This window comes from Vibrio sp. 1F253, assembly GCF_041439295.1.
Lineage (GTDB): Bacteria > Pseudomonadota > Gammaproteobacteria > Enterobacterales > Vibrionaceae > Vibrio > Vibrio tasmaniensis_A.
The window spans coordinates 1-40,703 of the sequence record NZ_JBGONU010000045.1 but is presented as its reverse complement, the minus strand read 5'-3'; the positions used below and the strand labels follow the sequence as shown (position 1 = coordinate 40,703).

Sequence of the window (40,703 nt, the reverse complement as noted above, 5' to 3'; positions counted from 1 at the left end):
ACTGCTTTTCGCCGTTTAGAGCGCCAAGTGCAGAACCTTGAATTACTGGTAGGTCGTCTCCTGGGTACTCGTACTCAGAAAGAAGTTCACGAACTTCCATTTCTACTAGCTCAAGTAGCTCTTCGTCATCAACCATGTCACATTTGTTCATGAATACGATGATGTAAGGGATACCAACTTGACGACCAAGTAGGATGTGCTCACGAGTTTGTGGCATAGGGCCATCTGTAGCAGCAACAACTAGGATACCGCCGTCCATTTGAGCAGCACCAGTGATCATGTTTTTAACATAATCGGCGTGTCCAGGACAGTCTACGTGTGCGTAGTGACGTTCAGGAGTATCGTACTCAACGTGAGAAGTTGCGATTGTGATACCGCGCTCGCGCTCTTCTGGAGCGTTATCGATAGATGCGAAATCTTTAGCAACACCGCCGTACACTTTTGCAAGTGTAGTACAGATAGCAGCAGTTAGAGTTGTTTTACCGTGGTCAACGTGGCCGATAGTACCAACGTTTACGTGCGGTTTCGTACGTTCAAATTTTTCTTTAGACACAATCGTGTTCCTTCCTAGTTATGATTCGCCACGTTCATTATTGAGCGAGACGCGCCAGAAATTGCTATTTTATGCGCCAACTCTCGTTAGCGCAATATTTGGACGCATTGTTCTTTCAAAAAATGAAAAAAATGCGTCCCTTTTGTTTAACCACGCTCTGCAATGATTGCATTAGCAACATTTTTTGGCACTTCAGCGTACTCACTAAACTCCATAGAGTAAGAAGCACGACCTTGTGTCGCAGAACGTAAATCAGTTGCGTAACCGAACATGACAGACAACGGAACTTGTGCACGAATTATCTTCAGGCCAGCTGTCCCCTCGTCCATACCTTCGATGATGCCGCGACGACGGTTAATATCGCCAACAACGTCACCCATCCAGTCTTCTGGAGTAGTTACTTCAACTTTCATCATAGGCTCAAGCAAAACTGGTTGCGCTTCTAGTGCACCCGTTCTGAAAGCCATAGAGGCAGCGATTGTAAACGCCATCTCACTTGAATCTACTTCATGGTAAGAACCATCATATAGTGTAGCTTTGATATCCAAAACTGGATAGCCCGCTAATACACCATTGTTCATTTGCTCTTCAACGCCTTTAGCGACAGAGGTAATGAACTCTTTTGGCACGATACCATTGGCAATTTCATCTACGAAGACAAAGCCTTCACCGGCTTCTGAGGGTTCCAGTTTCAGCCACACGTGACCGTACTGTCCTTTACCACCATGTTCGCGGATAAATTTACCTTCAGCTTTCGCTGTACCACGAATGGTTTCACGATAAGCAACTTGCGGATTACCAACGTTGCAGTTCACACTGAATTCACGCTTCATGCGGTCAACGATGATATCTAAGTGCAGTTCACCCATACCAGAGATTAGTGTCTGGCCAGTCTCGTCATCCGTTTCAACACGGAACGATGGATCTTCTGCCGCTAGCTTACCTAACGCGATAGTCATTTTATCTTGATCAGCTTGAGAGCGAGGCTCTACAACGATCTGAATAACTGGATCTGGGAATTCCATACGTTCAAGAACAATTTTATGGTTCTGATCACATAGAGTTTCACCAGTAGTAACATCTTTAAGGCCGATAATGGCTGCGATGTCACCTGCTCGTACTTCTTTTACTTCTTCACGCTTGTTTGAGTGCATTTGAACAATGCGCCCTAAACGTTCACGTTGTTTCTTCACAGAGTTGTAAGCTGTTTTACCGCTTTCAACAACACCAGAGTAAACACGGATGAAAGTTAAAGTACCAACAAATGGGTCTGTTGCAATTTTAAATGCTAGCGCTGAGAACGGTTCTTTGTCGTCTGCATGACGCTCTGCTTCGTTCTCGTCTTCATCGATACCTTTAATTGCAGGTACATCGACAGGAGAAGGAAGGAAGTCAACAACTGCATCTAGAACAGCTTGTACACCTTTGTTTTTGAATGCACTACCACATGTAGCAAGTACGATTTCATTATTAAGGGTACGAGTACGAAGACCTTGTTTGATTTCAGCTTCTGTTAGTTCACCTTCTTCAAGGTACTTATCCATCAGCTCTTCATTTGCTTCTGCAGCAGCTTCAACAAGTTCTGTACGATATTCTTCAGCCATTTCTTGCATGTCTGCAGGAATATCTTCGTACGTGAAAGTCATGCCTTGGTCAGCTTCGTTCCAGTTAATCGCCTTCATCTTGATAAGATCGACAACGCCTTGGAAGTTTTCTTCAGCACCAATGTTCAGTTGAATTGGAACAGGAGTTGCGCCTAGGCGATCCTTGATCTGTTCAACTACACGCAAGAAGTCTGCGCCTGTACGGTCCATTTTATTAACGAAAACCATACGTGGAACTTGGTACTTATCAGCTTGACGCCATACAGTCTCTGACTGAGGTTCAACACCAGATGAGCCACAGAACACAACAACTGCACCATCAAGCACACGCAGAGAACGTTCTACTTCGATTGTGAAGTCAACGTGCCCAGGAGTGTCGATGATATTAATACGGTGGTCAGAGTACTGAGCTTCCATACCACGCCAAAACGTAGTAGTTGCTGCTGAAGTGATCGTAATACCGCGCTCTTGCTCTTGCTCCATCCAATCCATGGTTGCTGCACCATCGTGAACTTCGCCGATTTTGTGAGAAAGACCGGTATAGAACAGAATACGTTCACTTGTGGTTGTTTTACCTGCATCTACGTGAGCAACGATACCGATATTACGGTATTGCTCAATAGGAGTTTTACGAGCCACGGTTGAATCCTCTTATTAGAGACTTAGGGACTATTGCTATGTCTAGATTATGCGCTAAAAGCGATACTTCGCTAAAAAGTGCTTGCCCTAGAAATAGCAATAGTTCCTAGCATAAGCATAGGAACTAAAGAAGTGCTGCAAGGAAACTTGCAGCACTAAAAAGGTATTACCAGCGGTAATGTGCGAACGCTTTGTTTGCGTCAGCCATACGGTGAACGTCTTCACGTTTCTTAACCGAAGTACCTTTGTTCTCAGACGCGTCTAGCATTTCAGCAGCTAGGCGTTGAGCCATAGATTTTTCACCACGCTTACGCGCAGCTTCAACTACCCAACGCATAGCAAGAGCGTTACGGCGAACCGGACGAACTTCTACAGGTACTTGGTAAGTTGAACCACCCACACGGCGAGATTTAACTTCTACCGCTGGACGAACATTTTCAAGAGCTTCTTCAAATACAGCTAAGTGATCTTTACCAGATTTCTCAGCCATAACTTCTAGTGCAGTGTAAACAATCTTCTCTGCAGTAGATTTTTTTCCGTCAACCATAAGGATGTTAACGAATTTTGCCAGCAGCTCAGATTTGAACTTAGGATCTGGAAGGATCTTACGCTGGCCTATTACGCGACGACGTGGCATGGAATTTCTCCGTTGTCTTCTTCAGGTTTTTTCCAAAACTTTTCAGAATAATAAATAAATAGTGTTTGGCCTTACTTAACGCTTTCTTTTAAAAAAAGACGCATTAAGACTTAGGACGTTTCACACCATACTTAGAACGACCTTTCTTACGGTCGTTAACGCCTGCACAGTCAAGTGCACCGCGAACAGTGTGGTAACGCACACCTGGTAAATCTTTAACACGACCACCACGGATAAGAACAACACTGTGTTCTTGAAGGTTATGACCTTCGCCGCCGATGTATGAAGTAACTTCAAAGCCGTTAGTTAGACGAACACGACATACTTTACGTAGTGCTGAGTTCGGTTTTTTTGGAGTAGTAGTATATACGCGAGTACATACACCACGTTTTTGTGGGCACGCTTCTAGTGCAGGCACGTTGCTTTTAACAACCTGCTTTACACGAGGAGTACGTACCAACTGGTTAATAGTTGCCATTAACTAGCTCCTGATTTACTTGAAAGTAAGCTTGATGAAAAATCTAGCCCTATTACACATAGTGTAAATAGGGACGCAAAATTCTATTCAGCAGTGGGATGTGTGTCAAGAAATATACAGATCTTTTTTAGCCGTCTAGAGCTCAGGATGGTCTTTTTTTAACCACACTGATAAAATATAGCTACCAAGTGACTGATTTGTCGTTCAAAACAGTCAGTTTTACGAATCCATCGAAGTCCACTTGATCTAGAGAGCTTGAAGCAAGTTGTTGTAGACCTCGACTATAAAGATCTGTTTTTAATACCGACACATGTTTAACGGTTGAGATTTGATTGAATAACTCATGATTTGGAAGGCAAACATACACCGCATCTTCAACCAAAAGGATATGGTCCTTTTGTTGCGAGTACATCAATGCAAGCTTGAGTTTGTCTACTGATTTTACAATATGAAGCATAACGTTCCCTAGAAAGTCAGTATTTTTTTGCTCTGAGCTAACTTCTGCGTCAACTCATTCACTTCTAGCGCAGTCACATCGATCAGTAAGTTATCAGTCGAGAAACCAAACTGATTGAGGCTATGTTGACACACGTAAACCTGCTCGATGTCGTAGAGCTCCATAAGCTTGAATGCAGAAATATAGTCACGTGATAAGGATTCATCAGGCTGTTGCGCTTTGAGAAGCTGTGTAACGCCATCACCGACAAAGAATACGCTGATGTCTTCACTGTAAGCTGAAGCCGCTAACAATGCGTCTAGCCCTTCCCTACCTGCAGCCGTTGTATGAGGAAAGCTGTTAAATATAAATGCTAATGTGCTCAAAACTGGACAACCCTATCTTGCGTAAGAAGTGCTTCAGATAAACTCCCTAAGCCAGCTTGGGTAAACCCGGTCGCCAAGTTAGATGCACTTAATTGATGTTGCGCCGCTTCTTCAGTGCTGATAACTCCACGCCTTAGCGCAGCAGCAACACATGTCTCTAGGCTAACATTGTGCTCGTCTGCCAGTTTTTGCCAAGCGGCAGCTAAATCAAATTCATCATTAGCAGGCACAGTAATGCCAGAGCCATTACTGACGCCGTCTTGATAGAAGAACACACTGTGAAGTTTGTGGCCCTGTTTCAATAGAGCCACAGCAAACTGATAAGCACTTCTTGCGGATTGTGACCCGTAAACGGGTCCATTAACTAAGAGTGTATAGCTTAACAACCCTCTTCATCCTCTGTTTTACGTTGACGGATGTACAAGTACACGGTGTGCTTAGAGATATTCAATCGCTCAGCAACGCGGTTAATCGCGTCTTTGATGTCGAAAATACCTTTGTCGTATAGTTCCATCACGATTTGGCGATTTTTGGTGTTGTTCGATACAGATTTGTCTGCATTGATTTCTTCAATCGTGCGTTCAACCGTTTGGTCGACAAGTTCTTCAACGTCACTAGCAAAGTTAACAGATGACGCTGCTTCGTCCGCGTCTTGCGTAGGCATGAAAGATTGCAGCACTTGTGAGAATGGCGCATCTAAGTTCACGTTGATACACAGTAAGCCAATCACTCGGTCTTCACCATTGCGGATAGCAACCGTGATCGACTTCATTAGTACCCCGCCTTTAGCGCGAGTAAAATATGAACGAGAGAAGTTACGCTTAGAACCTTCAATATCTTTCAACATCTTCAATGCAAGATCGGTGATTGGCGAACCAACCTGACGGCCTGTATTTTCACCATTGGCAATTTTAATCGCTGAAGTATTGAGGTCTTCTAAAGAGTGTAAAACGATTTCACAAAACGGACCGATCAGACTCGCAATACCATCAACTACGGCCTCATAAGATCTTAAGATAATTTTATCGTGTTCACTGAATGGCATGACATGGACTGATTCCATTTCGAGTAACATGTCCGCATTGACTGTTTCTGTAGTAGTCACTTATTCCTTACCTTCGTGTGAAAAATCAACAAATTTATGTAAGTTTATCAGAAAATTTTAATTGCACACCTAGCTAACATTGCAACTAGTGATTTAGAACAAGTTTAAAAATCAAATACTCATATTCAAGTCATAAAAAAAGCCTAACTTAAAGTTAGGCTTTTTATTCAATCAACGTATTTTAGTACGAGGCTTTTAACCGATATTATTGTGCAGGAGCTGCTTCAGCGTTATCGATATTTAGTAGTTCTACTTCGAATACTAGCGTTGAGTTAGCTGGGATAGTCGGTGTATCTTGCTCACCGTATGCTAGCTCTGGTGGGATAACGAACTTGTACTTAGAACCCACTTGCATCAATTGTACGCCTTCAGTCCAGCCTGGGATTACGCGGTTTAGTGGGAATGTTGCTGGTTCGCCACGATCGTAAGAGCTGTCGAACTGAGTGCCGTCTGTTAGCGTACCTTTGTAGTGTACTTGAACCGTATCAGTATCTTTTGGAGAAGCGCCTTCACCAGCCGTCATTACTTGGTAAAGTAGACCAGATTCAGTTTGCTTAACGCCTTCAGTTTTAGCGAACTCAGCGCGGAAGTCATCACCCGCTTTCTTCACTTCTGCAGACTTTTCTGCCGCTTGTGCTTGCATCGTTTCAGCAACACGCTTGTCTAGAGCTTCAAGAGCTGCACGAGTCTCTTCTTCGTTAAGTGCCGTCTTCTCTGCGAATACGTCTTCGATACCTTGAAGAACCATCGCTTTGTCTAAGTTAATACCTAGCTCGCTTGGCTTATCAATGCTTGTGCTTAAGTAGTTAGCGAAAGATACACCGATTGCGTATGCCGCTTTGTCATCTTCTGTTTTAAAGTTTACTGCTGCAACTTTAACTTCTTCTACCTGTGGAGCTTCTGCCTTTGGTTCTTCTTTCTGACAACCAACTGCTAGCATAACCGTTGCGGCAAGCAGTGATACTTTTAAAACTGATTTCATTGAATTCTCCAATTAATGGCCAAGCCATTGGTTATTGTGCACAAATCTAATGATTAGATTGGTGTGAATACGTTAGTTATAACAATATACTAGTCATATGTCTTTCGACACAAACCGGATTATTGGATGTGATGCGAATATTTTTCCACTCATTGCTATGTACGATTGTCATCACCTTGTTAAATGGCTGCTTTTTCTTCCAAGATGATGACCAACGCTGGGAAATTGAACCCAACGGCGCCACCAGCTTTGCCCTAAGTAGAGATGGACGCTTCGCGCTGCTCTACTCGCAGCAAAAACAGCTGCTCCTTTGGGATCTTGCCCAAAACAAAGAACTGGCTCAACTTGGTCCACAAGATCAATCCGAAAATCAAGTATCGCGTATTCGCATCTCTGACAATGGTCGCTTTGCCATTACCGCCAGTCAGATGAATTTCGCCGTTTGGGACTTATCTTGGACACAAGCTGAAGGGCTATGGTCGATTTCCGATGGCTTAATTCGCGATGTTGATATCTCTAGCAACGGTGAAAAAGTACTGCTGGGCCTATCTAATGGCAAAGCTATCTATGTGGACTTAGTCACCGGACGCCGTCTGGAGTTCCTCGCTCACCGAGAAAAAGTTAATTCCGTCTCCCTATCTTCGAATGGGCGCTACGCATTATCAGGCGGTAACGACTATAAAGCTTACCTTTGGGATACCGAATCAGGCTTGGTATTGCGTACATTCGAGCATGAACAAAGAGTCGTACGAGTTGCCTTACAACGAGATGGAGAGCTAGCTTTTACCTCCGATGGAGGGAATCAAGCGATGATCTGGGATCTTGAGACAGGTGAACCTCAAGCTCAATTGCAGAGCTGGTCTCGACAGCTAATTTTCTCCAGTGCTCGCTTTTCTGATGACGGCAGTATGTTGGTAACAGGTACGCCATCTAGCCAAGTGAGCGTGTGGAGTACTCAAGATGGTAAACGCATTTCTCGCCACGACGCCGAGCCATTAAAAGATGCTCGCCCTCCTCGTGCGGTAGTGTATGATGCAGCCTTTGATGATAAGAACCGTGTGATATCGGGCACCTCTGCGGGCATTGCCCAAGCTTGGAATGTGGATTAATAACGATGACAGAAAAGCGAGTTGAACAATTAGAAAGCCGCGTGAATGACCTAGAATGTCAGTTGGCTTTCCAAGAGCAAACCATTGAAGAACTTAATGAAGCGCTTAGCCAACAACAGATGTTGATCACGAGAATGCAAGACCAGATGAAGTTCGTGGTTGGCAAAGTAAAAAATATGGATGGCTCAAACCTCGCTGACGCATCAGAAGAGACGCCACCCCCACACTATTAAGTGCGGTTTAAAGATAACGAATTAATTCTAGCGACGCATATCGTTAGTTTCTCGTCCTCAATGTGTAAACACATGTCAGGACGGGACATAGAGAACCAAAAGGGCGACAGATACTTATCTGTCGCCCTTTTGTTTGTTTAATCTGCGCTAATTCAACTAAAGTCAGTTAAGGCAATACAAACTTAGTCATCGGCATAAATTTTCACTTCCACGCAGCCATTAGTATCAACACTCGCACGGTACATTCCTGAACTGTTCATACCGAAATGAATATCACCTTGTCCATCGATAGCAATCAAGCCACCTTCACCACCCATGGTTTTCAATTCACCTTGAATTATCGTTTCACAAGCCGTATGCACATCTTCCTTGAGATAACGCATTCGTGCCGCCACATCACTGGCAACCATCTTTCTAAGGAAGAACTCCCCCATACCTGTTGTTGAAACGGCCACATTGCCATTTTCAGCAACAGTGCCTGCACCGATGATTGGAGAATCTCCCACACGACCGTATTTTTTATTGGTTACGCCACCAGTGCTGGTTGCGGCTGCTAAGTTTCCGGCTTGGTCTAATGCGACCGCGCCAACCGTGCCGTACTTTTTATCATCTGGATATTTATCAGCTTGCTCTTCATCATACTTCGCTTCAGACAAAGCAAAAATACCTTTCTCTTTCATCGATTGAAGTTGGTCATAACGACGCTCAGTAAAGAAGTAATCTTGCTCGGTGAAAGTATGGTCATGCTCAAACGCAAACTTCTCGGCGCCTTCACCAATCAGCAGCACATGGTCGCTTTTAAGCATCACATCACGCGCAAGCTCAATTGGATTTTTGATATGGCGGACACCGGCAATAGCCCCCGCATCCATTTCACGACCGTGCATCACAGAAGCATCCATCTCAACAAATTCATCATGAGTCAGAACAGAACCTTTACCAGCATTAAAGTGGGGACTGTCTTCCATCACCTTAACTGAAGCAACCACTGCATCTAGCGCATCACCACCCGACTGTAATACTTGATAGCCAGCCAAAACCGATTTTTCCAAAGCCTCGGTAATACCCGTTTTTAATTCATCACTCATTTGCTCTCGTAAGATGGTGCCTGCACCACCATGAATGGCAATTGAAAAAGGCTGTGACATACAAACTCTCCACTGACGTCAACTTATAATGTTGTGCTATCAATACCACATCCAAGATTTGATGTCTGATAGCGAAAACCAAACTATTTACGAACGCTTAGATTTGCGGACATTTAGTTTAGTAGATGAAAAGCCAACTCAAAAAGCTAGCACCCTAAACGAAAAAAACCTCCACAAGGGAGGCTTTCAATATTCTTAAACTAAACCGTTAATTCGGTATTAGTGAGAACCACAGCTACCGCCGCCGCAGCAGCCGTCTTTTTTCTCTTCAGCATGGTCATGGCCTTCGCCACCACAGCAACCACCTTCGTGATCATGATCGTGGTCGTGACCGCCACAGCCGCCTTCTTGGTGTACGTGACCGTGTTGAACTTCTTCTTCAGTCGCTTCACGAACCGCTACAACTTCAACGTCAAACGTTAGAGTTTGGCCAGCTAGCATGTGGTTACCGTCAACAACAACTTCGTCGCCATCTACTTCAGTAACTTCAACTGGGATTGGACCTTGGTCAGTATCCGCTAGGAAACGCATGCCAACTTCGATTTGCTCAACACCTTGGAATACGTCTGCAGGAACACGTTGAACTAGGTCATCGTTGTGCTCGCCGTAAGCGTCTTCTGGAGTAACAGTTGCTGAGAACTTGTCGCCAGCGACTTTGCCTTCAAGCTCTTTTTCAAGACCTGTAATTAGGTTGTTGTGACCGTGAAGGTAATCTAGTGGAGCTTCTGCAGTTGATTGGTCAACTACTACGCCATCTTCAAGTTTCACTTGATATGCAACACTAACTACTACGTTCTTTTCAATTTTCATGAGAGCTCCAAGGAGGTTTGGACTAAGCTCGAACAGTTGAGCTTAGGAAAAATTCTGTACCCGGATATTATGGGGATCAATTGACGAAACTCAATCACTCAGGCTTAAAAATACCGATCATTTCTTGATTCGCGTGTTCAGATTTCTCTACAGTTTTCGGTTTACGCTGTTCTGTGAAGTCACAATCGACGCATTCCACCAGCTCGATATTATTTTCAATCCACCAGCGGAGTGTGTCTTGAGTCTTGCAGCTTGGGCAGCTCGCCCCTGCGATAAAGCGTTTTTTCTGTTTCACGTTCATATCCTTTACAACTCTGGATTCGCAGTTCTTCCGATCTAGATCTATTAAAGACAAAGCAGAGACCACGTTTATTATTAGATTAGTTATCTAGACTTTTATTTCTAGAGCTCAAGCTATATTTCTAGAGCTCTAGCATTAGTTATCACTTCAAGCTACTGCCAATAGTTTCGAGATTGGTGATCATTTTCCATCTCGTGTCCAAAAATCTCTTCAAGCTCTTTGCGAGCCTCTTTCGCTCTTTGGGCTAACTCGGCATCTTCGTTATGCTGAGGCAGCAACTCTTTCAGCATACCATTATCCAGTTTCCTAAAGTGTGCTTCTGCTCGCTTCGCTTTATATGGATGCATGCCAAGTTCGGTCAATGTTTGACGACCTAAATCTAATGCCCCAAGGAAGGTTTCACGCGAGTAGTTGCTCACACCGTGGTTAAGTAATTGATACGCTTCAACACGGCTTCGAGCACGCGCTAAAATCTTTAACTGTGGGAAATGCTGCTTACACAAGTCGACAGTTTTCATGATTTCGTCTGGAGAGTCGGTACACAACACGATCGCTTCCGCTTTGTCTGCACCTGCGGCACGTAACAGTTCTAAGTGTGTTGAATCACCATAAAATACCTTGTAGCCGAACTTTCTCAGAATGTGTATTTGGCTGGCATCACTCTCAAGAACAGTGATGCGAATCTTGTTGGCGTACATCAAGCGGCCAATGATCTGACCGAAACGACCAAAGCCCGCAATAATCACTCGAGGGCTACGATCGACCACATCCGAAGACATCGCACTTTCGCTGATTTGGTTCAGCTGACGAGCAAAGAATCGGTCTTGCAGCTTAAGCATCAGCGGCGTGGTCACCATAGACAGGCTCACTACCACCAGTAAGAACGACACCTGTTCGCCACTTAAGATGCCCTGCGCACTCGCCGCGGTAAAAATAACGAAAGCAAACTCACCACCTTGGCTGAGAATCATCGCCATTCGGCTACGCGCTTTTGCCTGTGTTCCAAAGATACGAGCTAGCGCGTACAGCACTAAACCTTTCAACACCACGAGGGCCATTACAGCTATTAGTATTGCGAATGGGCTTTCTGCCAATAAACCTAGGTTTACTGCCATACCCACAGAGATAAAGAACAGACCAAGCAGTAACCCTTTGAATGGGTCAATCGCGATTTCTAACTCGTGTCGATATTCACTTTCAGCCAGAAGTACGCCCGCCAAGAAAGTACCTAATGCCATCGACAAACCAATCTGCTGCATGATGACGGCAATACCAATCACCAATAACAGCGCTGCTACCGTGAACAACTCACGCACACCGCTCATGACTACATATCGGAACAGTGGTCTCAACAAGAAGTGACCACCGACAAGCAAGCCAATTACACCGCCTAGCATCCACAACATGTCAGCCCAACTGCCGCCCGTCTTACCCGCAAGCAAAGGCAGCATCGCCAACATAGGGATAACGGCAATATCTTGGAAAAGTAATACCGCAAAGCCTGACTGCCCCGCTTCTTTGCCACCAAGCTCTCGCTCTTCAATAACACGCAACGCAATAGCGGTCGAAGACAAAGCTAAACCCATACCGATGACTAAGCTAGTTTGCCAAGTTAAACCAAACATACACGCGATGGCAGTAATAATCAGAGTGGTGATCAGCACTTGCGCGCCACCGAGTCCTAGAATGGGGGCTCGCATCTGCCACAGTTTTTTCGGATTAAGTTCGAGACCAATCAAGAAGAGCAGCAGTACCACCCCGAATTCGGAGAAGTGTAGAATCGCCTCTACATCACTGATTAAACCAAGCCCCCATGGGCCAATCGCCACACCCGCTAATAAGTAACCGAGTACCGACCCTAATCCAGCGCGCTGTGCGATAGGAACCGCAACCACAGCAGCTGCTAAAAATATAACGCTACTTTGTAGAAAATCGTTAGTCAGAGCCATCATTCGCTCCTATATCTTGTAGCGGGTCTCGCAACCAATTTCGATACGCTTCTGCGTGTTGGTAACGCGTCATATCGGTGACATTTCGTGCCCAGTGTAAAACCAAAGGGGATATCCAGTGCATCTGACACAAAGCAGCCGTTAGCTCGAATGGTTGCAAAATCTCTTGTAATGGATATTTATTATAGCCTGCGGCACCAAACGCCTCTTCTTTACCACCGGTAGTAATCACACTGCGCCAGTGTTTACCTTTAAGCGCACTTTGCTCACCAAACGCAAAACCCTTGCCTAATACTCGGTCAAACCACTCTTTAAGCAGTGATGGGCAGGAATACATAAACAAAGGGTGTTGGAACACGATCACATCATATTCAAGCAGCAATGCATGCTCAGAAGGCACATCAATAAAGAAGTCAGGATAGATGGCGTAGAGATCGTGGACTTTGACATTCCCAAGCGACTCTATCTTTTTAACCATGATCTGGTTAGCGATAGAGGTTTGTGGCTCTGGATGCGCATAGATGACCAGCACCTTTGGCACGGGGTTGTCTGTCGAGGGAGTATTACTCATTCCTTTGAAACATTCCTTTGAAGGCTAAACGGTGGCAAGGCCACAAGAATTTAAGCAAAAGTTACTAATATGTTATTGGCATCATAACGCAAATTGCATTGTGATCGACTTTTATCTGGTTTCAGCCTACTATGCAGGCGTCTGTTCACCTCTAATTTCTATGCTATTTCAATTATGATTACTTTCTCTGATATTCAATTGCTACGCGGCGGTAAGCCACTCCTCGACCAAGCATCTGCGACTTTTCACCCTGGCGACAAGATCGGTTTGGTTGGTAAGAATGGCTGTGGTAAATCTACGCTGTTCGCCCTAATTAAGGACGAACTGTCTATTGATGCTGGCTCATTCAGTAAACCAGCCCATTGGGAAATGGCTTGGGTTGCTCAAGAAACACCTGCATTAGAAAGAACAGCAATTGAATACGTGATTGATGGCGACCGTGAATACCGTGGCCTTGAAGATCAACTGGAGAAAGCCGAACAAGCCGACAACGGCACATTAGTCGCAGAGATCCATGGCAAGATTGAAACCATTGGTGGTTATAGCATCAAAGCACGCGCGGCTGAGCTGTTAGACGGCCTGGGCTTTCGCCAAGAACAAATGACATGGAACCTGACTCAATTTTCAGGGGGTTGGCGTATGCGTTTGAACCTAGCGCAAGCCCTACTGTGTCGCAGTGACCTACTGTTACTCGATGAGCCAACCAACCACTTGGATTTAGACGCTGTAATGTGGCTAGAACGCTGGTTACAAAACTACCCAGGCACACTCGTTCTTATCTCACACGATAGGGACTTCTTGGATCCTATCGTCAACCGCATCGTGCATGTTGAAAATCAACTGCTCAATGAATACACAGGTAACTACTCGTCGTTCGAAACCCAACGAGCGCAAAAGCTAATTCTGCAACAAGCGATGTACCAAAAGCAGCAGAAACAAATGTCGCACATGCAGAGCTACATTGACCGTTTCCGTTATAAAGCTTCAAAAGCTCGCCAAGCGCAAAGCCGTATTAAAGCGCTAGAGAAAATGGAACAAGTACTGCCCGCTCAGTTTGATAACCCTTTCAGCTTTGAATTTAGAGAACCAGACGCACTACCAAACCCAATCATGATGATGGACGAGGTCTCTGCAGGTTACGATGACAATCTGATTCTAGAGAAGATTCGCCTAAACCTAGTACCGGGCAGCCGTATTGGTTTACTTGGTCGAAATGGTGCAGGTAAATCGACGCTGATTAAGCTGCTTTCAGGTGAACTGAAACAACAAGGTGGCGAGCTAAGCTATTCGCAAGGCGTTAAAATGGGTTACTTTGCCCAACACCAATTAGAGACGCTGCACCCGGAAGAGACACCACTTCAGCACATGATGCAGATTGCGCCAAAACACACCGAGCAACAACTGCGTGACTACCTAGGTAGCTTTGGCTTCCAAGGTGAAAAAGCGCTCGATAAAGTGGCACCGTTCTCCGGTGGTGAAAAAGCGCGTTTGGTATTGGCTCTGCTGGTATGGCAAAAACCGAACCTATTACTACTCGATGAACCAACCAACCACTTGGATCTCGATATGCGTCAGGCACTAACGTTTGCATTGCAGACGTTTGAAGGCGCGATGGTTATCGTATCGCACGACCGCTACCTACTTCGTGCCACTACTGATGATTTATACCTTGTACACGACCGTCAAGTTGCACCGTTTGATGGTGACCTTAGCGATTACTACAAGTGGCTAACCGAACAACAGAAAGTTGAGCGAAAAGAAGCACAAGCATTGGCACCAGCAAAAGATGGCGCCAACAGTGCAGCAGCAAAAAAAGATCAGAAACGTAAAGAAGCAGAGTTCAGAAAACTAACCGCGCCGATTCGCAAACAATTAACTCAGTTTGAAAAGAAAATGGATAAGTTGACGCTTGATCTTGAAGAGGCTGAACAGCAATTATCTGACACTTCACTTTATGAAGCTGAAAATAAGGCTAAACTGAATAAAGTACTCGCTCTACAAGCGAGCAGTAAGTCACAGCTAGAAGAAGTTGAAATGGATTGGATGTCCACTCAAGAAGAGCTTGAGCAGATGGAACTGGATATGGATAGCTTATGAGCCCAGAGCACGCACCAATATCACTAACACTGGAACGACTATGGCAATTTAGCCTTCAGTATTACAGTGTGCGCGGTGTTAAGGATGCGTGCTTAGCTTTGCAAAACCAATTCCATGGCAACGTCAATCTACTACTGCTTCTCAAATGGCTTGATGAGCAGCAACTCTCTTTCGCTGAGGAGGAGTGGCACAAGGTGCAACAATGCTTAAGTCGCTCTGAAACCTTGCTTCATAGTTATCGAGAGCTGCGTAAACACCTCAAAGCACACGTTGTTGATTCACTCTACCGTGAAGCCTTACAATTTGAGCTGCAGCTTGAAAAGCAACAACAGTCCGACCTCGTCGACTGTATTAAGTCTCTTCAACTTACAGCGAACCAACAATCACCGCTCGCTTTACAGTACTGTCGTTTATTAGGGGCGGAAAATCTCTACGACGCTTTTTCTGAACCAGCACCACAGCCCTAACGCATTTCCTTTTCCTTTTATTCAATCAAGCTCCAAGCTTAACTGCGCTCGCTCGTTACCATGATCGCATGCTGACTAAAACACATTTGGGGGAGTCTTTAATACGCCCAACCTTGATATTATTCAACCAGTTACCTACCACCTATTTTGGTCGATCATATCAGTGAAACCCTTGCGCTTATGCTAAGAATCAACCAAGCTCAAATAAAAACGTGGGCGTTTCGCTAAAAGCTCAACACTTTATCAAAGCCCATAAAAGAAGCATGGACTGTTTTTATGACAATATTTACCGCTGCCGCTGGCCTATCGAATCCACATTTACAAACCTTAGTGCCAAGATTTATTAGAAAGCAGGCGTTGTTTGCTCCTCAATGGCAGACCTTAGAAACTCCCGACGGCGATTTCCTAGACCTTGCATGGAGTGAATCGCCAGACGGTGACACGCCAAGCAATGATGATAAAAGTAACAAGCCAATATTCGTTCTATTCCACGGATTAGAAGGGAGCTTTGAGAGCCCTTACGCCAACGGGCTGATGAATGCATTTGCTAAAGATGGTTGGCTATCAGTGATGATGCACTTTAGAGGTTGCAGCGGAAAACCAAATCGCTTGGCTCGTGCATACCATTCAGGTGAAGTCGAAGATGCGCGCTTTTTCCTAAGGCATCTGCACGCGCAGTTCCCCAGCAACCCCAAAGTTGCAGTTGGTATCTCTTTGGGTGGTAACATGCTGGCGAATTATTTGGCTGAGTATGCCGACGACCCATTGCTGTCGGCGGCGACCATAGTATCAGCTCCATTTGACTTGGCTTGTTGTTCTAGTCGCATTGAGCAGGGCTTCTCCAAGCTCTATAAGAAGTATCTACTCAACTCTCTAAAATCAAACGCCTTGAAAAAAGTTAACCTGCTACAGGAAAAGCTGGGGGTCACAGCGGAAACCATTAAGAAGATCACCAAACTGTATGAGTTTGATGAACAAATTACGGCGCCTCTGCATGGGTTCAAAAATGCCCAAGATTATTATGCACAATGCTCCGCACTGCCTAAACTCAAGAAGATCAAACTACCAACTCAGATCATTCATGCCAAGGACGATCCTTTCATGACCGATGATGTGATTCCAAAGTTCGTTCTGCCTGATAACATCGATTATCGACTGTTTCAAAAAGGCGGTCATGTGGGGTTCATTACTGGCAGCACACTCAAGCCAAGATTTTGGTTAGAAGAAGCATTACCCGCCTACTATGAAAGTCTACAAGATTCGGCATAATGACGAGTCTTAGTAAATAGCAGTAAAAATATTACTAAGCTCACTCATTTCTACAACAATAAACCTATCCATGAACATAAAAGAGAGAAGTATTTATGATCATCCCATGGCAAGACATTGCGCCAGAAACACTGGAAAACCTCATTAAAGAATTCGTGCTGCGTGAAGGCACAGACTACGGTGACGTAGAGGTTTCATTGCAAAACAAGATTGACCAAGTGAAACATCAATTAGCCTCAAAGGAAGTCAGCATCGTATTTTCTGAACTCCATGAAACCGTTGATATTCAAGTCACAAAACGCTTCTAGGCTGCGCTCATAAAGGAGCCGTGTTATAGTGGTAAACGATTGCTAACAAGTAAGTTACTCAAAAGACAAGGGTTGTCATGTCCGCTAAACATCCAATTATTGCGGTGACGGGTTCATCAGGAGCCGGCACCACCACTACCTCAGAAGCCTTCCGAAAAATGTTCAATATGATGGACGTGAAGGCCGCTTGGGTTGAAGGGGATAGTTTCCATCGCTTCACTCGACCAGAGATGGATGTCGAGATCCGTAAGGCTCGCGAGCAAGGTAAGCACATCAGCTACTTTGGTCCACAAGCCAACGATTTTGGCGCATTAGAAGAGTTCTTCCGTCAATACGGTAATGAAGGTACCGGTAAAGTCCGTAGTTATCTACATACCTTCGATGAAGCCGTGCCTTACAATCAAATGCCGGGCACCTTTACGCCATGGCAAGAGATCCCAGAAAATTCCGATGTGATGTTCTACGAAGGTCTTCATGGTGGCGTGGTAGATGGCGACATCAATGTCTCACAGCACGTCGACTTGCTGATCGGCATGGTGCCAATAGTCAACCTTGAGTGGATCCAAAAATTCGTTCGTGACACACGCGATCGTGGGCACTCACGCGAAGCAGTAATGGATTCTATTGTTCGCTCAATGGATGATTACCTTAATTACATCACTCCACAATTTTCGCGTACTCACATCAACTTTCAGCGTGTCCCAACCGTAGATACATCGAACCCACTTAACGCCAAAGGGATTCCAAGTTTAGACGAAAGCTTCGTGGTTATACGTTTGCGTGGCATCAAAAACGTCGATTTCCCCTACCTTCTGGCTATGATAGATGGCTCATTTATGTCACGCCACAACACGCTTGTGGTGCCAGGCGGCAAGATGAGTTTTGCTATGGAGCTCATTGTAAGGCCCATCCTACAACAGCTCATCGAAACCGGAAAAATAGGTTAACAAGACGTCATTCTGGTTGATTACTTTTCATACCGTGATCATGTGCACAATTTTGCGTAAAAAATCGTAGCTTGGTCACGATTAAAATCAAGAAATAGTACCTGAAAAAGGATACTATTCTTAAACGAAACACAAGATAGCTTGCAGCGCTCAACGAGTGCTCTTATCCTACAAGTCAATCCAGGCTTAGCTAAAATACGGAAAGCGGCAAGCATACCCTGCAGAGGAAGTAAGATATTATGGTTCTAGGTAAACCCCAAACCGATCCAACATTAGAGTGGTTCCTTTCACACTGTCATATTCATAAGTACCCTTCAAAAAGTACTTTGATTCATGCTGGTGAAAAGGCAGAGACCTTGTACTACATCGTTAAAGGTTCTGTGGCAGTTCTTATCAAAGACGAAGAAGGTAAGGAAATGATTCTTTCTTACCTAAACCAAGGCGACTTCATCGGTGAGCTTGGCCTCTTCGAAGAAGACCAAGAGCGTACTGCATGGGTTCGTGCAAAATCTCCTTGTGAAGTAGCTGAAATTTCTTTCAAGAAATTCCGTCAACTTATCCAAGTGAACCCAGATATCCTAATGCGCCTTTCAGCGCAAATGGCAAACCGTCTACAAGTAACTAGCCAAAAGGTTGGTGACTTAGCGTTCCTTGACGTAACAGGTCGTATCGCTCAAACGCTACTTAACCTAGCGAAACAGCCAGATGCAATGACTCACCCTGACGGCATGCAAATCAAGATCACTCGTCAAGAGATTGGTCAGATCGTTGGTTGTTCTCGTGAGACAGTAGGTCGTATCTTGAAGATGCTAGAAGAGCAGAACCTAATTTCTGCACACGGTAAAACTATCGTGGTATACGGCACTCGTTAATCTCGATTAACTGAGCCAAAAATTTGAAAGCCACCAAATGCAAATTTGGTGGCTTTTTTGTTTCCTGAAGATCCAGAGAGCAGATACGAGATACGAGAAGAACTCACAGAATCCTATTTGTAAACTTCCTCGAAGCGAAGCGTACCCGCATCTTTAGGGTAAAACCCGTGCTTGTATCTTTCTTTAACCGTTGGTGCTCTCAAAGATCTTGTCAGCCGATGCTGCAACAAATCCTGTATAAAGCTCACCATTCGCCATCGCATAACGCTTAGCGAACTCGTAGAAGCCACCAGGAATCACCTCATTGCCTTCAACAAATGAAACTGGGACTTTGTCTGCCATTGTAGATGATTGCTCTAATAAGACCTCTGGAGAGCCTTTAACCTGACCGCCAGATGCATTGATAGTGAAACCTGAATCACTCAAATAGTCATTCACAGTCTGTACTTCATCGAACTCATTAAGCTGGTTCACACTCACCGTAAAGTGGTTTGCACCGTAACCATGAGCCGCTAACCAAGACGCGTATTCACTCTCTTTTGCTAGGACTTGGAAATCCGCGAAGCTCAGATCCCAAAGGCGACCACCAAACAAGAACTCATGACCTTGAAGCTTGCTTGCGTCTACTTGCTCAACCAACTTCGCAACGATCTGTTGTAAGTCACTTGAACACTCTTCTACCTTCAACTCACTAATGAACACTTTTGGTTGGTTTGGATCTGGGTGCTCGTAGTGCTTAGCCACTAGCTTCTTGCTCTCAAATAAGTAATCGCCACACGCCTTGTAACCTAACTCAAGAAAAGGTTTAGCCAATGTTTCAATACCTAGCGGTGCAACATTGAAAGTACGCAGTGCAATGTGATCGTTAATCAGGGCTTCGTCTTCTTTCAGCAAATGGTGTACTTTCTCAGCCGATGGGCAAAGCCTGTGAATGTAATCATTCCATAGTGATTTAAAGAGTAGATCGGGCGTCATGGTGACTCCTTGTCAGAGGTTCTAGCAAGCTAGTAATTTGGATTAGAAAGGGAGAGGCTGGACATAGAGTCAGCAGCCATCAGCCTGTGACATACTTGTTCTATTATTATCTACCGCCCAATCGAGGTGTCGGACGTGGGTGAAAATAGGAAGCGATAACACCGCTTCCTTATTACACAATCAATCAATCAATGAATCTGTTACTCATGAACCTAGAGCTCATAAGCTTATGATTCATCAAGTTAAAGCTTAAGAACCAAAACTACAGCTCAATACCTGGGCTAAACGTAGTTGGCAGTTGAGTTTCACCACCTTCCATTGACGCCATTGGGTAAGCACAGTAGTCAGCCGCATAGTAAGCACTTGGGCGTAGGTTGCCTGAAGCACCCGGGCCACCAAATGGTGCATCACCACTTGCACCTGTTAGCTGGCGATTACGGTTAACAATACCCGCACGGATATGGTCAACGAAGTATTCCCATTCGGAATCGTCGGTTGAAACTAGGCCTGCAGACAAACCAAAGCGCGTGTCATTAGCCAGTTCAACGGCTTGCTCTAGCGATTGGTAGCGAACCACTTGCAGTAATGGGCCGAAGTACTCTTCATCTGGCAACTCAGCAATGTTGGTTGCATCGATAATACCCGGAGAAACAAACGCCGCTTCGCCCGCTTTTGCTTCGACTAGGCTTACACCACCTAACGATTGCAGATTAGCTTGCGCGTCCAAAATGAACTTAGCCGCCGCTTCGGAGATTTGTGGGCCCATAAAGGGTGCTGGTTCTGCGAACGGATGATCAACACGAATCTTCAAGGTAGCCGCAACGAGCTTATCGAGCAGTTGTTCACCCTTCTCGCCAACAGGAACATACAAACGACGAGCACATGTACAACGTTGACCCGCACTGATGAAAGCCGATTGGATAATGGTATAAACCGTCGCGTCAGCATCACCAAATTGGTCACTGATCACCATCGGGTTGTTGCCACCCATCTCTAGCGCCAGCATCTTGCCCGGTTGACCCGCGAATTGACGGTGAAGGATATGACCGGTATTAGCACTACCCGTGAATAGCACGCCATCAAGACCTTTAGCATCAGCCAGTGCGATACCTGTCTCTTTAGCGCCTTGCACTAGGTTGATCACGCCAGCAGGAAGGCCTGCTTCTTGCCATAGCTTCATCGCAAACTCACCTGTCCAAGGTGTCTGCTCTGACGGCTTAAATACCACGGTATTACCCGATAGCAGTGCTGGAACAATATGACCATTAGGTAGGTGACCTGGGAAGTTGTAAGGGCCAAATACCGCCATAACGCCTAATGGACGATGACGCAGTACGATTTGGTTACCTGCCGCTTCACGCGAAGCTTCACCAGTACGTTCGTGGTATGCACGAATAGAGATAGCGATTTTACCCGCCATTGCGCCCGCTTCAGTGCGAGTTTCCCAAATCGGCTTACCCGTCTCTTTTGCAATAATCTGTGCAATCTCTTCGCTGTTCTCTTTTACCTTCTCAGCAAAGTTCAACACGATCGCTTCACGCTCTGCAAAGCTCAGTTTCTTCCAAACTAAGAACGCATCACGAGCCGCTGCTACTGCAGATTCAACCTGCGCTGGTGTTGCACTATCGCCTTGCCACACGACTTCATTGTTGTATGGGCTTACTGATGTCATGGCGTCGCCTTGACCTGCCACCCACTGTCCTGCTATCCACTGAGTCATACTTCTATCCTTAAAATCTTCGACAGATAATCGCCGCTCTTATTGAGCCAACATACGAACGAATTCGCCTTCTTTTACTTCAAGAGCGCTTGCTACTTCAGATGATAAAATCACTGTGTCGCTTGCTTGGTCATACGCGCCTTTCGCGGCTACTGCGCGGAAGTTCTCAAATGAGGTATTACCAATTAGGAAGTCTTTAGAGCTGGAGTGCTCTGCAATTTTCACCTGAGCTCGAATCGCATGACGCACTGATTCAATGTTTCTTAAATCACACTCAACCGTTGGGCCTGCATCAAAGATGTCGACATAACCACGGTTAGTGAAACCTTCACGTTCCAACAACTTAAGTGCTGGGCGTGTATTATCATGTACCTCTCCAATCACCGCCTGAGCCTCTTTGCTCAGTAGGTTCACGTAGATAGGCAGCTTCGGCATTAGGTCAGCAATGAAGCCTTTCTTACCGATACCAGTGAGGTAATCAGCAAGCGTGAAATCAATTGAGAAGAAGTGCTCTTGCAGCCATTGCCAGAAAGGTGAGTTACCTTCCGCATCCGATACACCACGCATCTCAGCAAAAATCGTTTTCGAGAAACGCTCTGGGTGCTCTGACATGATCAGGAAGCGACACTTCGACATCAAACGACCATTCAATCCACCACGGAAAGCTGGACGCAAGAACAGTGTGCAGATCTCACTGCATCCGGTGTAGTTATTGCCGAAAGTCAGTAGCTTAACGACGTTATTCACGCCAAGCTTTTGCGATGAGTGAACCACTTTGCTGATGTGGTAAGAGTAAAACGGAACATCCCAGCCAATTGAGGCTTCGATGCCTGTCGTGCCTGCAACTTCTCCTGTTTCAGTGTCGAAGCCAACCATTAGGTAGCCTTCATCACCGGGTTCAGTCACGTCTTGTTTAGCAAAGCTGTATTCAGAGTGAGTAATTCGGTTAGTTAACAGTTCTTCGTTAACCGGAAGAGATGTGAATCCGTGACCAGATTCAACCGCGCAGGTATGCAGCGCATCGTAATCAGATAATTTTATTGGGCGAACAACTAGCATCAATATTCCCTCCAGATGCAAAACAGACCCAAAACCAGAAGCTTGGGCCTTTAGCAGTACGTCATGGGATCGCTCTAATGGCGATCATTCCTATGACGCCGCTCAGGCTAAACTAGCGTAGCGATTGCTTTGTCTAGTTTTGATAAACCTTCTTCAATTTCTTGTGTTGTGATAACCAGTGATGGCGTAAAACGAACCACGTTTGCACCCGCAACCAGTACCATCAAGCCTTGTTCGCCTGCTGCTACTAGTACATCACGAGCACGACCTTGCCATGCTTCATTAAGCGCAGCGCCTAGCAATAGGCCTTTACCGCGAACTTCACTGAATATTTGGTATTTGTCGTTAATCTTAGCTAAACCATCACGGAATAGTGCTTCGCGTTCTTTCACGCCAGCCAACGTTTCAGGTTGGCTTACTACGTCAACAACGGCTTCAGCAACAGCACACGCCAGTGGGTTACCACCGTAAGTAGAACCGTGCGTACCCACTTTTAGGTGTGTCGCAAGTTCAGACGTTGTTAGCATTGCGCCAATTGGGAAACCACCACCTAGTGATTTCGCTGTGCTTAGGATATCAGGTGTCACACCTAGACCTTGGTAAGCGTAAAAGTTACCTGTACGGCCATTACCTGTTTGCACTTCATCAAAGATAAGCAGCGCATTGTGTTTGTCACACAGTTCACGAACCGTGTTCACGAACTCAGATGTTGGAGAGATGATACCGCCCTCGCCTTGCAGAGGTTCCATCATGATTGCACAAGTACGATCAGAGATGTGCGCTTCTAGCGCTGCAATATCGTTGTAAGGCAGGTGAGTTACATCGCCCGGTTTAGGACCGAAGCCATCAGAGTAAGCCTCTTGACCACCCACCGTTACGGTAAAGAAAGTACGACCGTGGAAACCTTGTTTGAATGCAATAATTTCAGATTTCTCAGGACCGTGAACATCCGCAGCCCAACGACGAGCTAGCTTCAATGCTGCTTCATTCGCTTCTGCGCCAGAGTTGGCAAAGAATACTTTTTCTGCAAAACATACGTCGGTTAGCTTTTTCGCTAGACGCAGCGCAGGTTCGTTGGTCATCACGTTACTTAGGTGCCAAATCTTGTTTGCTTGCTCAGTAACTGCGTTAACCATTGCCGGGTGACAGTGACCCAAACAGCTCACAGCGATACCACCAGCAAAGTCGATATACTCTCGGCCTTGTTGGTCCCAAACGCGTGCGCCTTCCCCTTTTACTGGGATCATTTCCATTGGGTTATAACAAGGCACCATCACCTCATTAAACAGACTACGTTCTACTTTATTTTCCACTGTCATCGTACATTCCTTCTCGATACCGCAAGCTTCGCAAATAAGCGTAATGGTTCATAAGTGAGACAAAGATATTTTGTCTCGCCATAATCCCGCTGCAGCATTATATTTACATTTAATTAACCTTTTCAATAGTAGATTATTCTTTAGCCATCCCTCACAACCAGCTAAACGTCACTACCTATGACTATTTATGCATCAATTAATCTGTTTTATGAAGCTTTTTTTACCTAAACGTATGACTAGTAATAGCAAAGCCTTACTGGCACAGCGGTATATAGGGTTCGAGAGGAAATAACGCGAATAATTTTGCATAGGCTAAAAACTTAGCGAAGCGAGAGAGAAATGTTATAAAAAGTGATCGGCGTCAGAGGGAGAGAGGCGTGTAAAGCCCGAATTTAAACGCTTAACGAATGGGCTGACAGGTTTAACTGGCTTATTTAGGCGGAGAAAGGGTCAAATTTAAACACTTAGCGTGCTAGGAAGTTAGCGAGAAGTTGGTGTCCCTGCTCTGTTTTAATCGACTCAGGGTGAAATTGTACGGCATCAATCGGCAAGGTTTTGTGTTGATAACCCATGATCTCATCCATGCTGCCATCTTCAAATTCCGTCCAAGAGGTCAATTCAAAGCAGTCAGGCAGCGTGCCATTTTTCACCACTAGAGAATGGTAACGTGTCACGGTTAGAGGGTTATTCAACCCCTGAAAAACACTCTTGCCATTGTGGCGGATGGGAGAGGTTTTACCGTGCATCACTTGTCTGGCTCGCACGACTTCACCACCAAAGACTTGAGCAATGGCTTGATGACCAAGGCACACACCTAAGATAGGCAACTTACCCACGAAGTGTTCAATGACTTGCAGAGAGATTCCCGCATCATCGGGCGTACACGGGCCCGGCGAGATAACAAGATGGCTAGGATTCAGCGCTTCGATACCTGCGATATCAATCTCATCGTTGCGAACAACTTTCACAGTGACCCCTAACTCACAGAAATACTGATACAAGTTATAGGTAAAAGAGTCGTAGTTATCGATGATAAGTAACATGGGTCGAAATCGTTTGCTAAATACTAAATGATTGGGAGATATAGGGGCGGTATTGTGCAATACCCATGGCGAAAGGCAAGTGGAAACTGCATTTCGCCAATAATTAAGGCCAACCTAAGTTGACCTTAATTGTTTACAGATAACTTTCAGTTACCTGTATCAACTGGCTTGCGCAGTTAACGATGTCACTACTTGCGACGACGCCACATTGCTAAGCCAAACAATGACATCAATGCACCTAAGCCGAATGAACCACCGACTTTAAGCTCAAGAACTGCCGGATCATGATCCGATGAACGGAAGTGATCTTGGTGCTTCGGCAGATCACCTTTGAACTCTTCGTTGTAATCAAGCAACTTCGATTCACCGCCATTGATGTGCCAGTCAGTCGCATCCACCACCATGTCTTTCAGGCTGTCGCTGATCAACAGGTGATCCAAAGCGCCAACCTCATCATTGTATGAGTAGCTCCAGCTGTCTGGGTGCTTTTGAGCCACAGCATTAATGTAGCCGTAGTTCTTAGTAATCACCGCACCGTTATCGCCAAACTGCTCGACACCGTCAATGTAGGTGTTACGCGCCGCTTTGATTTGCTTACCGTATTTCTCTTCAGAGTAATCCGTCAGTACCAGCATTGGGTCTTCCATGCCGTACGAGTTCATATCACCCAGAATCACTTTATGGCCTTTGATGCCATCTAGCGCTTCACCCAGTGCAACCGCAGCAGCCACACGGAAGTTCTCACATGAGCCTTGCTTATCGGCGTCAACACCACCTTGGCCGCCCTGTTCGACAGGGGCTGCATCTTCCCAACACTTAGAACCTTTCGATTTAAAGTGATTAATCGCAACGGTCAGTTTCTCTTTGGTGCCTTTCACTTTAAAAGTTGGCGCCAATGAGTCACGTTGATAGTTCTTACCGTCTTCAATCACCTTGCCTGAATCGTCTAACACTTCTGGCGCTTGTTGGCTTGGCATCGCGATAACACGACTGTCTTTAAGCTTAACCACTTTCTTACGGTAGATAACACCTGTTGTAATGACATCAGTACCAATCGAGTCCATCTCGTCGGTCACGCCATCTTCGTTCGAATCGACAGCCACAAAGGTATAGCGGTCTTTCTTACGCTCAATGCGGTCATTCAGTTGGTTAACAAGCTGCTGAATGGCAGAGCCTTCACCAAAACCGTTGTTCTCAATTTCCATCAAACCAATGATGTCGGCATCTAGACGAAGAATCGCGTTCACAATCTTCTCTTGCTGCATCTCAAACTCAGTGATGGTGTTCGCGCCACGGTTGTTGCCGTGTTGGTTCGCGTCACCGCCAAATGGAGAGTTAAAGTAGTTCAATACGTTGAAGGTCGCGATACGTAGATCACCTTCATCCATATCAGGCTTGTCAGTACGTGGGTCATTTCGGACAAAGTTCTCAGCCGAGATCTGGTTGGTTGTCACTAAGCGATACTCGCCGTAGCTGTAAGTCAGCACGCCTTCTAGGCCAACAATGGTGTCATCAATACGGATGTAGTCTTCTGTTGAACCATCTTGGTCAATATCGGTACGGCCAAAGTCTGGGTAGAAAGGAACCTGTCCGTCACCGGCTTTTTGATCGGTTTCAACAAAAAGACGACGGTCTGCGTTATCTTTAGTTTGCTGTTTCGCATCTTCAGAGCCTGCTGCAGATAACTGGTTCGGCTGCATGTTAATACGCTCATGGGCCAGTACCATGTTGTTACGACGACCTGCGTAATCATAACCAAAGGTACGCGTTACACGCATATCAAGCGCTTCGGTTGCTTTCACCAACATGCCTTCATGGCGTTCAAGCGTTACAGCGAAGTTCTCGTCACGGTCTAAGGCTTCAATTGCTGTCGCTTCAGGCGCTTGTTGCTCGCCCTGCTTAAGCCATTGGTTGTTTTCAACTTTAAGCTGAGTATGACTGTAATACTCTTGAACCTTACCTTTCACACACACGACATCGCCCGCAGCCAGTTCTGAACTCGATTGATTGGTGTGGATAAATAGACCTTCAGAAGTGCTTGAATTAAAGTCATCCTCAAGTGCTTGCAGGTAGAAACCTTTGGTTATGCCAGTAGTGACTGCACTTACCACACCTTTGACGAAGTATTCATCGTCAGTGATGTATGGATAGCCATCAATGAACGGTGATGTTGCGCCTTCACCTTGGATCTCTTGAATAGTCGTGAATACAGGAGCAGAGCCATCTTGTGTACAGGCAAACGCGTCAGGCAACTCTACATTGTCTAGTGAACCTAGCCCTTCAATACTGTCCTTAGGTAACGATACCCATTGCGAAGCATCAAACGTCGCAGAAGGTGTTTGTTTAGCACGAACCAAAGTAACATCTTTCCCCCAGTCCACATCGCCCATCAAACCGACAACATCGTGCACCGAACCATCTGAATTCAAGATAGCCAGCGGATCGTCACCATTGTGATTAGCAATCGACGCGTTAAGAATATCAGCCGCCACTTTAATTTCGTTACTTGCGCTGGTGTGCGCAACCACAAGTACTTCACCGGGCGCTAAAACGTGGCCATTCAAAGGTAAAGTGGCGCCCCATGATCCATTACCATTCGCAGACTTCGCCAACGAGTAACCATCTAAATTAATGCTGCTATCGCCGTTATTGGCAATCTCAACCGCTTTGTTATAGCTGCCGCCTTCCACATATTGTGAAATAAACAAATCAGCGTGTGCGCTTGTGGTTAACAAGCTACCAATTGCCACTGCTAGCAATGAAGGTTTATGTAAAAGAGCCATCCGTTTCACCTAAGTTCATCGATTTATAGTCACTGCCATCTATGGGCAGTCATGTATTTTGTGGTAACTATCAGGTTTATTTATGAAAGGAATAAGTCAGTTGGCAAGAAAATGAGGAACTTATCACTTTGGAATCATCAATTGTTTGGCACGTTTTATATTTCCAACATATATAGAAACAAGAGTGACTTTATAAAACTTGAGGATGCCAAATAAGATCACCTGCACAGCATTAGTATGATGAATGTGTTAGCTAGATAATGCTTAAATTATCAATTCAAACAAGAGATTTACTGGGAAAGTAAATGGAGCGGGCAATAAAAAGCCCAAAGTAAACAAAGTCACTTTGGGCTTGAATTTCTAAACGAGTCGTTTTAGTTCACTCTATGGGCGAGTAACAAAACCTACCGCTTCGTATGCTTTTTTCAGTGTTACTGCAGCACGCTCAGACGCTTTTTCAGCACCCGCTTTCATTACTGCATCCATGTAAGCACGGTCAGCACGGATACGGTGGTATTCAGATTGAATCGGCTCAAGCATTTCAACTAATGCTGCGCCTACGTCTTTCTTGAATGGACCGTACATCTCAACGCCTTGGTATTGCGCTTCGATCTCTTCGAAGGTTTTACCCGTCGCTGCTGAGTAAAGACCCATTAGGTTAGAGATACCCGCTTTGTTTTCCCAATCGTGGGCAATACGTGGTGGCGTTTCTGCATCGGTTTGCGCTTTGTTGATCTTCTTGATGATCGACTTAGGCTCTTCTAGCAGAGTAATCACGTTCTTACGGTTGTCATCCGACTTAGACATCTTCTTCGTCGCATCTTGCAGGCTCATTACACGTGCATTCACTGTTGGAATGTAAGGTTCTGGAACTTGGAAGATTGGCGTTTCAGGACCGTAGATGTTGTTAAAGCGATTTGCGATATCACGCGCTAGCTCTAAATGTTGTTTCTGGTCGCTACCTACTGGCACCTGGTGAGCACCGTAAAGCAGGATGTCTGCAGCCATCAACACTGGGTAGTCGTATAGGCCTACGTTTACGTCATTTGAGTGACGTGCAGACTTATCTTTAAACTGAGTCATACGGCTCAGTTCACCCATTTGTGTGTAACAGTTAAGAAGCCAACCAAGTTGAGCATGCTCTGGTACGTGTGACTGAACAAATAGAGTGCTCTTCTTTGGATCAACACCGACAGCAAGACAGATTGCTAATGCGTCTAGAGTCGCTTCATGCAGTGCTTTCGGGTCTTGACGAACCGTAATTGCGTGAAGGTCTACAACACAGTATTGGCAATCGTAATCATCTTGCATCTGTTGCCATTGACGTAGAGCACCCAAGTAGTTACCGATACTTAGTTCACCAGATGGTTGAACACCACTCAATACGATGGGCTTGCTCATGGTTTTAATTCCTTTGCTTGTTAGCTAAGCTCGTTAACTTAGTTTCTTAACCTAGTATCTGAAAAACTTAGCTTCTTAACTTTAAAATAGAAAGCCGTACAGCTCTTCTATACGGCTCATCCAGTGTACTCATTGATAAGTATTTTGCTAGTAGGTTAGCTAACTTTTATCCGCTTTATGCTGAAACTAGAACGACATCTAGTAATTGCGCAATATTGTCTGCGACATAGTCAGGGTTTGATACTGAAATCGACTCACCGTGGTTGTAGCCGTATGTCAGACCAAACGAGTGACAGCCGGCATTCTTAGCCGCTTTGATGTCATTGCTTGAATCGCCAACCATCAGCATCTCTTCAGCTTTTACATTGTGTTTTTCTAGCAACCAGTTCAGCGCGACTGGATTCGGCTTTTTCTCTGGGAAAGAGTCGCCGCCCAACACATCAACAAAGTACTTATCGATACCGTGTTGCGCCAGAACGGCTGGTACAAATTTCGATGGCTTGTTTGTTACAAGCGCCATGGTGAAGCCCGCTTTATCCAACTCAGCTAACGTTTCTTTTACTGATGGGTAAAGGTGGCTCAGCTTATGGCCACTCTGCTCGTAAAAATCATCAAACAAGATACGCGCTTTCTTTAGCAGTTCAGGCTCTAGGTTTGGATCAACCGTCAAGTTGCGGCTCAGTGAGCGCCCGATAAGAACGTCAGCACCATTACCCACGTAGTCGCGAACTTGCTCTTCGCTTACAGAAGAAAAACCCAGTTCCTGACAAGCCTGATCGGCGGCAATAGCCAAATCAGGCACGCTATCTAACAAGGTTCCATCCAAATCAAAGGCAATCAGTTTTATTGAGCTTAATGACATCTTACTTTCCTATTTATTATGTCCGTCTTATGAGTTGAGCTCCAAGACGTAAAAAAGGGGCCAATGAGCCCCTTAATATTCAATCTATCTGTAGTTTTACGATTATGCGTTTACTTTTGCAAGCTCTGAACGCATCTCATCAATCACTTCTTTGTAATCCGGTTGATTGAAGATAGCAGAACCGGCAACAAACATGTCTGCGCCCGCTTCTGCGATTTCACGGATATTATCTACCTTCACGCCACCATCAATTTCAAGACGGATATCACGGCCTGATTCGTCAATAAGTTTACGAACTGCGCGCAGCTTATCAAGTGTGTGAGGAATGAAAGATTGACCGCCAAAGCCAGGGTTCACTGACATCAGTAGAATCATGTCGACTTTGTCTAGGATGTAATCAAGGCAAGAAAGTGGCGTAGCTGGGTTAAGTACGACACCCGCTTTACAGCCGTGTTCTTTGATTAACTGTAGAGTGCGATCAACGTGCTCAGACGCTTCAACGTGGAAGGTAATCATTGATGCGCCAGCTTTGGCAAACTCAGGTACGATGCTGTCTACTGGCTTAACCATTAGGTGAACATCGATAGGAGCTGTGATGCCGTAGTCGCGCAATGCTTTACAGATCGGTGCACCAAAAGTCAGGTTAGGTACGTAGTGGTTATCCATCACATCGAAGTGCACAACGTCGGCACCGGCTGCGAGTACTTTTTCGACGTCTTCACCAAGACGAGCAAAATCTGCAGACAAAATCGATGGAGCGATTAGAAAATCTTTCATACCAAACCTCTTAAGAGTGAGTAAATTGCGAATATCACCGCCTTGTGACCTCTCATACACAAGTACAAGACTCAATCCCAAGACTATTTGGTGTGCAATTCTACCTAAGCACCTAAGCAGATCCTAGCAGTTCGAAAGATTAGTTTAAGAAAGTACCCGTGGGTCACTCAATTTAATGAGTTCGAGGATTATTCTGACGACGACAATTCTGTTGAAGCGTGTTGCTGGTTTTTCTCTTTATGGAAAAGCGCCAGTAACTCATCAACTTTATTGCGCCCTGCGCCATTACGGCTAATGGTGCGCTTAACCTTGACCACGTTCAGTTCCGCACCATGGTATAAACGGCGCGTTAAGGTGGTGTCATGGTTTGAAATCAAGACAGGAATATCGCGTTCCATCGCCGCTTTTTCAGCGACATCCGCCAGTGCAGCTTGGTCATCTAAGCTAAAACCATTACCTGCGTAAGAGGTAAAGTTAGCCGTGTTCGACAGCGGTGCGTATGGAGGATCACAGTAAACCACGCAACCTTTACGCGCGCGGCTAAAGGTTTCATGGTATCCCTCACAGACGAAGGTGGCTTTTTTCGCTTTCTCAGCAAAAAACTCTAGCTCGGCTTCAGGGAAATAAGGTTTTTTATAAGAACCAAACGGAACGTTAAAACCGCCCTTCTTGTTGTAACGACACAAGCCATTGAAGCCAAATCGGTTCATGTACAAGAAAGCTAACGAGCGATACATAACGTTATCTGTACCATTGAACTCAGCGCGAACATCTAAGAACACTTCTCTACGGTTATTCTCCGGACAGAACCAACGCTTCGCTTCAGTGATATAGGTTTCAGGATCGGTTTTAAGTAGATTGTATAGGTTGATAAGATCAGGATTAATATCTGCAAGTAGGTACTGTTCAAAATCAGTATTCAGAAATACTGATCCGGCACCGACAAACGGTTCTACCAATTTACGAGCAGGTGGCAGGTGACGTTGGATGTCTTCAACTAGGCCATATTTACCACCAGCCCATTTTAGAAAGGCACGCTGCTTTTTCATTTACTGCTCTATCTATCAACTCAAAAATAAGGCTGCGGAATGTAACATATTTTGAGGCTAAGCTCAGGGTTATTTCGCACGTTCTATCTCTCGATGCACTTGATTCATCGATTTTGCCCAAGGTTCCAACTGTTGAAGTGGTTTTGATAACGCACTTGCCGCATCTCGCGCCACTTGAATCGTTGGGTAATCTTGATAAGTGATAATAAACCACTTGGTGTCGTTACGAAGTGTTGGGTAAATACGAACCTTGTTCTCAAGCTCATACTCTTCAATGAAAGATTGTACATCTTCCAATGATGTCATCGCACTCAACTGCAGGGTATAAGCGCGCGGCGAGATAGCTTGTAGCTCTTCGCGTGCAAATGAAAATGTGATTTTTTTTGTCGGAGGTGCTGATTGTGTTAGCTCTGAACCTTCATTCGTTGCCGGCAATGACTCACGTTCCACAACATCAGGCTGCGGGAGAACGACTGCATCTGTCTTTTCTTCAACTACAGCTTCAATTGCACTGGTATCAACACTCTCAGATTTATCATCAAGCAAAGCATCGACCACATCAGAGGTGATCACCACACGTTGCTGATCTTGTTCTACCTGACCAACACTGGCTGTCTCTTCAACCACGACCGGCGGCAGAGAAGAGCTGTCATCGTCAGCACCTTGATAACTCATATCAACTTCGGCTTCAGAATCGACAGTTCCGTCGATTGTGGCTTGCTCAGTTACATTTTCCACTTCCAACGTTGGAATAACTGTCTGCTCAATAGGGGCGATAATAGATTGCGCTTTATCGTCAGGCGTTGGTTGATTAAACATCCACCAGTAACCGCCGCCGATAACAAGCAACAACAACGCCACCACAATCGCAATATTGATAGGTGAACCAATGATTGAGCGAATAATAATCCTTTTTTCCACTTTCAATTCTCCTAAGGCCATTAGCTCACCGGGCAAAGGTTGCGCTTTTTTAAATGCATTTCGCACCCGAGATTCTGACTCATCATCGACATATCGAATCACCAGTGACTCAAAGAAATGTTCAGCTTCTGGTTGCGAAAGATCATCGATCTCAAGGGCGATAGGTTTGTGCGGCTGACCGTAACTAAGTCGTGTTAATAGCGTGTCTAGGTGACCAGTTTGCGAGAACAGAACGATATTAATCGTCCATTGAGGGTTTGATTGAGATTCAAGTACCAACATCCATAATTCTGATACCAGTAGCTCAGACAATCGGTGGGCGTCATCAATGACAATAAGCACATTACACGTATCTCCATCCAGTAACCTAGCAAGGCTATCAGATAAAGAATCATGTTGATTAAAGAGTGGGTCAGAAACAATCTGACTAAGAATAAGTGCGCGGCGCTGTTGATCGTCTTGGCTTGGGTGACAAAGCAGTAAACACTGATTTTTTTCTGTCGACCATGCTTCAAGATAACGCTGAGCTAACCAAGATCGGCCAGAACCCGTTTTACCAGCAACATTTACAAAGTTTGAACCAAAGTTAGTTAAAAGCTGTAAACGCTCTAGCAACTCAACTTGAGACTCTAACTCCAATACTCTTAAATCATGAGCCAAACTCATTGGGGATCCCTACTGATAAGTTCGATCTGTAAAGCGCTTCAGTTGCCTAACTTTTAGCTAGGCAACCTCACAACCGAATTTAAAGAGTACGGCAGAAATCAATCGCTTGTTTAATGATGTCTTGAGGTACATCAGCAACCACTTCAGCAGTACCAATACTTGTTGGTAATACCAGACGCAACTGACCAGACAGCACTTTTTTATCGCGCATCATGTGCTTCATAAAGTCTTCAAAAGACATGCTTTCTGGCGTATGGATTGGTAGTTTCGCATTCTTGAGTATAGAAATAATTCGCTCAAGTTGCTGCTGAGAAATCAGTCCCTGTAATTGGGCGGTTTTTGCTGCCATTACAGTGCCTGACGACACAGCTTCACCATGTAGCCAATTACCATAGCCTAGTTCTGCTTCAATCGCATGACCAAATGTATGACCTAGGTTCAATAACGCTCTGATTCCTGACTCTTTTTCATCGATAGCAACCACTTCAGCCTTAATTGCACAACAACGAGCAATCGCGGTAATCAGTGCGTCTTCATCAAGTTGATACAGTTTCTCTAGATTCTGTTCCAACCAGCCCAAAAAGGCTTCATCGTAAATGATGCCGTATTTGATCACCTCAGCCATACCCGCTGCAAACTCACGCTCTGGAAGCGTTGATAGGCAGTTAGTATCGATGATGACAGATTTTGGTTGGTAAAAAGCGCCGATCATATTCTTGCCAAGGGGATGGTTCACTGCCGTTTTACCACCTACAGAGGAGTCCACTTGAGAAAGAAGGGTCGTCGGGATTTGAATGAAATCAATACCGCGTTGATAACAAGAAGCAGCAAAACCAACCAAATCACCGATAACACCACCACCTAAAGCAATCACCACCACATCGCGGCTGTAATTTCCTTCAAGCATGTAGCTCATCACTGAATTGAACGTTTCAAGGTTTTTGTACTGTTCACCGTCTGGCAGCTCGAGAAGAGATGTTTGACAGCCGACTTGATCCAATAGCGATAAAATTTTATCAGCATAAAGAGGCGCTACTGTCACATTACTGATAACAACAACTTTCTGCTTACCTGATAAAAAAGAAAGGTACGCCGGGTCTTCAAATAACCCGGCGCCAATAGAGATAGGGTAGCTACGCTCAGCTAGATTGACCGTAATCCGTTCCATGGGTTTGCTCTCCGAAAAATGAACTTAACGTTCTTCTAGCATTTTTACGATCTGGTTGGCTACCACTTTTGCACTTTGGTCGTCAGTACGAACTGTGTAGTCCGCCACTTCTTCGTATAGTGCGTTGCGAGATACAGCTAGATCTTCTAGCACATCACGCGGGTTGTCTGTTTGAAGTAGAGGGCGTTTCTTGTCGCGGTTAGTGCGAGCAAGTTGCTTTTCAATTGTTGTCTCTAGGTATACAACAATGCCTCGTGCAGATAGACGGTTACGGTTTTCTTTGCTCAGCACTGAACCACCACCTGTCGCAAGAACAATACCTTGTTCTTCTGTCAGATCGTTGATTACAGATTCTTCGCGCTTACGGAAACCATCTTCGCCCTCAACATCAAAAACCCATGCGATGTCTGCGCCAGTGCGCTCTTCGATCACAGTGTCAGAGTCTAGAAACTCCATATGAAGTTGGGAAGCTAGGTGTCTACCAATTGTACTTTTGCCGGCGCCCATTGGGCCAACAAGAAAAATATTGCGTTTCTCAGCCATGTTTTTAGCAGTAATTTACAACGTTAATTCAATGACATCGCCACAAGGTAGGTCAGTACAAGTACTGAAATTAAAAGGCCCGTGGCACCGATTCCTCACAGATAATTCGTGATAAGACCCGAAATTATCAAGGTTAGGTGCCACTAATGCAACTTTATTTTTAATCTAATTGCTCATTACTGAATCACAACTTTAGGTGTAACAAAAATAAGTAGTTCACTTTTGCCTACATTTTCATAGCTACGACGGAACAATGCGCCAAGAACAGGAAGGTCTCCTAACAGTGGAACTTTATCAACTTGGCTGCTCACACTGTGTTGAAAAATACCACCCAACACGACCGTTTCACCATTATTAACAAGCACTTGCGTACCAATTCTTTGCGTATCAATAGCGACCGCTTCACCGGTGCCGGTTTTCACCACTTGCCCTGGCCTATCTTGAGTCACGCTCAAATCCAATACCAAACGATTATCGGGGGTGATCTGCGGAGTCACCTTGAGACTCAATACCGCTTTCTTAAATGCGACTGAAGTAGCACCACTTGAAGAAGACTCTAAATAAGGGATTTCAGTACCTTGCTCAATATAAGCGGGTTTTTTATTGGTGGTAATTAAGCGTGGGCTAGAAATAATCTCTGCTTTCGACTCTTGTTGCAGTGCTGACAATTCAAGATCAAGCAAGGTATCAGAACCCAGCTTGGCTACCTGAAACGCAATACTCGACGCGCTCGGGGAAGTTGCTCCTAAATTAACGTTGAGGAAATCGTCAATCGCACTATTCCCACCATTGTCGTCATACGGCGTAATTTGCGATGGATGGTTGCCCTCTATCGAGCCGCCAACTTTGAAGCTTCCGTTAGTCGAGGAAACGCCCCAACGCACTCCTAGTTCATCAAGATTACCCTCAGTAACAGTGACAATACGTGCTTCTATCTGAACTTGCTTCACGGGAATGTCTAGCGATTCAATAATGCCTCGTATCACCGCAATGTTTTCTTCCAATTCACGGATCAACAGGGAGTTAGTTCGCTCATCAATGGTAATCGAGCCTCGCTCGGACAACATGCTTACCGCCCCTTCCCCACCAATCATGTCGGCAATGTCGGTGGCTTTGGCAAAGTTAATCTTGATGATTTCCGACTTGAGTTCACCTAGCTCTTCTTCCAAACGAGATTTCTCTAGCGCTTGTTGCTCTCTAAGGTCGAGCTCAGCTTTAGGTGCCACCAAGATAACGTTGCCATCAACACGCTTATCCAACCCCTTAACTTGCAAGATAATGTCGAGAACTTGCTGCCAAGGCACACCATCTAAACGTAAAGTCAGATTACCCGTGACTGAATCAGAAACAACGAGATTGAAATCGTTGTAATCAGCAATAAGCTGCAAAACATTACGTACAGGGATATCTTGGAAGTTAATCGATATCACCTTGCCTTCTTTTTCTAAAACATTTTTCTCTATTGTCACTTCATCAATAGTAGGCCTACTGATCATTACCTCAATAAAGCGACCTTTTAAGTTGTATTCATATTGATAGTCACCAGCGATCGTTGCCAACAATCGCGTACTGGGCGTTTCCTTATACACCTCAATACCTTCAACTGAGGTCGCGAAGTCCTTCACATCCAGGAGGTAAAGCTTATCGTCATTCACCTGAGTATTGAGTAACTCGATACTTAAACCTTCCTGAGCACGTTGAACATCCACCACAGCAGTGCTGGTTGCCAATTCGATAATGATGACGGCGTCTTTCTCCTTGTTGACCCTAAAATCAATATTTTCCAATTGATTTGGCAAGCTCTCGGCATAGCTGAACACGCTAACCACCAACATCACAGACACAGCAAAACCTTGTAGAGCCTTGCTCACTAATCCACTTATTCCTTTAATCATATTTACATCTCATATCCACATCATGTGACATTGGTTTACTTCAGAGCGAGCCTAACGTTGCGCTTATGCCAACAACCTAAACCATCTGGAAGAGTTTCATTAATCTGTACATACTGGCTCGTCACCTTAGTAACTCGACCATTGTTTAAGCCAATAAACTGACCTTTTTTCACATTGACCACGTTCCCTTTTGGGGTTTGTACTAACCCTGAAACGCTTGTTCCACTGCCCATTACGCCTCTTAAACGCAGCTTACTCAGCGGGTATTTTTCTAGCTTGCCATTGCGAGAGCGTGCGCTTGGTTGCCAACAGTCTTTCTTCACCAAGGGTTGGTTTTGTACGATGGCTTCTTTAGGGAGCTCAAAGGGAGGACGAAAGGCGTGGCGTTGATAAGTTGCGGCTAAGAACTCCGTTTCTGGGACAAGTTTTTCTACCTCTTTTCTCGCCTTAGCTTCAACTTGCCTCACAAAATCTTCTAACGAATCCTGATTGGATTTACAGCCTGAAAGCACAAGCAGTAACAATAGGGACAAAAGGGCGCTACTGAATTTCATCATTCACCTCCGATTTAAACTGATAGGTGTAAGCTCGAACCCTGAAATGTAGCGTGCTACTTTCTTGACTGACTCGCTGCCAATTCACATCATCGAAGCTAATAATGCGCGGCAGTTTCGCGATGGCCGCGGAGAAATCGCCAATCTCGTGGTAATCACCGGTTAGCTCAATATTGAGGGGTAACCGATAGAGGAATTCCTTGTTCTGCTTTTGCCCCCAATCAATGCGCGTAAAGGTCAGCGCATTATCCAAACCAAGTTCATTCACTGAGGCCAACATACTGGCGAGCTCCTTTTGAACGGGTAGTTGTTCTAACAGATAGTCGTAGCGACTGGTTAGCTCATCCAACTGACTCTGAAGCTTAGGCAAAGCCGCAACCTTGTTCGCTTTTATCCTTAACGTTGCTTTCAAAGTCTGCTCTTGCTGCTTCATCTGCTGCAGTTCATCGTCTAAAGGCAGCAAATACAGCCAAGTCCCGACACCTTGGATTAATATCATCAGCAACAGAATAACGAGCAGTTGGGGCAACAACGGCCATTCGGTGATCTCATCAGCATCGAGATCTTGCAAGCTCACACTATTTTGCCAGCTAATCCTACTTTGAAGGTTAGCCATGATTTGCCCGTGCGACGTGAAGTCGTATGAAGCGTTGTTCACCACGAAAGCGTGAACCATCTGTATCACCAGATGACCCTATGGCTCTGAATAAAGTAGCGAGCCAGACAATGTAACGAAGTCAAGTAACTACTTGGCGGGAAGTAAATCGTGAGAAGAACTTCCTCCTGACAACCACAAATCGGGTGAGTGCTAGGGAGTCAGTATGATGAACATATGTGAATCCATTTAGTGCGACATGAAGTCGTATGAATCGTTGTTCGCCACGAAAAGAGCGAACCATTTGTATCACCAAATGACCCTACGGCTCTGAATAAAGAAGCGAGCCTGACAATGTAACAAAGTCTATCTGATGGACGGGAACTGAATCGCGAGAGGAAGATCCTCCTGATAACCACATAAATCGGGTAAGTGCTAGGGAGTCAGTATGATGAACAGAAGTGAATCCACGTCAGATGCGTAATTTCACAAGCAGCGGAAGTGGTTTAGACGCTGTAGCTAAATAAGCAACGAGAGTAGGAAAGAAGTTTGTGTGTATTCTTTCGTGATCGAAATGCTCTCCGCATTATAGTGGGCATCTACCCTGACATTACGAGACATACGGAACATACGGAACATGGTAAGCCTGTATCACTCCCTCTGGGAAAGCCTATGTGGCCGATAGTGATGCAGGTAAAGGAGGTTGGAGAAAGCGAAAGCTGGATTGTAATGATGCAGATACAGGCACATGCCTGATCACGAAAGTGAGCCCACTTCCAACTGGTCTCCCGTTGCGAGAGAGTTTGAAGAACTTTATTAAGGAAGAAAAGCAAATGATGATTTCGAACGAGATTAGTGCATCTTCTGACAGTGCACAATGGCAATCCATTAACTGGAAGGCTGTGGAGGCGCATGTCTTAAAGCTCCAAATGCGTATCGCAAAGGCAACTAGAGAAGGTAATCACGGTAAAGCAAAAGCCTTACAGTGGATACTAACCCATTCTCGTTCAGCAAAACTTCTTGCTGTTAAGCGAGTATCTCAAAACAAAGGTAGTAAAACGCCTGGAATAGATGGCGTGCTCTGGAATACAGATGCACGTCGCATGAATGCAGTGAATCAATTGAGTCGAAAAGCTTATCAAGCTAAACCACTCAAGCGTATCTACATCCCTAAAAAGAACGGTAAGCTTCGACCACTTGGTATTCCTTGTATGGCAGATAGAGCGCAACAAGCACTCCACCTCCTTGCTTTGGAGCCTATCTCGGAAACAATTTCAGACCCAAATAGTTACGGCTTCAGACCAAACCGAAGCACTACTGATGCAATAGCGCAGTCTTTCTTATGCTTGGCTCAAAAGAAGGCAGCTAAATGGGTTCTTGAAGGAGATATTAAATCCTGTTTTGATAAAATCGGGCACCAATGGCTTCTTGATAACATCGCTGTAGACAAGCGTATGTTGGAACAATGGTTGAAGTCTGGTTTTGTAGATAAAGGGTTGTTTTATCGTACGGAAGAAGGCACGCCACAAGGTGGCATAATTTCTCCAACATTAATGCTAATCACTCTCGCAGGGCTTGAACAACAAATAAAGTCCTTGGCTCTTAAGAAGAAAGCAAGAGCCAACTTTATTGGATACGCTGATGATTTTGTTGTCACTTGTACATCAAAGGATGTATTAGAGAACGACATAAAGCCATTGATTACTGAATTTCTACTAGAAAGAGGTCTAACACTTTCCGATGAAAAAACACGCACAACTCATATTGATGATGGATTCGATTTTCTAGGGTTTAACCACAGAAAATACAAAGGAAAGCTACTCATAAAACCGAGTAAAACCAATGTACTGTCATTCTTAAGTAACTTGCGTAGACTCATCAAAACTCACGCAACGATCCCCGTAAATAACCTTATCAAAATGATAAACCCCAAAATACGGGGATGGGCGAATTACTATCGCCACTGTGTTGCTAAACGAGTTTTCGGATACGTTGGACACCAACTATTCCAAGCATTATGGCTCTGGGCTATTAGGCGTCACCCAACTAAATCAAAAAGTTGGGTCACCCATAAGTACTTCATCAACCGAAAAGGCCAATGGCAATTTCACGGTTGGCAGAAGATAATGAATATGGATTGTCAGTTCAATCTATTTCAAATAGCCAAAGTATCAATAGAAAGACATGTGAAAATCCGAAGTGCCGCAACGCCATTTGACCCTCAGCACCAAGAATACTTGGCGAAGAGAAAATTCAAAAGGAAAGCTCGCAACTCTTGGAACGATCCTGTTTTAACTGCTTTATAAGTTGCTGGGTATCAAACGATGCCTTTGCGGAGGCTTGAGCCGTATGCAGTGAAAGTTGCACGTACGGTTCTTAGGGAGACGGCACTTGGTAACAAGTGTCGTCCACCCGACAGGTGCGTCACATGAGAAGCAGCGGAAGTGGTTAATACGCTGTGGCCAAAAGGCA

Annotated in this window: 39 protein-coding genes; 9 read left to right on the top strand and 30 right to left on the bottom strand. The window is 45.0% G+C overall.

All coding sequences use genetic code 11. From position 1 onward, the window contains the following. The 9 genes from ACED28_RS18485 to fkpA form a co-directional block, all read right to left on the bottom strand. The coding region (locus ACED28_RS18485; RefSeq protein WP_371710435.1) for a GTP-binding protein at positions 1–553 on the bottom strand (553 nt) is incomplete at its 3' end. Between the two features lie 146 nt (positions 554–699). Further along, entirely contained in the window at positions 700–2,796 is a 2,097-nt protein-coding gene (gene fusA, locus ACED28_RS18480) for an elongation factor G (RefSeq protein ID WP_012604915.1), read from the bottom strand. Between the two features lie 166 nt (positions 2,797–2,962). After that, positions 2,963–3,433 (bottom strand): 30S ribosomal protein S7, encoded by a 471-nt coding sequence (gene rpsG, locus ACED28_RS18475; RefSeq protein WP_012604916.1) that lies wholly within the window; start codon positions 3,431–3,433, stop codon positions 2,963–2,965. A gap of 103 nt (positions 3,434–3,536) precedes the next feature. Next, positions 3,537–3,911, bottom strand: coding sequence for a 30S ribosomal protein S12 (rpsL, locus tag ACED28_RS18470; protein ID WP_012604917.1), 375 nt, complete (start codon positions 3,909–3,911; stop codon positions 3,537–3,539). A gap of 181 nt (positions 3,912–4,092) precedes the next feature. After that, a complete protein-coding gene (tusB, locus tag ACED28_RS18465; RefSeq protein WP_012604918.1) occupies positions 4,093–4,368 on the bottom strand; it encodes a sulfurtransferase complex subunit TusB in 276 nt (91 codons plus the stop codon). An 8-nt stretch (positions 4,369–4,376) separates the two neighbouring features. Further along, complete coding sequence (gene tusC, locus ACED28_RS18460) at positions 4,377–4,733, bottom strand: sulfurtransferase complex subunit TusC (protein ID WP_371710434.1); 357 nt, start codon at positions 4,731–4,733, stop codon at positions 4,377–4,379. After that, positions 4,730–5,119, bottom strand: coding sequence for a sulfurtransferase complex subunit TusD (gene tusD, locus ACED28_RS18455; protein WP_017103600.1), 390 nt, complete (start codon positions 5,117–5,119; stop codon positions 4,730–4,732). The genes tusC and tusD overlap by 4 nt, the downstream gene beginning before the upstream one ends. Continuing rightward, positions 5,113–5,838, bottom strand: a complete 726-nt coding sequence (locus ACED28_RS18450) for a transcriptional regulator (protein WP_012604921.1) — start codon at positions 5,836–5,838, stop codon at positions 5,113–5,115. Before ACED28_RS18450 ends, tusD begins: the two co-directional genes overlap by 7 nt. A 205-nt stretch (positions 5,839–6,043) precedes the next feature. After that, the gene (fkpA, locus tag ACED28_RS18445) at positions 6,044–6,820 is read right to left on the bottom strand and encodes an FKBP-type peptidyl-prolyl cis-trans isomerase (protein WP_009848932.1); all 777 of its coding nucleotides are present in this window, start codon (positions 6,818–6,820) and stop codon (positions 6,044–6,046) included. A 131-nt stretch (positions 6,821–6,951) separates the two neighbouring features. Here fkpA and ACED28_RS18440 point away from each other — a divergent pair, with 131 nt between their 5' ends. Beyond that, positions 6,952–7,929 (top strand): WD40 repeat domain-containing protein, encoded by a 978-nt coding sequence (locus tag ACED28_RS18440; protein ID WP_122047196.1) that lies wholly within the window; start codon positions 6,952–6,954, stop codon positions 7,927–7,929. A gap of 5 nt (positions 7,930–7,934) precedes the next feature. Continuing rightward, positions 7,935–8,162: a SlyX family protein gene (locus ACED28_RS18435; protein ID WP_009848930.1), complete on the top strand. Its 228-nt coding sequence runs from the start codon at positions 7,935–7,937 to the stop codon at positions 8,160–8,162. 182 nt (positions 8,163–8,344) lie between these two features. Here ACED28_RS18435 and ACED28_RS18430 read toward each other — a convergent pair whose 3' ends face one another. From ACED28_RS18430 to kefG, 5 genes are all read right to left on the bottom strand, one after another. Next, positions 8,345–9,310, bottom strand: coding sequence for an isoaspartyl peptidase/L-asparaginase family protein (locus ACED28_RS18430; RefSeq protein ID WP_017103602.1), 966 nt, complete (start codon positions 9,308–9,310; stop codon positions 8,345–8,347). Positions 9,311–9,529: 219 nt separating this feature from the next. Continuing rightward, positions 9,530–10,120: a peptidylprolyl isomerase gene (slyD, locus tag ACED28_RS18425; RefSeq protein WP_009848928.1), complete on the bottom strand. Its 591-nt coding sequence runs from the start codon at positions 10,118–10,120 to the stop codon at positions 9,530–9,532. A gap of 94 nt (positions 10,121–10,214) precedes the next feature. Then, a complete protein-coding gene (locus ACED28_RS18420) occupies positions 10,215–10,415 on the bottom strand; it encodes a YheV family putative zinc ribbon protein (protein ID WP_009848927.1) in 201 nt (66 codons plus the stop codon). A gap of 158 nt (positions 10,416–10,573) precedes the next feature. Then, on the bottom strand, positions 10,574–12,370 hold the full coding sequence (gene kefB, locus ACED28_RS18415; protein WP_371710433.1) for a glutathione-regulated potassium-efflux system protein KefB: 1,797 nt from the start codon (positions 12,368–12,370) through the stop codon (positions 10,574–10,576). Next, entirely contained in the window at positions 12,357–12,941 is a 585-nt protein-coding gene (gene kefG, locus ACED28_RS18410; RefSeq protein WP_009848925.1) for a glutathione-regulated potassium-efflux system ancillary protein KefG, read from the bottom strand. The genes kefB and kefG overlap by 14 nt, the downstream gene beginning before the upstream one ends. Positions 12,942–13,115: 174 nt before the next feature. On the opposite strand from kefG, the gene ACED28_RS18405 reads away from it, so the two are divergent. From ACED28_RS18405 to crp, 6 genes are all read left to right on the top strand, one after another. Beyond that, positions 13,116–15,038 carry an ABC transporter ATP-binding protein gene (locus ACED28_RS18405; RefSeq protein ID WP_371702146.1) on the top strand — a complete coding sequence of 641 codons (1,923 nt, stop codon included), beginning with the start codon at positions 13,116–13,118 and terminating at the stop codon, positions 15,036–15,038. After that, complete coding sequence (locus ACED28_RS18400) at positions 15,035–15,505, top strand: TIGR02444 family protein (protein ID WP_009848923.1); 471 nt, start codon at positions 15,035–15,037, stop codon at positions 15,503–15,505. The genes ACED28_RS18405 and ACED28_RS18400 overlap by 4 nt, the downstream gene beginning before the upstream one ends. A gap of 276 nt (positions 15,506–15,781) precedes the next feature. Beyond that, positions 15,782–16,774 (top strand): hydrolase, encoded by a 993-nt coding sequence (locus ACED28_RS18395; protein WP_009848922.1) that lies wholly within the window; start codon positions 15,782–15,784, stop codon positions 16,772–16,774. Between the two features lie 95 nt (positions 16,775–16,869). Beyond that, positions 16,870–17,082, top strand: coding sequence for a YheU family protein (locus ACED28_RS18390; protein WP_004729649.1), 213 nt, complete (start codon positions 16,870–16,872; stop codon positions 17,080–17,082). 77 nt (positions 17,083–17,159) lie between these two features. Continuing rightward, a complete protein-coding gene (locus ACED28_RS18385; RefSeq protein WP_004729650.1) occupies positions 17,160–18,029 on the top strand; it encodes a phosphoribulokinase in 870 nt (289 codons plus the stop codon). A 239-nt stretch (positions 18,030–18,268) separates the two neighbouring features. Then, a complete protein-coding gene (crp, locus tag ACED28_RS18380; RefSeq protein WP_004729651.1) occupies positions 18,269–18,901 on the top strand; it encodes a cAMP-activated global transcriptional regulator CRP in 633 nt (210 codons plus the stop codon). Between the two features lie 183 nt (positions 18,902–19,084). Here crp and ACED28_RS18375 read toward each other — a convergent pair whose 3' ends face one another. The 16 genes from ACED28_RS18375 to ACED28_RS18300 all read right to left on the bottom strand — a co-directional run bounded on the left by ACED28_RS18375 (position 19,085) and on the right by ACED28_RS18300 (position 38,252). Next, positions 19,085–19,876 (bottom strand): DUF1338 domain-containing protein, encoded by a 792-nt coding sequence (locus ACED28_RS18375; RefSeq protein ID WP_371710432.1) that lies wholly within the window; start codon positions 19,874–19,876, stop codon positions 19,085–19,087. A gap of 262 nt (positions 19,877–20,138) precedes the next feature. Next, on the bottom strand, positions 20,139–21,596 hold the full coding sequence (gene astD / locus ACED28_RS18370; protein WP_371710431.1) for a succinylglutamate-semialdehyde dehydrogenase: 1,458 nt from the start codon (positions 21,594–21,596) through the stop codon (positions 20,139–20,141). 39 nt (positions 21,597–21,635) lie between these two features. After that, complete coding sequence (gene astA, locus ACED28_RS18365) at positions 21,636–22,655, bottom strand: arginine N-succinyltransferase (RefSeq protein WP_029223029.1); 1,020 nt, start codon at positions 22,653–22,655, stop codon at positions 21,636–21,638. A 107-nt stretch (positions 22,656–22,762) separates the two neighbouring features. Then, positions 22,763–23,974, bottom strand: coding sequence for an aspartate aminotransferase family protein (locus ACED28_RS18360; RefSeq protein ID WP_009848916.1), 1,212 nt, complete (start codon positions 23,972–23,974; stop codon positions 22,763–22,765). A 464-nt stretch (positions 23,975–24,438) separates the two neighbouring features. Further along, the gene (locus ACED28_RS18355; RefSeq protein ID WP_009848915.1) at positions 24,439–25,017 is read right to left on the bottom strand and encodes an aminodeoxychorismate/anthranilate synthase component II; all 579 of its coding nucleotides are present in this window, start codon (positions 25,015–25,017) and stop codon (positions 24,439–24,441) included. A 188-nt stretch (positions 25,018–25,205) separates the two neighbouring features. Then, on the bottom strand, positions 25,206–27,800 hold the full coding sequence (locus tag ACED28_RS18350) for an ExeM/NucH family extracellular endonuclease (protein ID WP_371710430.1): 2,595 nt from the start codon (positions 27,798–27,800) through the stop codon (positions 25,206–25,208). A 384-nt stretch (positions 27,801–28,184) separates the two neighbouring features. Then, positions 28,185–29,201, bottom strand: a complete 1,017-nt coding sequence (gene trpS / locus ACED28_RS18345) for a tryptophan--tRNA ligase (protein ID WP_017103608.1) — start codon at positions 29,199–29,201, stop codon at positions 28,185–28,187. 175 nt (positions 29,202–29,376) lie between these two features. Further along, a complete protein-coding gene (locus tag ACED28_RS18340) occupies positions 29,377–30,063 on the bottom strand; it encodes a phosphoglycolate phosphatase (protein WP_371710429.1) in 687 nt (228 codons plus the stop codon). 102 nt (positions 30,064–30,165) lie between these two features. Further along, positions 30,166–30,840: a ribulose-phosphate 3-epimerase gene (gene rpe / locus ACED28_RS18335; RefSeq protein WP_009848911.1), complete on the bottom strand. Its 675-nt coding sequence runs from the start codon at positions 30,838–30,840 to the stop codon at positions 30,166–30,168. 188 nt (positions 30,841–31,028) lie between these two features. Further along, entirely contained in the window at positions 31,029–31,889 is an 861-nt protein-coding gene (locus ACED28_RS18330; RefSeq protein WP_012604942.1) for a Dam family site-specific DNA-(adenine-N6)-methyltransferase, read from the bottom strand. Between the two features lie 69 nt (positions 31,890–31,958). Next, positions 31,959–33,476: an SPOR domain-containing protein gene (locus tag ACED28_RS18325; RefSeq protein WP_122047188.1), complete on the bottom strand. Its 1,518-nt coding sequence runs from the start codon at positions 33,474–33,476 to the stop codon at positions 31,959–31,961. Positions 33,477–33,555: 79 nt separating this feature from the next. Continuing rightward, the gene (gene aroB, locus ACED28_RS18320) at positions 33,556–34,644 is read right to left on the bottom strand and encodes a 3-dehydroquinate synthase (RefSeq protein ID WP_371710428.1); all 1,089 of its coding nucleotides are present in this window, start codon (positions 34,642–34,644) and stop codon (positions 33,556–33,558) included. A 24-nt stretch (positions 34,645–34,668) separates the two neighbouring features. Continuing rightward, positions 34,669–35,187 carry a shikimate kinase AroK gene (gene aroK, locus ACED28_RS18315; protein ID WP_009848907.1) on the bottom strand — a complete coding sequence of 173 codons (519 nt, stop codon included), beginning with the start codon at positions 35,185–35,187 and terminating at the stop codon, positions 34,669–34,671. 176 nt (positions 35,188–35,363) lie between these two features. Then, on the bottom strand, positions 35,364–37,082 hold the full coding sequence (locus tag ACED28_RS18310) for a type IV pilus secretin PilQ (protein WP_017100004.1): 1,719 nt from the start codon (positions 37,080–37,082) through the stop codon (positions 35,364–35,366). A 35-nt stretch (positions 37,083–37,117) separates the two neighbouring features. Beyond that, positions 37,118–37,636, bottom strand: coding sequence for a pilus assembly protein PilP (locus ACED28_RS18305; protein ID WP_135384704.1), 519 nt, complete (start codon positions 37,634–37,636; stop codon positions 37,118–37,120). Beyond that, positions 37,623–38,252 carry a type 4a pilus biogenesis protein PilO gene (locus ACED28_RS18300; RefSeq protein ID WP_017100002.1) on the bottom strand — a complete coding sequence of 210 codons (630 nt, stop codon included), beginning with the start codon at positions 38,250–38,252 and terminating at the stop codon, positions 37,623–37,625. Before ACED28_RS18300 ends, ACED28_RS18305 begins: the two co-directional genes overlap by 14 nt. Positions 38,253–39,064: 812 nt before the next feature. Here ACED28_RS18300 and ltrA point away from each other — a divergent pair. After that, a complete protein-coding gene (gene ltrA, locus ACED28_RS18295) occupies positions 39,065–40,537 on the top strand; it encodes a group II intron reverse transcriptase/maturase (RefSeq protein ID WP_182796477.1) in 1,473 nt (490 codons plus the stop codon). The last annotated feature ends 166 nt before the right edge of the window (positions 40,538–40,703 follow it).

Coding starts and splice junctions, on each gene's coding strand:
- rpsG (WP_012604916.1), bottom strand. CDS start 3,433: ATGCCACGTCGTCGCGTAATAGGCCAGCGTAAGATCCTTCCAGATCCT.
- rpsL (WP_012604917.1), bottom strand. CDS start 3,911: ATGGCAACTATTAACCAGTTGGTACGTACTCCTCGTGTAAAGCAGGTT.
- tusB (WP_012604918.1), bottom strand. CDS start 4,368: ATGCTTCATATTGTAAAATCAGTAGACAAACTCAAGCTTGCATTGATG.
- fkpA (WP_009848932.1), bottom strand. CDS start 6,820: ATGAAATCAGTTTTAAAAGTATCACTGCTTGCCGCAACGGTTATGCTA.
- ACED28_RS18440 (WP_122047196.1), top strand. CDS start 6,952: ATGCGAATATTTTTCCACTCATTGCTATGTACGATTGTCATCACCTTG.
- ACED28_RS18435 (WP_009848930.1), top strand. CDS start 7,935: ATGACAGAAAAGCGAGTTGAACAATTAGAAAGCCGCGTGAATGACCTA.
- ACED28_RS18430 (WP_017103602.1), bottom strand. CDS start 9,310: ATGTCACAGCCTTTTTCAATTGCCATTCATGGTGGTGCAGGCACCATC.
- slyD (WP_009848928.1), bottom strand. CDS start 10,120: ATGAAAATTGAAAAGAACGTAGTAGTTAGTGTTGCATATCAAGTGAAA.
- kefB (WP_371710433.1), bottom strand. CDS start 12,370: ATGGCTCTGACTAACGATTTTCTACAAAGTAGCGTTATATTTTTAGCA.
- kefG (WP_009848925.1), bottom strand. CDS start 12,941: ATGAGTAATACTCCCTCGACAGACAACCCCGTGCCAAAGGTGCTGGTC.
- ACED28_RS18405 (WP_371702146.1), top strand. CDS start 13,116: ATGATTACTTTCTCTGATATTCAATTGCTACGCGGCGGTAAGCCACTC.
- ACED28_RS18400 (WP_009848923.1), top strand. CDS start 15,035: ATGAGCCCAGAGCACGCACCAATATCACTAACACTGGAACGACTATGG.
- ACED28_RS18395 (WP_009848922.1), top strand. CDS start 15,782: ATGACAATATTTACCGCTGCCGCTGGCCTATCGAATCCACATTTACAA.
- ACED28_RS18390 (WP_004729649.1), top strand. CDS start 16,870: ATGATCATCCCATGGCAAGACATTGCGCCAGAAACACTGGAAAACCTC.
- ACED28_RS18385 (WP_004729650.1), top strand. CDS start 17,160: ATGTCCGCTAAACATCCAATTATTGCGGTGACGGGTTCATCAGGAGCC.
- crp (WP_004729651.1), top strand. CDS start 18,269: ATGGTTCTAGGTAAACCCCAAACCGATCCAACATTAGAGTGGTTCCTT.
- ACED28_RS18375 (WP_371710432.1), bottom strand. CDS start 19,876: ATGACGCCCGATCTACTCTTTAAATCACTATGGAATGATTACATTCAC.
- astD (WP_371710431.1), bottom strand. CDS start 21,596: ATGACTCAGTGGATAGCAGGACAGTGGGTGGCAGGTCAAGGCGACGCC.
- astA (WP_029223029.1), bottom strand. CDS start 22,655: ATGCTAGTTGTTCGCCCAATAAAATTATCTGATTACGATGCGCTGCAT.
- ACED28_RS18360 (WP_009848916.1), bottom strand. CDS start 23,974: ATGACAGTGGAAAATAAAGTAGAACGTAGTCTGTTTAATGAGGTGATG.
- ACED28_RS18355 (WP_009848915.1), bottom strand. CDS start 25,017: ATGTTACTTATCATCGATAACTACGACTCTTTTACCTATAACTTGTAT.
- ACED28_RS18350 (WP_371710430.1), bottom strand. CDS start 27,800: ATGGCTCTTTTACATAAACCTTCATTGCTAGCAGTGGCAATTGGTAGC.
- trpS (WP_017103608.1), bottom strand. CDS start 29,201: ATGAGCAAGCCCATCGTATTGAGTGGTGTTCAACCATCTGGTGAACTA.
- ACED28_RS18340 (WP_371710429.1), bottom strand. CDS start 30,063: ATGTCATTAAGCTCAATAAAACTGATTGCCTTTGATTTGGATGGAACC.
- rpe (WP_009848911.1), bottom strand. CDS start 30,840: ATGAAAGATTTTCTAATCGCTCCATCGATTTTGTCTGCAGATTTTGCT.
- ACED28_RS18330 (WP_012604942.1), bottom strand. CDS start 31,889: ATGAAAAAGCAGCGTGCCTTTCTAAAATGGGCTGGTGGTAAATATGGC.
- ACED28_RS18325 (WP_122047188.1), bottom strand. CDS start 33,476: ATGAGTTTGGCTCATGATTTAAGAGTATTGGAGTTAGAGTCTCAAGTT.
- aroB (WP_371710428.1), bottom strand. CDS start 34,644: ATGGAACGGATTACGGTCAATCTAGCTGAGCGTAGCTACCCTATCTCT.
- aroK (WP_009848907.1), bottom strand. CDS start 35,187: ATGGCTGAGAAACGCAATATTTTTCTTGTTGGCCCAATGGGCGCCGGC.
- ACED28_RS18310 (WP_017100004.1), bottom strand. CDS start 37,082: ATGATTAAAGGAATAAGTGGATTAGTGAGCAAGGCTCTACAAGGTTTT.
- ACED28_RS18305 (WP_135384704.1), bottom strand. CDS start 37,636: ATGAAATTCAGTAGCGCCCTTTTGTCCCTATTGTTACTGCTTGTGCTT.
- ACED28_RS18300 (WP_017100002.1), bottom strand. CDS start 38,252: ATGGCTAACCTTCAAAGTAGGATTAGCTGGCAAAATAGTGTGAGCTTG.
- ltrA (WP_182796477.1), top strand. CDS start 39,065: ATGATGATTTCGAACGAGATTAGTGCATCTTCTGACAGTGCACAATGG.